Genomic DNA, 45,939 nt, shown 5'->3' on the forward strand with positions numbered 1-45,939 from the left:
CCTTGCAGCGAAGAACCTCGCCGACGCCGGGTCAGGATCGACCGACGTGTCGCTCGGTCGGTGCCGATCCCGCGGACGCGGAATATCGAGGTCGGGGAGTCGGATAATAACAGGCGAGACGCCGCGCGAGCAGTGTTCGCGTCGTCGCGACGGCGACCGGGCGGAGGGCTTCGCTCGCCCCACACCCGGCCGCAATCTTACTGAGCCGCCGGCTGTGCCGATAGGAATCGGCCGACGGCGGCTTCGTTCGTCGGGCCGAATGCCCTGAGATCGATGAAGAAGTCGGTCGTTTGATCCTCCAAGGTAAAACGACCGTTCTCGCGAAGGCTCAACCGGTAGGGTCCATCCAGAGCAACACTGTGCATCCGACGTTCGCGCTCCAGCGTCCGCAGCACCCCGCGGATAAACCCGTCCTCGCCCGGCGGGAGTGTCTCCAACAGCACCCCGGACTCGGCATCGTAGACCGCCAGGTCGCCTTGGCCGACCTCGACGAAACTCAGATCGCGAACCGCAACCTCGGGCGAGACGGGAGCTTGGCTCGGATCAAAGCCTGTGAGCCTTGCGACCGCGACGGCCAGGATCGTAAACCCGATCAGCGAGGCAACCGCGATCAGCATGCTCCGCGGAAACGGACGATCATGCAATTCAGTCAAGATTCAACCTCTTCTTCAGGATGTCGGAGCAGCATCGGAACCGGCGCGATCGTCCGTGCCTTCTTCGGCGTGCACCGCACCCTTCTCGGTTTGCGCCAGATAGCGGTTGAGGGCATCCGAAAGGATCTCGGCGACCCGAGCCACGTCGGGAATTGCCCGGAGCATCGGCTGCGGTTTGGTGAAATGCCAGGGGCGAACATGCGGCCACAAGACCATATAGGACGTGCGCGTGGACGCGACCAGGATGATGGGGATATCCCCGGTCTCGTCGCGATAGCGCTTCATTTGCGCAGAATGAATCTGAGCAAACGGAAAGTTCACGATCATCGGCAGAGCCACACCGAAACGCATCACCAAGCGACGCGTTGTAATGGTGTAGACCGTGGACCTCGCCATCGCCCAAGCAAGCAGCAAAAGGCCGCCGATCGAGACGACGCCGAGGGCCAGGATCCAGAGCGCACCGACCACGACCTCGGCCGTGGTCTCCCCCGCGGAGAGATCCGCGAAGATCCGCCAGATCAGAATGACGGCGAAATAGACGGCGACCTTCCGAACATGAAAGGCGCGCCGCGCCAGAGCGGTCCAGCGCGGCGCGCCCTGCCAAAGCATCTCCTCGCCGGGAGGAAGATGCTCGGGCAAGCCCCTAACGGGCTCGGACTCATACTCTCTCACAGCAGAGGCTCAGACCGATCCGCAGCTGCGTAGAGTTGGCCACCGGCATAGTAGGCGCAGACCTTGTCCTCTTCGTAGAGTGTGACCTGGTCGGGCTTGGCCAGACCCGGCACGTTCGCGAAGTGCTTGCCGGCGATCGACTTGACGTTGACCTTACGGTTTTTCTTGTCGAAGCGCGTGAAGTTGATCGGCAGCAGGACCTGCTTACCGCCCTTCGCGACCTTCACCTCGAGATAACGGATCTGAGGCTCGGAGCGGTCGACCCAGACGTCGGTCACGGTTCCACCAACTTCACCGTCGAACCCGACAACCGTCATACCGCGCGGATCCGGATCCTTCTCGGCGATCGAGAAATCGGTGGCGACGCGCAGCGGGACGATCTTGGGCGCGCCCTCGAAGGTCAGATCCGGATGCTTCGCGCGGTCCGGGGATGCAGACGGACCGAATCCGGACAGCATCGGATCGCCGTTCGGGATCAGCGGCGAGCCCGCGTACGGCTGAGCCGGCGTGGCATTGATCTTCTCTGCGGCCTCGACACGCGGCACGGAGAAGGTCCCGCCGTTGTGCGGGAGCAGATAGGTTTTCGGCTCCGGCATGGACGGGAAGCCTTCGATCTTGACCTTACCGCCACGCGTGGACTCGAGCGGATAGCCTTCACGCTTGTTCTCGCGGTGCAAATAGAAGACGAGCCCGGCGAAGAAGAACCAGAAGACATAGAGGACGAGCTGAGCGACGTCGATATAGCTGGTGATGGCTGCTGACATGATGTGACCTCCGTAGGACAAAAGACTAACCGCTAAGACCGGTTAGGCCGAAGCGCGATAACTGCCGATGACCGGGTTCGTTCGGGGGAGCGACGAGCGGATCAATGGCGGCCAACGCGGGGAAAGATGCTCTGGATTTCGATGTGATAGACGCCCCCCTAGCCAGTGAAAGGACCGGCACTCGCCGGCCCGAGACGACACCCGAGCGCCGCGCCGCAACAGGCAGCGGAGCCACACGCATGGGCGCACGAACGGCAGTCTCGAAACACCGCACTCGACTGCTCACGCGGGCACCAACTCCAGTGCCTGCGACGTATAAAATCCGACGGCGATCCGCTTGGTCCGCTGCGCACGCCAGCCCGCCAGGGCCGGCTCGGCGGCCAGAAGCGCACGCAGCCGATCCGGTCCGACCGGCACGATCGCGGGCGATCGGTTGCCGCGCGGAAAAAGCTGTCCGACGGCGTGCATGACCGCCAGCGCGGGCGTCTTGGGCGCAAAGGTGAAGAGGATCGAGCCGCCGGTCCGTCCGGCCAACCCGGCCAGCACCTTCACCACATCCGCCGGAACGTAATGGATCAAGGAATCCATGGCGACCACATGATCGAATCGGCCATGCGCCGGGTCCAGCATGTCCCCGGCCTCGAAATGAACCGACCCGGGGCCGAGATCCTTCGGGGTGCGCTCCTGCGCGATCTGGATCAGGGTCGGCGCGACGTCGATGGCGACGACCTCCGCACCCCGGCGCGCCGCCTCGAAGGCCAGTGCACCCGTCCCGCAACCGGCGTCCAGCAGACGCTTGCCCGTCAAATCGGCGGGCAGCCAATTCAACAAGGTCGCCCGCATGTCGTCGCGACCCGCGCGTACGGTGGCCCGGATGCGGCTGACCTTCACGTCTGATGTCAGCTTGCGCCAGGCGTCGGCGGCGGTGCGATCGAAGTAGGTTTCGATCTCTTCGCGGCGCTCTTGATACGAGCCGTTGGCCATCAATCGAACCCCAGAAAATCAAAGATATCGCGGTCGCGCATGGGCTGCGCGTCCAATGGCTCGACCCCGTCCCACAGCATCTGGGCAAGGCGAAGATACTCGGACTTGGCATGCTCGAGTCCGTCTGCATCGTCCATCTCGAACAGGGTCGACTTCTTCAGGCGACTGCGCCGGATGACGTCGAGATCCGGCAGATGGGCAAGCCGCTTCAGACCCACCGCGTCGTTGAAACGGTCGATCTCGTCGGTATTCACACTGCGGTTGGCGATGACGCCGCCGATGCGCACGCCGTAGTGCTTGGCCTTGGCCTGGATTGCAGCGGCGATGCGGTTCATCGCGAAGATCGAGTCGAAGTCGTTGGCCGTGACGATCAGCGCGCGCTCGGCATGCTGCAACGGCGCGGCAAACCCGCCGCAGACCACGTCGCCGAGCACGTCGAAGACCACGACGTCGGTGTCTTCGAGCAGGTGATGCTGCTTCAGCAGCTTCACGGTCTGACCGACCACATAGCCGCCGCAACCGGTGCCGGCCGGCGGACCGCCCGCCTCCACACACATCACACCGTTGTAGCCTTCGTAGACGTAATCGCTCGGGCGCAGCTCCTCGGCATGGAAGTCCACGGATTCGAGGATGTCGATGACCGTCGGCACCAAACACTTCGTCAGCGTAAAGGTCGAGTCGTGCTTGGGGTCGCAGCCGATCTGCAGCACCCGCTTGCCGAGCTTGGAGAACGCAACCGACAGGTTCGACGAGGTCGTGCTCTTGCCGATGCCGCCCTTGCCGTAGACGGCAAACACCTTGGCCGTATCGATCCGGATATCCGGATCGAGCTGGACCTGCACACTGCCCTCGCCGTCGGGGTGCCCGGGAAAGTCGCCGAGCATGCCGGCCGGGATCTCTTGAATCGTCACGCGGCGGCCTCCTCGACAATACCTTCGAGCCGATCTTCAAGCTCCTCGCCGGCCTGACGCAGTGCCTCGAGCGTAGCGGCATCGGGCGACCAGTAGTTGCGCTCGTGGGCCTCGATCAAGCGGTTTGCGACCTTGGCGGATGCCGTCGGGTTGAGCTGCGCGAGACGATTGCGCATCTCCTCGTCGAGTACATAGGTCTCGGTGAGTTGCTGATAGACCCAAGGCGCAACCTGCCCGGTGGTCGCCGACCAACCCATGGTGTTGGTCACATGGACTTCGATCTGGCGCACACCTTCGTAGCCGTGCTTGAGCATGCCCTCGTACCACTTGGGATTGAGCATGCGGGTGCGCGTTTCGAGCGCGACCTGCTCGGCCAGGGTGCGGACCACGCCGTCGCCGCGGGTCTGATCGCCGATGTAGACCGGGACGTCGTCGCCTTTGAACCGACCCACCGCGCGGGTGATCCCGCCGAGGGTGTCGAAATAATGGTCGACGGTGGTCACGCCCAGCTCGACCGAGTCGAGGTTCTGGTAGGCCAGCTGTACGGTGGAGAGCACGCTCTTGAGCAGCTCGGCCTGACGGACCGGCTGACCGGAACGCCCGTAGGCGAAGCACTTGCGACGCGTATAGGTTTCGGCCAACTCGTCTTCGGCGTCCCAGCTGCTGCTGTCGACCAGGTAGTTGACGTTGGCGCCGTAGGCCCCGTCGGCGTTGCTGAAAACCCGCAGCGAAGCGGTCTCCAGATCGCACCCCTGCGCCTCTTGATAGGCTAGTGCATGCTTGCGCACGAAGTTCTGCTCGAGCGGCTCGTCGGCTTGGGCGGCAAGGAAGGCTGCCTCGGCCAACAGGCGGGTCTGCAGCGGAAGCAGATCGCGGAAGATGCCCGAGAGCGTCATGACCACGTCGACACGCGGACGGCCCAGCTCTTCGAGCGGGATCAGGGTCGCGCCGGCGAGACGGCCGTAGTTGTCGAAACGCGGGAGCGCGCCGAGCAGCGACAGGGCCTGCCCGATGGGTCCGCCCTCGGTCTTGAGGTTGTCGGTCCCCCAGAGCACGAGCGCGATCGTCTCGGGGAAGCCGTTGCCCTCCTCCGACATATGACGATCGATCAGACGCTGAGCCTGGCGCGCACCGTCCTTGACCGCGTAGGCGCTCGGCAGACGGAAGGGATCGAAGCCGTGCAGGTTGCGCCCGGTCGGCAGGATTGCCGGGGTGCGCAACAGATCGCCGCCCGGCGCGGGGGGAATGAAGCCGCCGTCGAGCGCGTGCAGGATCGCCGGGGTCTCGGTGTCCTGGACCAGAAGGCGGTCGGTCTCGGCCAGCTCGCGGAACAGCTCGACGTTCTCGTGAGAGGTGGCCATCCCGCCGGCCTTGAGTGCCTTTTCCGGCGTCTTGCCCGCAACCAGCGCCTCGATGGCGGCGCGCGTCGGGTGCATGTCCTTGGACGCCTCGGCGACCGCGAGCAGCAGATCGAGCCGCTCCTCTTCGCTCGGCGCCTCGCCGACAACGTGCAGTCCGTGCGGGATCAGGGTGTATTCGAGCTCAAGCACCTTGTCGTGGAGCTTGGCGATGCGGCTCTCCGCATCGTCGGTCCAGGCCGGCTCAAGCTCCGCCAGATCGAGCTCCGCGGCCTGTGCTTGAATCAGCACGGCCAGCTCGGCGCGCTCGTCTTTTTCCTCGGGGGGCAAACCACGCATGCGCTCCATCGAGCCCTTCAGATCGATGAGACCCTTGTAGAGTCCGGCATGGGCGATCGGGGGCGTGATGTAGCTGATCAGGGTCGCCGCGGCTCGCCGCTTGGCAATGGTGCCCTCGGACGGGTTGTTCGAGGCGTAGAGATAGACGTTGGGCAGATCCGTGATCAGACGATCCGGCCAGCAGGCACCGGACAGGCCGGCCTGCTTGCCGGGCATGAACTCAAGTGCGCCGTGCGTTCCGAAGTGCAGCACCGCATGGGCACCGAAGTCGTCGCGAATCCAGCGATAGAAGGCCGAGAAGGCGTGGGTCGGGGTGAAGCCCTTCTCGAAGAGCAACCGCATGGGGTCGCCCTCGTAGCCGAAGGCCGGCTGGATCCCGACGAAGACGTTGCCGAACTGGGCGCCGAGCACGAACAACGAGCCGCCGTCGGTCTGCTGCTTGCCGGGTGCCGAGCCCCACTGGGCCTCGATCTCGGCCAGCCAGGGCTCGCGCCGGACATGATCATCCACGGGGATGCGCACATGGACATTGGCGTGGGAGCCGAAGCGCCCGGAGTTGCCGTTGACGATCTGCTCGCGCAGCGCGTCGACATCCTTGGGCACATCGACCTTGTAGCCTTCCGCGTGCATCGTCTTGAGCGTGTGATAGAGCGAGGCGAAGACGGACAGATAGGCGGCCGTGCCGGTGTTGCCGGCGTTCGGCGGGAAGTTGAAGAGGACGATGGCGACCTTGCGCTCGGCGCGCTTGGCCCGACGCAGACGCACCAGACGCTCGACGCGCGAGGCCAGACGTTGCGCACGCTCTGCATGCGACTGCATGTCCCGCGCTCCTTCGCCCGAGCCGCCGCCGCTGCGACCGCCGTAGACCATGGAGCCGGTCGCGCCGTCGAGCTCGGGGATGGCGACCATCATGGTCGCTTCGACCGCGAGCAGACCTTGGCTCGACGCCTCCCATTGATCGACATGCTGGAACTCGACCGCCAGGGTAGACAGATAGGGCACGTCCAGCTTGGTCAGGATCTCTTCGGCGGCCTTGGAGTCGTTGTAGGCCGGTCCGCCGACCAGCGAGAAGCCGGTGAGCGAAATGACCGCGTCTACCGTGGCTTTGCCGTCCTTCAGGAAGAACCGCTCGATCGCCGGGCGCGCGTCCAGACCGCTCGCGAAGGCGGGAATGACCTGCAGACCGCGTGACTCCAGCGCCTCGATCACCCCGTTGTAGTGGGCGGCGTTGCCGGCCAGTACGTAGGACCGCATAAGAAGCAAACCGACGCGACCGTCGGGGCGGCCGTTGACGGGTGGCAGGCTCGCGAGCTGATCGGAGATCCGGCCCTTCATCTTGGGATGATAGAGACCGACGTCCGGGTATTCGACGGGCGGTGCCGCCTTGATGGTCCCGCGCAGGTGGCGCCTCGGTCCGTCGGCATAGCGATCCACCAGGAACCGGATCATGTTGCCCAGGTTCTCGTCCGAGCCGGCCAGCCAATACTGCAGCGTCAGGAAATAGGCACGCACATCTTGGGCGGTGCCGGGAATGAAGCGCAGCAGCTTGGGGATGCGCCGCAGCATCGACATCTGCTGGGCGCCCGCACTCTGCTTCTTCTCCTTGCCGCCGCGCAGACGCTTGAGCAGCGCCATCGGACCGCCGGGGGAGCCGTCCATCTTAAACCCGCCGAGCCGCGTCATCTTCATCAGCTCGCCGGCCGACATACAGACGATCATCGCGTCGCAGTCGTCACGGCGGGCCGCCAGCGCGGGCAGGATGGGTTTGAAGTGCTCTTCCATGACCAGCATGGTGATCATGATGATGTCGCCGCGCGCGATGTCCTCGCGGCAACGCTCGAGGGTCTCGGGGGAATCGGCCCATTCGGTCGCGGCGTGCAGGCTCAACTGCAGGCCGGGCAATTCACGCTGCAATGACGGACGCGCCCGCTCGGTCGTGCCGGCGAGGTGCCCGTCGAGATTCACAATGACCACACGGACGGGGGTGATGTCCGTGGTCGAGGCGCGCTTGTCAGCGGCCGAAGTGCGCTTTGGCATCGTAGAGCGTCTCCACAGTGATGGTCTGGATGCCCTGTTCCGCCGCGAAGCGCTCGGTATTCCGACGCGCTTTGCCGCGGACGAAGAAAGGGATCTTTTTCAGCTCCTGCTCGGCTTCCGCTGCCCAAATGATGGTGGAAGCATCGGCCTGCACCGGCGAATCCGCCGATTCGGCCGACTCTTGCAACTCGGACCCGGCCGGCCGATTCGTGCCGACCCGCGAGCCGAGATGCGACGGTGTCGCCGCATCGTGAAACTCGAAGTCCTCCCGAAACATGGTGATGAGATGCTCTTCGAGCCCCATCATCAAGGGATGGACCCAGGTGTCGAAGATCACGTTCGCACCTTCGAAACCCATCTGCGGCGCATACCGCGCCGGAAAATCCTGCACATGAACCGGCGCCGAGATGACCGCGCACGGAATGCCCAACCGTTTGGCGATGTGGCGCTCCATTTGCGTGCCCAACATCAGCTCGGGCTGTAGCTCCGCCGCGCGTTTCTCGACCTCGAGATAGTCGTCCGTGATCAGCGGCTCGACGCCGTAGCGTTTCGCACATTCGCGCACGTCGCGGGCAAACTCGCGGGCATAGGTCCCGATGCCGACAACCGTAAAGCCCAACTCTTCGGCGCACATCCGCGCAGCCGCGACCGCGTGGGTTGCGTCGGCGAAGATGAAGACACGCTTGCCGGTCAGGTAGGTCGAATCGACGGAGCGCGAGTACCAGGGCATTCTAGACGAAATCGGCGACTTGGCATCAGTCACGTCGATCCCGGCGATACGCCCGACCTCGTCGAGAAAATCACGGGTCGCGCCGATCCCGATCGGCACCGTCTTCACCGTCGGCTGACCGAACATGCGCTCCAGCCACAGACAGGTCTGATCGGCCGTCTCGGGATAGAGACAGACGTTGAAATCAGCCTCGGGGATCCGGAGCAGATCCTCGGGGGTCGCACCCAAAGGCGCGACCACGTGGACATCGACGCCGACGGAGTCAAGGAGACGCGTCACCTCTTCGACATCGTCGCGGCAGCGGAAACCCAGCGCCGTCGGGCCGAGCAGATTCGCGCGCGGGCGCCGATCGGCCGGTCTGGGCTCGGGATGACGCCCGGCTTCCGGGACGCGGGGCTTGAGCAAACCACGGACCAGTTGATAGAAGGTCTCGTTGGCGCCCCAGCACTCCTTGCGTGCATAGGCCGGCAGCTCGAGCGACAGGACCGGTACCGGCAGACCCATTCCGCGGGCCAAGGCACCGGGCTGATCCTGGATCAGCTCGGCGGTGCAGGCCTCGCCGACCAAGAGCACGCGCGGCTTGAACCGCTCGAAGGCGTCGCCGACACTGTTTTTGACCAGCTCCGCGGTATCGCTGCCGAGCTCGCGCGCTTGGAAGGTCGTATAGGACACGGGCGGACGCGTGCCGCGGCGCTCGATCATGGTGAAGAGCAGATCGGCGTAGGTGTCGCCCTGAGGCGCATGCAGGACCAGATGCACGCCTTCCATGGAGGCGACGACGCGCATGGCGCCGATGTGCGGTGGTCCTTCGTATGTCCAGAGTGTGAGCTGCATAGCGTCAGACCCGCAACAAGGCGGCACGCCGCAGCGGCCGCGCGAAGAGCTCGGCAAGATCGGCCGCCTGATCGAATCCGTGGACCGGTGTAAACACCAGCTCGATCGACCACTTGGTCCGCAGACCCTCGGACTCCAGCGGATTGGCCAGTCCCAGGCCGCAGACCGTGAGATCGGGGCGGTCCTCGCGCAGGCGATCGAGCTGTCGTTCCAGATCCTGGCCCTCGGTGAGGCGCACGCCTTCCGGCAGGAGGTGCAACTCCTCGGTCATGAGCCGACGATCGAGGAACGGCGTGCCGACTTCGACCAGGTCCATGCCGCATTCACGCTGCAGGAAACGCGCAAGCGGGATCTCAAGCTGCGAATCCGGGAGGAAACTGATGCGCTTGCCCTCGAGGGACTCGCGATGATGCGCGAGCCCACGTTGCGCCCGCGCGATCGCCGGTGCCGTGACAACGTCGAGCACCTCCTCGGCCACGCCCCATGCCTCGGTCGCCGCGCGCAGCCAGCCGAGCGTGCCTTCGATCCCGAAGGGATAGGGCGCGGAAAGCAGACTTGCCCCTCGCGCCTCGCAGGCCCGCGCCGTCTCACCTAAAAAGGGCTGGGCCAGCAGGACCTTGGTCCCGCTGCCCAGGGGAGGAAACTCGGTGGTCCGGCGCGGCGGCAGGAAGTGCACCGGACCGATCCCCAACTCGGTAAACAGTCGGGCGAATTGATCTTCGACCACGTCGGGCAAGGTCCCGAGAACCAAAAGCGAGCGCTCGCCGCCCGGCAGCTCCGGCAACTCGGGCACCAGCGCCTTCAGACAAGCATCCTCGCCTTGCGTGAAGGTGGTTTCCAGACCGCTCGCCGAATAGTCGAGGATCCGCACCCGACCGCTGTAGACAGCGGACAGACGCTCGGCGGCCTTTGCCAGATCGAGCTTGATGACCTCCGAGGGGCAGGAGCCGACCAGGAACAGGGTGCCGATATCGGGGCGCCGCTCCAGGACCTCCGCGACCACACGATCCAGCTCGGCGTTGCAGTCGGCCAAACCGGCAAGGTCGCGTTCATGCAGGATCGCAGTCGCGAAGCGCGGCTCGGCGAAGATCATCACACCCGCTGCGGACTGAAGCAGGTGCGCACAGGTGCGTGAGCCGATGACCAAAAAGAAGGCATCCTGAATCTTGCGATGCAGCCAGACGATCCCGGCCAGGCCGCAGAACACCTGCCGCTGACCGCGCTCGCGCGTGACAGTCGGGAGCATATCGCCGACGGTGGATCCCCGATCGGGCGTCTGCTGCCCGCTCATTCGGCCACCTCCGTGAGGGTCTCGCGATCCTTTGCCTGATCGAGTCGGGCCGCGCGCAGCTTGATCAGGAACTGGCCGGCATTGATGACATAGGTCGCATAAGCGGCCAGTGCCAGCCACATGAGCCCTTGCGTATCGAGTGCACCGGTCGCGAGCGCGATCAAGTAGGCCGTATGGAGGGCGAGCACCAGCATGCTGAAGACGTCTTCCCAGAAGAACGCCGGTGCAAACAGGTAGCGACCGAAGACGACGCGCTCCCAGATCGCGCCTGTAATCATGATGGCGTAGAGCACCAGCGTCTTGACGACGATCGATACCGTCGCGGCGAACGCGCCCTCGCCTGTCGCCAAATAACGCAGCACCAAATAGAGACTCACCAGAAAGACCAGAAACTGCACGGGCGCAAGAATGCCCTGGACCAGCGTCCACGGGGACTCGTCGCGGCGGAGGCGCTCCTCCGGGGTGTAGAGAGGTCTGCGTTGCTGCGGTTGCATTCCAGGATAATTCATCAGTGGGCGAACTAGGGTATGATCCGTCGTCGCGTTCTACATATGACGAATCTAGTCCGCTTTCAGGGATGCGTCAACCAAACTTTACGTAAACCTGACTTGACAACCCCGCACCAGGCACCACAATAGGGTAGCGAGCCCGACCGTGGTATTCCGCCTTTGTGTGTTGCCGTCGCCAGCAGCTGCGCCTCGCAGCGAACGCGTCCCGGTACGGTAAAGGCCCCGACTCGGACTCCGCACAACGGCGGCGCTCGGACGATCCCGAATGGATCGACAGGGCTGCACGCACCTCGCGCCTCGGCGTGGTTTTTCGTTGACGACTGACGTCCCCGAGCAGCGCAAGCGGTCTCTTGTGATCATCGATACGAGACAGGATCCGGTTGAAGCCGGAAGCCGCGTCGAGCGATGCGCTCGAGACCTCCGGGCGCGATGGCGCATGTGTTGGATGCCCATGGGCATGCCGCCCTATCAGGAACGCTCCGGCGAGCCGACCGCTATCGGCACCGAAAACGGGTCGCGCGGGCGCGCCCCGAGGCATTGGAGGGTCTGGTCGTCGTGAGTCCGTTCAGAGCCCCGAAGGAATCATTCGGCGCCCTCGATGCCGAGACGGCGGCGGCGCTGGTTGAAGGCGCAACCGACATCGCGGTCGTGGTCGACCAGGCAGGCATCGTCTGCGACATCTCGTTCGGCAGCGAGGATCTTTCGACCGAGCTCAGCAGGGATTGGATCGGACAACCCTGGCTGACCACCGTGCTCCCGGAGAGCCGCGCAAACCTCGAAGCCTTGCTCAGCGAGGCATCCGACTCCCGCGTCACCCGTTGGCGACAAGTCAACCATCCCTCCGTGCGCGGGACCGACATCCCGATCCAGTACCGGGCCTTGCGTCTCGGGACGAGTGTCGTGGCCCTGGGGCGAAATCTTCAGGGTATGGCCGCCCTGCAACAGCAGCTCGTCGACGCCCAGCAAGCCCTCGAGCGGGACTATTGGCGCTTCCGTCAGGTCGAGACCCGTTATCGCTTGCTGTTTCGCATGGTCTCGGAGGCCATCCTCATCATCGATGCCCCGACGCAGCGGGTCGTCGAGGCGAATCCGGCCGCCGGACAGCTCCTCGGCGAATCGCCGACGCGGGTCATCGGCCGCCCCTTTCCGGAGGGATTCGACACCGAAGGCACACAGTCGATCAACGGCCTTCTGGCGGGTGTCCGTGCCGCCGGCCGGGCGGACGACGTGCGGGCCAAGCTCGCCGACGGCATGCAGGAGTTCTTGGTCTCGGCCTCGCTGCTGCGCCAGGAAAACCTCTCGTTTCTGCTCGTTCGTCTGTCGCCGATCATCGCCGAGAGTGCGACCTTCACCCTGCCGGAGAATCGTGCACGCTACCTTCGCGTCCTCGAGAATGCACCGGACTGTGTCGTCATCACGGATGCGGACGGACGGGTCTTGAGCGCCAACAACACCTTCCTGGCCTTGACCGAGATCGCCGCGGAGCAACAGGCGCGAGGCGAGTCGCTCGACCGTTGGCTCGGACGTCCGGGCGTCGATCTGAATGTGCTCATGGCCAACCTGCGCCAACACGACACGGTCCGGCTCTTTGCGACCACCTTGCGCGGCGAGTATGGATCCACGACCGACATCGAGATCTCGGCCGCCGCGGTCCGCAACGGGGAGCGGCCCTATTTCGGGTTCTTCATTCGCGACGTCGGTCGCCGGCTACATGCCGAGCAACCCACGAGTCCGGAGCAACCGCGCTGGCTCGACCAGCTCACCGATCGGGTCGGGCGCGTTCCCCTCAAGGAGCTGGTGCGCGAGTCGACCGACACCATCGAGCGACTCTGCATCGAGGCCGCACTGAAGCTGACCGGAGATAATCGCGCCTCGGCGGCTGAGCTGCTGGGCTTGAGCCGCCAAAGCCTATACGTCAAAATCGATCGCTACGGCATTTCCGACCAAGCAGCCGAGCCTTCGGCGCCAGACGACAAGTGAGCGGCATGAATCGAAGCGCGTTACCCGCGGCAGCGTCCGCCTATCCGTCCATGCCCGCGATCTTGGAAGTATCGCATCCCATCACCTGGTTCCCGCCGATGTGGGCCTTCGCGTGCGGGGTCGTCTCCTCGGGCGCACCCGTCCTGCAGCAGTGGTGGCTCCTGCTCGCCGGCGTGCTGCTGGCAGGACCCCTGATGTGCGGAACGAGTCAGGTCGTCAACGACTGGTACGATCGCCACGTCGATGCCATCAACGAACCGAACCGCCCGATCCCCTCGGGGCGGATCCCGGGACGCTGGGGTCTCTATCTCGCACTCATCTGGACCACGGTCTCGCTGCTGCTCGCTTGGCTGCTTGGGCCGTGGGTCTTCGGGGCGTCGCTGATCGGGATGGCTCTGGCTTGGGCCTACAGCGCACCGCCGTTCCGGCTCAAGGGCAACGGCTGGTGGGGTAACCTCGCCGTCGGATTCTCCTACGAGGGATTGGCCTGGGTGACCGGGGCCGCCGTCATGCTCGGCGGCGCTATGCCTGACTGGCGGATCCTCGCGCTCGCCGTGCTCTACAGCATCGGCGCGCACGGCATTATGACGCTCAACGATTTCAAGGCGATCGAGGGCGACAAGCAGATGAACGTGCGCTCGCTGCCGGTTCAGCTCGGTGTCGACGGGGCCGCGCGTCTGGCCAGCATCGTCATGGCTGTGCCTCAGGCAATCGTGATCGCGCTCTTGTTCGCCTGGGACAAGCCGGCCCACGGGATCGCCGTCGGCGTGGTCCTGCTGATCCAACTGCTGCTCATGATCCGCTTCCTGCAAAGTCCGCGCGAGCGGGCGACCTGGTTCAGCGGACTCGGCGTCAGCGTCTATGTCACCGGAATGATGATCAGTGCCTTTGCGCTGCGAGGGCTGCTCGTTTGATCCGAACCCGGACCCTGCACAATCCGTTTAGACGCGCGATCGCGTCGGCGCGGCACTCGCGGCGGTCTTCCGAACACTTCGGTTTTTCCCCAACATCAGGGCCAGCAATCGATGACAAATCTTGAGACATTCGACGTCGTGATCGTCGGCGGCGGGCCCGCCGGTGCAACCGCCGCAACCGACCTGGCCAAGCGCGGGCGTCGCGTCCTCCTGCTTGATCGCGGCGGGCGCATCAAGCCCTGCGGCGGCGCCATTCCGCCGCAAGCAATGCGTGAGTTCGATATCCCGGAATCCATGCTGGCGAACCAGGTCAATTCCGCCCGCATGGTTTCCCCGTCCGACCAGCGTGTGGACATGCCCATCAACGGCGGCTATGTCGGCATGGTGGATCGGGAGCATTTCGACGAGTGGCTCCGGGAACGCGCCGCGCAAGCCGGGGCCGAGCGACGCACCGGGACATTCGAGGCGGTCGAGCGCGACACCGACGGCGTGGCACTCATCCGCTATCGACCGGGCGCAGGGCGCAGCGGCAACGAGCCCGAGCGGGTCCGCGCGCGTGCCGTGATCGGCGCCGACGGGGCACACTCGGCGGTCGGCAAGCAATGCGTTCCGGGCGCGGACAAGATCAAGTATGTCGCCGCCTATCACGAGATCGTGCGGACCCCGGCCAACGGCGGTCCGGCCGACTTCGACGGCACGCGCTGCGATGTCTACTACCAAGGCGACATTTCGCCGGACTTCTACGGCTGGGTCTTCCCGCACGGCGACACCACCAGTGTCGGCGTGGGCACCGCGGTCGAGGGCTTCTCGCTCAAGAGCGCGACCACCGAGCTGCGCCGCCGCGCCGGACTGGAGCATGCCGAGACCCTGCGTCGCGAGGGCGCGCCCATCCCGTTGAAACCGCTCAAGCGCTGGGACAACGGACGTGACCTGGTCCTCGCCGGCGATGCCGCCGGCGTCGTGGCTCCCGCCTCGGGCGAGGGCATCTATTACGCGCTGGTCGGCGGCCGACTGGCCGGGGACGCGGTCGACACCTTTCTCGCGACCGGCGATGCCCGTGCGCTCAAGACCGCGCGGGCGCGCTTCATGAAGGCGCACGGCAAGGTCTTCTGGGTGTTGGGAATGATGCAGCACTTCTGGTACGCGAGCGACAAGCGGCGCGAGCGTTTCGTGAGCATGTGCAAAGACCCGGACGTGCAGTATCTGACCTGGGACGCCTACATGAACAAGCGGCTGGTCCGCGCCAAGCCGGCTGCCCATCTGCGGATCTTCTTCAAGGACATGGCGCACCTCTTGGGCTTCGTCTCGGCACGCTGACGAGACGCGGCCGACGCAAGCGCGGCGAGCATCCATGGAGGCGCCATCATGGCCGAGCTCTTCGCAAGTGGGCGCCTGATCGATCTGATCCTCGGCCTGGTCTTGGTCGAGGCGATCGCACTCACGGTGCTATACCGCCTGACGGGGAAAGGCGTCGCTCCGCGCGATCTGGTCGGCCTGCTGCTTGCGGGGGCGTTTCTGCTGATCGCGGTGCGTTTTGCCTTGACCGGCGCCGATTGGGTCTGGATCGGACTCTGGCTTGCCTTGGCACTGGTCGCACATCTCGCAGATCTAGCCCTGCGCTGGCGAACCTGACCATCCGCGTCAATTTCCGGCAGGCGGATCACCCTTCGTGTTCTGCGCCGAGTACCAGGCGAGGTGCTCGAGGAGCTGGGTGGTGCGCTGGACCGATGACTGAACGGCATCGACCAATGCGGGCACGCGGCCCAAATCGACACCGTCGGTCACCTCGAGCGCGGCAAGCTGCGCATTACCGACAATGGCCGAGAGCAGCTCGCGGTACAGCGGGTTCGCACTCCATTGCAACTGCTGGCGCATCAATTTTTGCTGTTCCAGCAGACCCGCCTGGACCCGATGCCGGGCATCCTCGGCACTCTTGCGCTCGCTCAGATCGGTAAGCAAGAGCACGAACCCCAAGACCCGCTCCGGCGAAGAAAAGACCGGATCGGCCCGCACCAGAAAAGGGCGAAGGCCGATATCCCTGGTGGCCAATTCCACCTCCCCGCGCCAAGCCCGACGATGGGTCACCAGTTCATGGAGACGGCGGCTCGCCTCCGCCTGCGTTGCCTCCGAGAATAGGGCGAGCAGATCGTCCATACATTGCGGGCGCGGTTCCTCCGGATGCAGGAGCCGCTCGAAGGACTGCGTGGTCAGCAAAAAGACGCCTTCCGCATCGGCGATGAGGATCGGCTGCTCCGAGACTCGGACCTGAGAGCGGACCTGGGCAAACTGCGCTTGGGCAATCAGCACACGGACCGAGCGAAACTGTTGGATGACATCCTCGACGGATTCGCCGATCAGTCTGGCTGTGGCCAGATTTGCGGATGTCCAGGGATCGGAGGTCCCCTCGACCACCTGATGCCATTGGGCGAAGGAACGCCGTGGCGAAAGCTGCGAAGGATCGTCTCCGCTGACGACCGGCTTGAAGGGATTGCCACCCCAGGTGACGGTGCGTACGCGCTCGGGACGGCACCAGATGAGATATTCGCCGGTGCAGCTCGACACCGGCGCCGCGAGGATACCGCTCGCCACCGGGGTCAAATAGGCGAGACGGGGCTCGTCACGCCGCAACGAGGCGGTCGCCATCACCGCACGCTGGGGCCGAGTGTCCAGCCAGGCGCCGATCTCGCGCAGATCGCGGGTACCGGGAACCTCTCCGGTGGTCAGAATCCTGCCGTCGCAGAGCAAGGCCGCACCCGCCGCATCGACCGTCTGAAGCAAGGTGCGGGGGTCGTCGAAGAGGGCGGATGTCCAGTCACCCTCGCGTGAGATCGCCTCCACCATGCGTTGTTCGAGGCGTCGAACCGATAACTCCGCCTGAGCCTGGACAAAGCTCTCCAAGGCGGCGATGCGTGTCGCCACCGCCTCGGCCAGCAGCTCGCAGACCGCGCGAATCTCGTACTGCACGAAGCGCGGCCCGCGATGATGGCACGCGATCAGACCCCACAGCCTGCCGCCGACCAAGAGCGAGGCGACGAGGGTCGCCCCGACGCCCATGTTCTTCAAATATTGGATATGGATCGGCGACATGCTGCGCAGGCTGCACAGCGACATATCCAGGTCCTCCCCCGTGACAGGCGAGGCCCGGGGGTGGATAAACACCGGTGCGTAATCGACATCGACCAGGAGGCGGATCCGGTTGCGCTCGTAAAGCCGACGAGCGATTTGAGGGATATCGGAATCCGGGTAACGGTTTCCGAGGTAGGCCTCGAGCTCGGGCTCGCGCTGCTCGGAAAAGACCTCGCCATGGCCCTCGTCATCGAACCGATAGACCATGACCCGATCGTAGCCGGCAATCGACTTGAAGATCCGCGCGGCCTCGTCGCACAAGGACCGCAACGACGCCGATGCGATGATCGTCTGCAGGGCCAAACTGATCCGGCCCGATAGATCGACTGCGGGCCCGGATGGCTCGAGCTCGACGATCAATCCACCCGCCGGCGGACGATGCACGATGGCATCGAAATCCCGCCCCGGGCGCACCCCCACCGGTGTTCGCAACACCAGAGGGATCTGCCCGAGATCATCATCGAGTCGCGGCCGAACCCTCGCTGCCAGGATCGGCACCAGTTCAGCGAGACGGGCTCCGATCGGATCCCGGTCGAGCCGCAACATGGAGCGCGCGTTTTGGCTGGCCTGGATCACGACGAGATCCGGCTCCGATAGAACGATCAGGGCGCCGTGCGGCTGGATGGATGCGGCGAGCTGAATCTGCTCGCGTTCGCAATTGGAAAGATCGGCGTGCCCGAACGCCGGTGAAGAGTTTAGATCGGGGGTCAATTGGGCTGCACTCCGATGCTTAGGGCCGATGTCCTGGATCCGTAACTGTGTCCTGATCCATCCCGTAGCGCTTGAGCTTGACGTAGAGACTCTGACGACTCAAGCCCAAAAGGTCGGCCGTTGCGGTACGATTGCCGCGCGTGAGATCCAACGCCTCCTCGATATAGTGCTGCTCGAGGACGCTGACCGCCTCATCCACAAGTGCACGCAAGGGGCCTTTACCGATCCGCCCGGTCAAGGCGGCCAAGCGTCCCCCGAGACGTTCGTCGTTGTCTTGCCGCGGCAGACGCCTACCGACGTCGCGGAAGAAGATTCCGATCGACGACGGTTCGCTGTCCAGATCCCCGGCCGCCGAGATCTCCACCTCGGTCTCCCCGCCGAGCTCGCCGCGGAGCCTGGTCAAGAACGGACGTACCACGCCGAGTCGCATGATCGTCGCCAACAACACTCCCATATCGGCGCCCGGCCGATCGAGCCAACGCCCCAGGCTTTGCTGCAGCACCCCGCCCGACGTCGGCATCTGAACGAGGTCGAGGAAGGCCGGATTCACCCAGCGAATCAAGCCGACTCGATCCGTCACGACGAATCCATCGGGCAAGCGCTCGATCAGGATGTCATGAAACTCCCCGTCGGCAGACTGCCGAGACGTCGACACGGCCTCGGTAGCGGTCAATTGGAGAAGGTACAGTGAACCGGCCTCGGACGCGAGCCGCGAAGCACGCACCATCCAAGCCGCTCGCTCCACGCCCAGATGCAGGAGAATGCCGGGCGCGCTACCTTGATCGTCGAGCCGATGGAGCATTGCGTGAAAGAGGTCACGCTCGCCGTCGATCAACTCGCCGGAAAAGCCTTTTCCGACCAACGTCCGCTGTGCTCCGGCCGGACCAACGAGGGCGCGCGACGCAGCCGGGTTAAGGTCCTGGATCGCCAGACCGTCGACTCGCAACAGAATCACCGCGTCGCTGGAGGAACCGAACAAGAGCCGATACCGAGTCTCGACCTCGCGCAGTTTCCAATAGTCACGCTCCATCGTCTGCTGCGCTTCCACGAGGCGGGTCTGCAGCTCGGTCACCGCTTGGAGACTGCGGCCGATGGCGACCAACCCGGCATCGCCTCCCAAACGCACCGCGGTATACTCGATCGGAAGACGCAAACCGGATGGAAAGATCTGGTTGACCTGCCTGAAGGCCGAGACACCCGAGTCCCGAGCGTCGTCGACGAGGCTCTGCAGGCTCTCGCTTCCGAAGGACTCCACCGTCTCGGCCCAAGGACGCCCGACCCAGGCGTCGAGCGCCTCGCCGCGGATCGCGGGCGACAACGCGGCCCGTCGGATCACGCCGGCGTGATCGAGGAAGATGGTGACGTCGGGCTGGGCCAGATTGGTCATGGACATAGACGTATGGACCTGATCACGCTTCAATAATCACCGCTTCGCAGACGGACTTCAACCGAAATCGGCTTGAAAAGGATCGTGACCGGTGCCTGCAGTCAATCCCCGGGTTACACTAATGCCGACGGCGCCCGACAGCACGCCCTCGTAGCTCAGTTGGATAGAGCGATCGCCTCCTAAGCGGTAGGTCACAGGTTCAAATCCTGTCGAGGGCACCAAATTCCGGGAGACGACCCTCTGCACCCGCCCTCCGCGCCGCGACCCGACGCACCCGATTCGCCCCCACCCTTCGAGGCGGACACTCATCCGATGTCCAGGGCTTTGCCCGAGACGACTTCGAAGAGCCCGCGCAAGACCAAATCAGGCATCACCCGACAGGGCCGATCCATCGCCGGGATCAGACGCTCGGCGTCGCCGCCGGTCAGGATCAGTACCGGGGGAGTTTGCGCCTGTCGCTCGAGTCTATCGTAGAGCCGAGTTGCCAGGGCCGCGAGTGCCTGAAGGCTACCGGCCGCGACGGCGGGGCCCGTATCGACCGCCCAGGGCTCGTCGGTCGGCTCGGAGGTGATCCGCGGGATGAGGGTGCCGGCAAGAAGGCTCGCGCGCATCATCTCAACCCCGGGAAGAATCAGCCCGCCAAGATGACGTCCGTCGGCAAGCAGGAGGTCGAAAGTGGCCGCCGTTCCGGCATCCACGATCAGCGCGGCCTCCGGAACGTTACGATGGGCGCCGACCAGGGCGAGCCAACGGTCGACACCGAAGCGCGCCGGCTCGGGATACGCGATGCGCAAAGCGCCGAACTGCGCACGAGTCTGCACGAATTCCACGTCGAGCCCCCAATAGGCGCGGATCGCGCGACCGATCGCCGAGGCGACCGAGGCGCCGCCCACGTTGCTCGCAACGACGCGTTCGGGCGCATTCAGCCGCTCCCAGTCGGCCAGAAGATCAATCGGCGCCGCGCCGCCGTGGCGCACGACCCGTACCTCGCCGAGAGGGCCGCCGTCCGAGAGCGCCCAGCGCAGGTTGGTATTTCCGATGTCAAGCAGCAGCATCATTGCTCGTCCCCAACCTCGCCCCGAACCTCACCTTCGTCCTCGCGTCTCAAACTGACCTCTCCGGCATGGAATCGCCGTTCTCCGTCGGCAGTATCGAGCCGTAAGGCGCCGTCCGACGCGATCCCGAGCACCCTGCCCCGAATCTCCCGGTCCGCAAGCAGGATGCGCGCCTGCTCGCCGCGAAAGGCGTCGAACCCGTCCCAGAGTGAAAGAAACGGGACTAGACCCTCGCGACCGAAGCGTTCGAAGGCATCGATCAGGGCATCGATGATCAGCGCTGCAAGGGTGTTGCGCCCGACTACCGGTTCTCCGAGCACTTCCGCAAGATCGACCCAAGGCTGGTCGATGGCCCGTCCGTGATCGGGCGTCATCCGCACATTGATCCCGATCCCGACCACCAGAAGACTTGGGCCTTGCGCCTCGCCGGCCGCTTCCAAGAGCATCCCGCCGAGCTTGCGCCGGTCCCAGAGCAGATCGTTCGGCCATTTCAATGCAAGACCCTCTGCGCCGAGCCGACGCAGCACGTCCGCAACGACGGCGCCGGCAACCAAGCTGAAGCCGCCCAATGCAGCCGGCGGCTCGCTGTATCGCCAAAGCATGGACAGATAGAGGTTGGACCCGAAAGGCGATATCCAGGCTCGCCCGAGACGGCCACGTCCTGCGCTTTGGCACTCCGCGAGGCAAAGCGTTCCTGAGGGCGCGCCCGTCGCCGCCTCGCGCATCAGGGCGCGATTCGTCGAGTCGATCTCGCCGTGAATCTTCAGACGCGCAATCATTCGGCGAGCGGCCGGGGACATTGCCGCCAGAATCCGCTTCGCATCAAGACGATCGAGAGGCGTGTTCGAGTCCTGAAACGGCGAGCCGGATGTCACGCGTCGCGATCCCTGCCGTCGCGCACGACGCTGGCAAGCCAATGCGTGCGGGCCTCGAGGACTTCCGGCGACACCGCATCCAAGAGCATCAAGTCACAGGTGTCGGAACGCGCCGGGCCCGGGAAGGCGCGCACCTCCATCAACTCGTCACGCCGAAAGAGATGGACCCTGACCCCTGACGGGGACGCAGCACGCGCGACCAAGGACTCCAAATTCTCCGCGGTAGCACGCAGACCGTCGACCGCAACCACCACATCGCCCGGGGCGATCCCCGCGTGCTCGCCCGGACCGCCGCGTATCACATTCTGCACGATCGCCTCGGCGGCGCCGGGGCGCAGGCGCAGATCCAAGGTCAGGCGCGCTTCGCGATGATCGAAGCACTCAAGACACCCGCCCTGGTCCTTCGGCCCCTCCGCGGGGCGCAGCCGCATTCCGATCCCGACCCCGGCGAATAGCGGCTCGAGATCGAGCTCCGCGGTCCCGTCCAGGGCGGTCGAGAAGAAGCCGTCGAGATCGAGCCCCGAAACCTCGGTCGCGACCGCCTCGACCCCGTGCTCCGGAACACCGAAACCGGTAAGACCGTACCGACGCCAGAGCGTACGCATGACGTCGTCGAGCGATGCCCTGCCCTTCGTCCCGGCGCGAATGATCAAGTCCAACGCGAGGGCGACCAGTGCGCCCTTGACGTAGTAGCTCACGATGGCGTTAGGCGCGTTTTCGTCTTGCTTGTAGAACTTGATCCAGGCATCGAAGCTCGACTCGGCCAGAGTCTGTACTTCGCGCCCGGGGGTTCGCGACAGGCGCGTGATGGTCGCGGCGAGCAGTCCCAGATAGGACCGGGCATCGATACAGCCGCTGCGCACCAAAGCGAGCTCGTCGTAGTACGACGTGATGCCTTCGAAGGCCCAAAGCGTCCGCGTATGGATCTCCCGTTCCAGCCCGCCGTTCATCAGCGCCAACGGCCGGATGCGCTTGACATGCCAGAGATGAAAGTATTCGTGACTGCACAAACCCAAGAAGCGGACATAGGCGTCGGTGCGCTTCTCGTCGGTCGAATGGGGCAAATCATTGCGCGAGCAGAGCAGGCTGGTGGAAAACCGATGCTCCAATCCGCCGTAGCCCTCGCCCAGTGCTGTCACGAGAAAGAGATAGCGGTCGATCGGCAATTCGCCGAACAGGGCCATGTGCTCGGCACAAATACGCAAGAGATCGCTCTTGAGTCGAGCCTTGTCGGCGTACTGGCGACCCGTGATCGCCATGCGATGCGGCACGCCCGCGAGATCAAACGCGATCTGTTCGAAAGAGCCCATCTCGACGGGATGATCGATCAGGTCGTCGTAATTCTCCGCGCGGTAGCGCCCGAAACCGCGCGAGTCGATCTGCTCCGGCGTAAGACTGGTTGCGACCTCCCAATCCGCGTCGACCTGTACATCAGCCGGCAATAGATCGACCAGACAGGTGCGGTCTTCCATACCGAGAACCCGCATCAGGAGAACCGCCCCGTTGAAATAGGCGTGCGTCGTATCGAGATGCGCCGCTCGAACAGAGAGATCCCAAGCGTAGACTTGATAACGCACCCTGATTACACTGCCCGCCGCCCGACAAACCCAGGTCTGTTTGTCGCGCTTTCGACACTCGAGCGCCCTTCCGTCGGCGGATTCGGCGACGAGCGTCAGAATATTCCTCGCGAAGTCCCTGATCATATAGCTGCCGGGAATCCACGCAGGCAAGGATAACTCGACGAACTCGGCGCCCGAATTCGGGATTTCGATCTCGACAAGGAACTGGTGGGCTTGCGGAGCGGCGGGGCGAACGCGATAAGTCAGGTCGAGCAACATCGGGGTGCGCGGGGTGCAGTGAGGGGAAGACGGCGTTTTCTCGGGGGTTCGAAGCCGGCCTCGAAAACGACCTCGGGGCAATGCCCCGAAGCCGGGAGTCAGCTTACCAGCGCGGCCCGCGTGAGGGGCGCTCACCGCGCGGCTTGGCTTGGTTGACCTTCAGGTTGCGGCCCTTCAGCGGCGTCTCGTTCAGCCCCTTGATGGCGGCATCGGCCTCGGAGTTGTTCGGCATCTCCACAAAGCCGAAGCCTTTGGACTCGCCGGTAAACTTGTCGGTGATCAAGTTCACGCTCGAGATCTCGCCATAGGCGGAGAATGCGGTCTTCAGCTCGTCTTGGGTCACGCCGTAGGCCAGGTTGCCAACGTAAATATTCATTATTCAAGAGTTCCGTGAGAGCGCATTGAAGAGAAAGAGAGAACGGTCGAAAAATCAATACGCAACTGATTCGACGGTCTTTGCCCCCAACCGTTGGAGACGAAGGTGTCGCGGGGGCGGGTCGACCCGCTGCCCCGCGAGGGCGGCAGAAGTTTAAGGCGTCACCACGCGCCCGCGCCGATCACCGCCACGCCATGGGCGCTTCGCCGCAGGAGAAGCGGTCGCTGCCGGTTTGCGCGCCGGTCGACTCGGTCCACGCGAATCGCGGCGCCCCCCGAGGCTTCGATCGGGCTCGCACTCGGGCGGAACCAGCGACGGCTCGAAACCGACGACGGGATTCATCGAAATCTCTTTGCGCAGGAGTCGCTGTATCCCCTGCAGCAAACCTTGCTCGTCATGACTGACCAAGGACAGAGCCTTGCCGCCCGCGCCTGCTCGACCGGTCCGCCCGATACGGTGGACATAGTCCTCGGCGACGTTCGGCAGTTCGAAGTTAACCACTTGGGGCAGATCGACGATATCCAATCCCCGCGCGGCGATATCGGTCGCCACCAAGGCCCGGACGCTCCCGCGCTTGAAATCATCCAAGGCGCGTGTTCGGGCCGATTGGCTCTTGTTGCCGTGGATGGCCGCGGCGGTGATGCCCTCTCGGCCCAGGTGCTCGACCAGTCGATTGGCGCCGGCCTTGGTCCGCGTGAACACCAGCACCTGATGCCAACCCTCGCTACGGAAGAGGTGCGCGAGCAGATCGCGCTTGCGGGCCTTGTCGACCGGATGCGCGGCCTGCGTGACCGACTCGGCGGCCGTGTTGCGACGTGCGACCTCGATCAGCTTCGGGCGCTTGAGAAGTCCGTCGGCCAAACGCCTGATGTCGTCGGAGTAGGTCGCCGAAAACAGCAGATTCTGACGCCGCTCCGGAAGCAGCTGAATGATGCGCCGGATGTCGTGGATGAAACCCATATCCAGCATGCGATCGGCCTCGTCGAGGACGAGGATCTCCACGCGAGAGAGATCGACGGTGCGTCGGCCGGCGTGATCGAGCAGGCGCCCCGGGGTGGCGATCAGAACGTCGACGCCCCGTTGCAGCTGATTGATCTGCGGCTGCATACCGACGCCACCGAAGACGATCGCCGAGCGCAAAGGCAGGTGCAGACCGTAGGCATGCACACGCTCGCCGACCTGGGCCGCCAACTCACGCGTCGGCGTCAGGATCAGTGCACGCGGATGACGTTGCGGGTGACCCTTCTCGGAGAGGCGCTGCAAAAGCGGCAGCACGAAGGCCGCGGTCTTGCCTGTTCCGGTCTGGGCTCCGGCCAACAGATCATGACCGGCCAAAATCTCCGGGATCGCCTTCAGTTGAATAGGGGTCGGGCGGGCATAACGCTGCGTTGCCACGGCACGCAGCAAGTCGGCCTGAAGGCCGAGTGAATCGAATGACATGAAAACTCCTGAAACCGGCCTAAAACCGCGCAAGCACGGGACCGGCCTAGGCAGAAAAGAGGCGTTCGAGGATGAAGCCTTGGGAAAAGGTGGGGTCAGCCGCGAGACGACGCATCGACCGGATGATGCGAGAGCCGCAGTCTACGCGATGCGCTCAATGAAAGCCAGCACCGCGAATATCCTATTTACATCCGTGTTTTTCGCGTCTGGGTCTTCGAGCCAGCTGGAACGTGCCGGTAGGGATCCAAAATTGCCCCGAATCGCCATCTCGACATCCGACGTTGAGACCGAGCCGCGCGATCGTAAGGACGCACGCCTGATATCGAAATGGATGCCGAGATGGGACCGAGCAAATCGCCGGGCCAATCGCGCCTTAGGCGTCGACCGCCTGGAGATAGTTGGACTTAAAGGCTTCGCGATCGCCCTTGGACGCGGGGTCGTAGCCTTGCTCCGCCATCTTCTGCTTCATCCAGCCGGGAAGGACACCCCGCACATAGACGTTGTCGGTATTCTCCGGATCGACATATCGCGTATACTGCCGGCCCCCGGTCGCTGAACGCCGGACCGACCCGCCCGCACGCCGACGCTTCGATTCTACAAGGGGCAGAATCTCTTCCAATTCGTAGCCGTATTGGGCGATCAGGCCCTTGATCTGTTGAGCGACTTCCGATTTCGCCTCTTGACGGCGCACTTCCAGTGCGCGCTTCAGCTCGGCCTTGCTGCTTTCAATTTCGGCAAGCTGCTGCTGAATCTCGTCGACGCTAAGGTTAGCGTACTCCACGTTATATACCTCCAAAACGGGCAAAGGGTGATTCCCGAAAAGTCAAACGAGCCGTCATTCGGCTCGATCTGCATAATTTATGCGATTTATAATGGATGTCAAGTAGAAACAGGAAAACGCGATCGGATAAAGTGCGCCGATCGATCCATCGGAGATCTTAAAAGAGAGGATCAGTGGGTACGACTTGACGCGGACGTTCGGCTGGGTCGCACACGCAGATTGAGCAATTCGGAGGCGAATCCGACTCGCGGGAACACGAGGCTCACCGGCTCGCTGAGTGGTTAAGCAGCGCATCGTCCTCATTGCGGATCAGAAACATCGCATCGCCGTAGCTGAAGAACCGATACCGAGCATCCACGGCATGGCGGTAGGCATCCATCACGGCGCGATAACCTGCAAAGGCCGAAACCAACATCAACAGTGTCGATTCCGGCAAGTGGAAGTTGGTGATCATCGCGTCCACCACGCGAAACCGATAGCCGGGCCGAATAAAGAGACGACTATCTCCCCGAAAAGGGGCGAGCTCGCCTTTGGCCGCGGCGCTCTCGAGGCTTCGGACGCTCGTGGTGCCGACCGCGACGATACGTCCACCACCCGCGCGCGTCGAATGGACCTGGCGGCAGACATCCTCATTGACGTCGATCCATTCTGCGTGCATCTCATGGCGATCGAGGTCATCGACGCGGACCGGCTGGAAGGTCCCTGCACCGACATGCAACGTGACTTCCGCAACACCGACGCCCATCTCCCGCAGACGGGCCAGCATGGCGTCGTCGAAATGAAGGCCGGCCGTCGGCGCGGCGACAGCCCCGCTGTGGCGGGCGTAGACCGTTTGATACCGCGCATCGTCCGAGGCGTCGTCCGGACGCTGGATATAGGGCGGCAAGGGAATGTGGCCCTGCGCCGCCATGAGCTCGGCAAAACTGCCTTCGATCATCCCGAGCCGATAAAGATCGCCTTCGCGGCGCCGCACGAGAAGCTGCGCCCCCCCGTCGAGATCGATCCGGCGTCCCGGTTTGAGCGGTTTGCTCGCCCGGACCTGGGCCAGCGCCTCGCGCACCGCCACGACACGCTCGATGAGGATCTCGACACGACCGCCGGAATCCTTGTGCCCGAACAGCCGGGCGCGCATCACCCGCGTGTTGTTGAAGACCAGCAAATCGCCGGGCCTCAGCAACCGCGGCAAATCGCAAAAGAAGAGGTCGCGACACTCGTCGCCCGCGGGGTCGAGCGCGAGCAAGCGCGAGGCGCCGCGATCGGGCAGCGGACGCTGCGCGATCAAATCGGCGGGCAGGTCGTAGTGAAAATCACGAAGGCGCATGAACCGAATAAACGAGAAAGCAGGTTTGGAACGGTCTTCGACAAAGGTCTCGGAGCAGGCGGTCGGCGAACGCGGCGCGCATCATAGCACCCGAAGCCCGATCGTCTTCGGTTATCCTTATCGGCTGGATCCCAATGACGCCCGCCTGAATATCGTGAGACTCGGCATCGATCGACTATTGGAAGACACCTCCCTCCACGGGCCGCTTCGAGGCCGCCGCGTGGCACTGCTCGGCCACCCGGCTTCCGTGACCTCCGCCGGGCAACACAGCCTGGACGCGCTGATGGCGCTGGGCGGCGTGAAGGTGACCGCCGCCTTCGGCCCTCAGCACGGGATGCGCGGCGACAAGCAAGACAACATGGTCGAGACCGAGGACGCCCTGGATCCGCGACACGGTATCCCGGTCTTCAGCCTCTACGGCAAGGTCCGCTATCCGACCGACGCGATGCTCGATCGCTTCGATGTGCTGCTGGTGGATCTGCAGGACATCGGCACCCGCATTTATACCTACGTCACGACCCTTGCCTATCTGATCGACGCCTGCGCCGCAGCGGGCAAGGCCATTTGGGTACTGGACCGACCCAACCCCGCGGGTCGCCCGATCGAAGGCAGCATCCTGGAGCCGGGCTGGGAGAGCTTCGTCGGAGCAGGCCCGCTCATCATGCGCCACGGACTCACGTTCGGGGAGCTGGCGCGCTGGTTCGTCGACTACCGCGGTCAGGATATCGACCTCGAGGTGATCGCGATGGACGGCTACCATCCCGAGGTCGGCCCCGGTTTCGGCTGGCCGGTCATGGAGCTGCCCTGGATCAACCCGAGCCCCAACGCGGCGAGCCTCAACATGGCACGATGCTTCCCCGGCACCGTTTTGTTGGAAGGAACAACGCTCTCCGAAGGTCGCGGCACGACGGTGTCGCTGGAGGTCGCCGGCGCGCCGGATGTGGACTTCGCGCGCGTGCTCGGACGCATGTGCGCCGAATGCGCCGATTGGACCGAGGGCGCATTGATCCGCCCCTGCTGGTTCGAGCCGACCTTCCACAAACATGCCGGCCGGCTCTGTTCGGGGCTCCAGATCCATACCGACCATCACGGCTACCGACACGATCGCTTCAAGCCGTACCGACTGATTGCGCTTCTGTTGAAGGCCATTCGATCGGAATACCCCGACTATCCGATCTGGCGTGACTTTCCCTACGAATACGAGACCGAACGTCTCGCCGTCGACCTGCTCTCGGGCGGCACCTTCCTGCGCGACTGGGTCGACGACCCGGAGGCTCGGGCGGGCGACCTGGAACGGCGCCTGAGTGCGGACGAGGCGCAGTGGACCGAGTCAACGGCGGGGCTGCGACTCTATTAGAGGAGAGTGGCGAGTGGCGAGTGACGAGTGATTGTTTCGAGTGGGCACTCGAGGTTACGCAGTAGGGGAGCGAGCGTCGCGGAAACGGATCGTCACGACAAGCCCGTCGGCATCGCCGCCGAGCGCGATGGACGCCTGATGCAGATCGAGCACGGCCTTCACGAGGCTCAACCCGAGGCCGCTGCCGGGCGTGGAACGGCTGTCGTCGAGCCGAACGAACCGATCGAGGACCCGCTCGCGCGCGTGCGGCGGAATGCCGGGTCCGGAATCGCGAATCGTCACCGTTACACCATCCTCCCGAGAGCCTCCGGCAAGTGCGATGCTTCCGCCCTGCGGGGTGTATTTGATGGCGTTATCGACCAGGTTCGCCAAGGCTTGAAACAGGAGGTCGCGATCGCCCGTGACCCGGGCAGGTCCGTCGAGACGAAGCGTCAAGTCCTGCCCTTTCTCGGCCGCAAGCGGCTCGTAGAGTTCGGCCAGATCCTCCAACAAGGCGGCGAGATCCACGTGGGCGAAGGCGGCCCGTCGGGCGCCTGACTCGATGCGCGCGATCCGCAACAGGGCATTGAATGTGGAGAGCATCTCCTCGGTATCGGCGATCGTCTCGGCGGTGAGCGAGCGGGCGCTCTCGCAGCCGTCGAGCTCGGTGCGCAACAGCTCCAGCTTGGTCCTGACTCGGGTCAGCGGCGTGCGCAGATCATGGGCGATGTTGTCCGAGACCTGACGCACGCCGGCCATCAACTGCTCGATGCGCTCCAGCATCCGGTTGAGATTCGTCGCCAACGCGTCGAAATCGTCGCCGCTGCCGTTGAGCGGAATACGCCGCGAGAGGTCCCCGGCCATGATCTCGCCGGCGGTCTGGTTGATCGTCTCCAGGCGCCGCATCACACCCGCGCTCATTAGCCATCCGCCCAGCAGGGCCAAGGCCGCGGTGATGGCCAGCCCCCAGCCAAGCGCGTCGAGGATCAGGGCACGCGTTGCCTCCAGATCACGGACGTCGCGCCCGACCAAGAGCCGTAGACCGCCGCGCAGCAAGAAGACCTGTCCGCGAGCCGCATGCTCCTCGGTGCGATCCGGTCCACGCTCGCGCAGGCGGAAGCCGAGCCAGCCCTGCGCGTCGGGAAATCCGCTCGGCCAGCGATCGAGGTTGCCGGCGAGCGGCTCGAGGTGGTCGTCGACCAGAAGGTAAACGCTTGACCCGACCGGATCGCGCGCGACGCGCTCGCTGATCACCGACGACAGACCTGCGAGCCCGCGGCGCCGATACTGCTCGGCAAGCCCGCGGATTTCCGCCTCGATGGTCGCCGCAGTCTGGCGATCCATGTAGCCGGCGGTCGACCAGTAGAGAAAGGCCATGAGGATGCCGACCGACACGCCGAGCAGCAGCACGTAGAGGACGGCCAGGCGGAAGGTCGAGCTGCGCAGCGTATTGGCGGCGCGCGCACGCAGGGCCGACGGCGGATTCCCGGCGTCGCTCATGCCCCGCGGATCATGTAGCCGACGCCTCGGATGGTCTGCAAGAGAGGCGGATCGAAGTCCTTGTCGATCTTGCCGCGCAGGCGGCTGATATGGACATCGATGACGTTCGTTTGGGGGTCGAAGTGATAGTCCCAGACCTGCTCGAGCAGCATGGTGCGCGTGACCACTTGGTTCGCGTGTCGCACCAGATATTCGAGCAGCCGAAACTCGCGCGGCTGAAGCCGGATCTCGCGCCCTGCGCGGGTCACCTCGCGCTTGAGCAGATCCATCTCGAGATCGGCGACCCGCAGGAACGTCTCCGGGGTATCGGCTTTGCCGCGACGCATCAATGCCTCGAGACGCGCATGCAGCTCGGAGAAGGCGAATGGCTTGACGAGATAGTCGTCACCGCCCGCACGCAGACCTTCCACACGGTCGTCGACCTCGCCCAAGGCGCTCAGAAAGAGCACCGGCGTGCGGTTGCCCGAGGCGCGCAGTGTCCGCACGATGCCGACTCCGTCGAGCCCGGGCAGCATACGGTCGACGATCAGGGCATCGTACTCGCCCCCGGCAGCCTGCAGCAGACCCGCGCGGCCGTCGGCGACATGGTCCGTGACCGCACCTGTTTCGGCGAGTCCCTTCAGGAGATAGTCGGCGGTTTGGCGATCGTCTTCGATCAGGAGGACTCGCATGGGTCGCTCGTTGGGGAATGGAGGTATTGGTGGTTGAAATTGGGCGTTCGGGCTTCGGGCTTCGGGCTTCAGCCGCCAGCCGCCAGCTTCGGGCTCTCAGCTCTCAGGCGCGATAGGATAGCGCGGATTCCGCTTGGTCAAGGCACGGGGTGCTCGGTCGCTCGATCGCGACCTTGCGGTGCTGCAGGGTCGCGATCGAGGCCGGCAAGCGTGCAATGCGCTCGGGAAGCGCCTTGATCAGGTTGCGAAGGGCACGGCGATGAACAGGGGACGCCCTTCCTTCTCGACACGCAGGATCAAGCTCTCGCGCTGCTCCTCGATCGCTTCGCGGACCGCCGCAACGACCTGCTCGGGGGTGTCGACCGATTCCGTACCGACCATCGAGATGAGACTACCCGCCTCCACCCCGGCACGATCGGCCGGGCTGTCGGCCTCGACCTGCGCCACGAAGACGCCGACGGCATCCGCGTCGAGCCCACGCTCGGCACGTAGCTCAGGGGTGAGCGGCGACAGATAGAGCCCCAAACGGGGGCGCTCCGGCGTGTCGGCCTCTTCGCTCGGCATCGCAGCGATCCGATCCTCTTCGGGCATCCGGCCGATCGTCAGCGTCAGATCCCGTGCCGTGCCGTCGCGCATCACGCGGAACGTCACGGGAGTCCCGGCCTTGGTCGCGGCGACTAGCTTCGACAGATCCTTCGCACTCGTGAGCTGCTGTCCGGCGGCACTGAGGATGACATCGCCTGTCCGCAGATCAGACGCAGCGGCGGGACTGCCGGGAATGAGATCCGCGATCAAGACGCCGGTCGCCCGGTCGAGCCCGAGCCCGGACGCCAACTCCTCGGTCACCGGCTGGATCTGTACGCCCAGCCAGCCGCGCTCTACGCGCCCATTCTCGCGAAGGTCGGCCACCACACGCTCGACAGTCTCGGCCGGGATGGCGAAGCCGATCCCGACATTGCCGCCGCTCGGGGAGAAGATGGCGGTATTCACACCGATCACCCGACCCCCGATATCGAACAGCGGGCCACCCGAGTTGCCCCGATTGATGGGCGCGTCGATCTGCAGATAGTCGTCGTAGGGACCCGAGTTGATGTCGCGTCCGCGTGCCGAAATGATTCCGGCATTCACCGAGCCGCCGAGCCCGAAGGGGTTGCCGACCGCCAGGACCCAATCGCCCACGCGAGCCTTGCTCGAATCACCGAGCTCGACGGCGACCAGCGGGAGATCGACGTCGATCTTGAGCAAGGCGAGGTCAGTCTTGGGATCGACACCGACCACGCGCGCGACATGGCTGCTGCCGTCGTTCATGACAACCGTCACCTCTCCCGCGCCTTCGATCACGTGATGGTTGGTGACGATATGGCCGTCGCTGTCGACGACGAAACCCGAACCCTGTCCGGTAGCCTCGCGCGGCATGCTTCGCCCCGGCTGCTCGAAGAACCGGCGGAAGGACTCAGGCACGTCCGCACCCGGCGGAAGCGCCGGGTGGCCCTGCAGCGCCATGGGCGATACGCTCTCGGCCTTGACCGACACGTTGACCACCGCAGGAGTAACCCGCTCGGCCACGTCCGCAAAGCTGGGAAACGCAGCGGATGCGACGCGCGCATTCGCCGACATGGGCTGCTCCGCCGCCACGGCACCACGGCCGCTCCAGTAGAGGGCGCCGGATGCGAGGGCAAGCGCAAGGGTTGCGCTGACGAGCCCCGGATGCCGCAAGGGCAGCCACGGGGTCACGGCGATCGATCGAGTCGGGGTCGTGATTCGGCGTTGTGACACGGTATTCTCCTGACCAAGATCCGGGCGACATCGCCGTTGAGACGAATGCGCGCCGGCACGTTGCTGAACAGGCCAAGAGTATCCGGGCGCGGCCATTGCCCGAGGATGTCCGACGTCTTAATTCTTGTTCATCTTAAGCTGCCGTTCTCGGGGTCGCTTGCAGGCGCGGCGCCGACGGGGTACCGTTCGCGCGCCGGCAGCAACAGGTCGGCGCTATTCGCACCGCGACAGGAATCCGAGAAACCTCACCTTCGCGCGAGCAACATTCACAAGTATAAGCAGACGGGAGACCGGCTCCGAAAGGATCATCCGAGTCGATCCGACGGCACAACAGGGGGAGTACATCATGAATGGAAAACCACGGACTATGACCTTGGCCTTCGCACTCGCAAGCGGAATCGCCGCCGCATCCTCGACCACGATGGCGGACGTAACCGTGATCCCGGTGACGGGCGCCGAGGTGACCTCGGAGATCAGCGGAACCGTCGAGATCGTCAACGTCGAGCGACGCATGCTGACGATCAAGACACCGGACGGCCGATTTCACGTGATTCATGCGCCGGAGCAGGCCGGGCGTCTCGACGAGATCAAGATCGGCAACAAGCTCACCATCACCGAGACCGAGGCGGTCCTCGTCGATTTGGTCAAGGGGCCTGACGAGGCCGCTGTCGGGACGACTCAGGAGACGGTTGTCGACCGCGAGCGGGGGGCGAAGCCGGCCGGTACCATCACCGACACCATGACTCTCTATGGTCGGATCGCAGCGGTCGACAAGGCCAACCGCAAGGTCAGCGTCCAGGGCGCGCAGGAGACGGTTGACTTCACCGTCAACGACCCGGCACTCCTCGACGAGTTGGCGGTGGGCGACGGCGTGGTCGCAACCTTCATCCGGTCGGTCAAAGGGAAGGTCGAAGTTCGCTGAGTACCACTCTGGGTATCAAACATCGTCTCGGGCAACACCGACAGCGTCGGCGTTTACCCCGAGCAGCCGATCGACGTGAACGAGCAGACGGGAAACCGGGGCATGCCCGGCTCGGGTTGCATTCCGCCATACTCGGCGTTCTGCTCTGCACGCTCGCGGTGACCGGCTGTCAATCTACGGCGTCGAGCTCGCGCAGCGATGCCTGCACCTTCGCCCCCGGAATGACAACGGATGATCTGGCGCGTTGCGGCTGCATCGCCGGTAACTCGCGAAGCGACGGCTCCGTCATGCTGATGTCGGAGGAATCGCTCAACAACACACGCACCGTCGCCATCGTCAATTATATGTGTCCGCTCGGCGCAGCCGGTGTCGCGAGGGTCGCGGTCATGAACGGCATCGCCACAACCGTCTACGAATAGACGAGACTGTACAAAGCGCGCGTGATTTTTTCGCAAAGCAGGGCGCGCAATGCGGCGAAAAACCCACGCGCGCTCGGTATACATCCAACTCGACCGGGTCGAATGCGATGAGAGCACTGGACAAGCTCATGCGACGATGGCAGCTCAAGGCGATGGACCACATCGACACGGCTGCGCTCGTACAGGCCGGTACCCGACGTCTCGTCGAGCGGTTTCAACGTGTCGCGCGCGACGTACCGGCCTATGCCGCCCTCCTGAAGAGACACGGCATCCTTGCCGAGACGATCCGCACGCCTGCGGACTTCCAGGCGCTGTGCCCGATTCTCGAAAAGCAGGACGTCTTCGGAAGCGCCCCGATCGAGCAGCTGTGCGTCGGCGGGCAGCTCGGTCCGTTGGCGGGTGTCCTGACAAGCTCGGGGCAGGGCGGGCGATTCGCATTCGGTCTCTCCACGCATCGGCAAAACAAGCGAGCGGCGAAGGTGATCGAGTTGGCGATGGAATATGCCTTCGGGACCGATCGCTACCGCACCCTCCTGATCAATGCGCTCCCGATGGGCGTACGCTTTTCCTGCTCGACCGTCACCGTTGCCGAGACCAGCGTGCGCGAGGATATGGTGTGCGCCTTGGTCGAGCAGTTTTCCCCGCGCTACGACCAAACCGTCCTGGTCACCGACCCGCTCTTCTGCAAACGTATCCTGGATTACGGCCGTGCGACCGGGCTCGAGTGGGAACGCTTTAAGATCCATGTCATCCTCGGCGAAGAGACCTTCGGGGAGTCTTTTCGCCACTATGTCGCGAGCCGACTCGGACAGGATCCCGAGGGCTGGACGCGCGGCTTGGTCGGCTCCTCGATGGGTGTCGGAGAGCTTGGTCTCAATCTCTTTTTCGAGACCCGAGAGACGGTCCGCATTCGGCAACTGGCGTATCGGCAAAGCGACGTCCTGAGCGAGGCACTCGGCGATTGGCCTGGCCGGGTTCCGCCGCTGGTCTTCGTTTACGATCCGATGCGGATCTTCGTCGAGGTCATCGAGCCCGATGCAAAGGGTTTCGGTGCCTTGACCCTATCGACGCTCGACCCCTCCTTGATGCTTCCGCTCATCCGCTATCGCACGGGTGATCGCGCCAGATTGGTCAGCAACACGGAGATGGCGCGCGCTCTGCAGCGCGCGCACGAGAACGGCATCACCGTCCCGAAGCTGCCGATGATCGCCTTGGCAGGTCGGGAGAAGGACGTCCTGCCCGACGGACGCACCCTGCTCGACATCAAGGATGCGCTCTATACCCAGCCGCATCTCGCGGATCAGCTCAGCGGCGCCTTTCGGATCGAGCCCGGGGATACAGGCACGCGGATACACGTTCAGATGGGACAAGGATCAAAGGTACAGGGAAACGCGATCGCCGAGGACGTGGCAGCCTGCCTTCCGCGCCCGGAGTCAGCGCCGCCCGATCATCTCGAAATCTGGCGCTACGGCGAATTTCCGTTCGGCCGAACACTCGATTACGAGAGGAAATTCAACTACATCAAATCGACGTAGACCTGTAGCGGTGCAGGGGCGATCGGCTCGCGCGAGGAGAGCCCCTCGCATCGGCCGCACGTCAGGCAGCGGAACCGACCGACCTCCAGCTCGCGTCCGGGGCGGCCAAGCCAGCCGGGACCAGGTCGGGCTCAAGACCCTTGATCATGTATGCAAATGTGGCGGGCGAGGCCCTGGAAACCCCTTTCTCGAGCGCATCGATACTGACGACATAGGGTCGTACGGGACCGTAATAATCGGTTTCCGGGCCGGCCGGCATGTATTTGAATCCCAGGCGCTTAAGCAACACGTATAGGCTTCGCTCCATGGCGAAGACCCAGTGGGTAATCCCGAGCCGCTTGCTCTGCTGGTAGAGCACGCGGCAGAGGCCCATCAGAATCTCCGGGGTATTCCGGGGGGGGCCGAATGCAATGACATCGGCCCCTTCCCGCGGCCGCGATTCCTCACGCGGCGGACCGCCGTACGGAGTATCCCCCTCGCGCCTGCGAAACGCTTTGGACACCGCAAGGCGAGACACCTCTCCGTATCTGGCCAGCGACGGATGACTCGGGTCGTTCAGGAAATCAAACTCCTCGGAGAAGACGCAGTGCTTCATCGCCGGAAAACCGAGCGGGGAGCACATCACCAGCCGCGCAGTGCCCGCGGGGTGGCCCGCACGATGGGTTGCCAGCACATGCAGAGCGTGGGCATCGTAGTCGTCTGATTCCAACTGCGCCGGATAGTGCACCTCGTCCAAAAACCGGCGCTCGACGCAGTAGACCTGGTAGCGAATTGAGTAAACCGTTTCCAGATCGGACGCATCCCCGACACAGGTGAACCGAAAATAGGGCTCTTCACCGTGGCCCGCCCCGGGTTGACTCGCTGACTCCAACGTATTCAAGCTCATACAACCCCCGGTAACAATAAGGAATCCCGCGACGCCAAGCCATGAGTCGGCGAAAGAGGAGGCGAAACCGCCTAAGCGTCGAACATCTCGCAGGGATTTTTGCCGACTCTCGCTTAAGTAGGCTCCCGCGATGGATACTCAAACGGCAATGGAGGCTATCACATCAACAAGATGCCGCGTAATCCCGAGGTTTGCGAAGCCAGTGCACGGTCCGTCTTCGGCACAAACGCGACATGACGCGCTTTGCAGACGGACGTTACCCTTGTGTCTACGCACCCGTACCAATTAGACTTGGGACATCGCTTCATCTCCCAAGCCCGGTCGCAACTTCCGCTACCGCGCTCGATCATGGCGAAGATCATGACGAGAGTTGCGACGCACAGACGCCCAGAAAAGTCGATCCACGCCGGCACCACCGCCAACAGGGCAGGATCGGCAACGCATCGGTGCTGTTCGAGAAAGGAAGCCGGCCCGTGAAAAGCGGGTCACGACCGTCCTCGACACTGTCCACCGGCGCTTGAAGGACCTCGGCGCGGGGCCTCGATCTTCGAGCGCACCCGTGATGGATGAGTCGATTCAGGACTTCTGGAACACGCCTTGATCTCCCGACGGTCCGTGCGCAACATTCTCGAAAGCTTGGTCGGTGTGGCCTTGTGCTGCGTATCGCTGCACGCCTGTCCGCAAGAGCTAATTGCTCACCGTGACGCAGGGGTCGAGAGCTTGACGCGCAACGAGGCCCGTCTTTTCTTCACGATGCGCCTCAAGAACTGGCCAAACGGAACCCTGGTCAAAGTTTTCGTTCTCCCCGACAACAACGCACTTCACAATCGCTTCTCCAACGAAATCCTCGGGCTCTATCCCTATCAACTTCGCCGCGTTTGGGACCGACAGATCTTCTCCGGGACAGGGCAAGCGCCGACGACCGTATCGAGCGAGCAGGAGATGCTCGACCGCATCGCGACCACGCCGGGAGCGATCGGCTATGCAGACGGGCCCATCGATGATTCAAGCATTCGCCTGTTGGAGGTGCGTTGAGATGCGTACCCGGCTCTCAATCGCGGTCCTGCTGGCGTGGATGACTCCGAACGCGGCTCCGGCCCTGGAGTTTGTCGAGGGAAAACTACAGGTCCACGGCTTCGCCAGCCAGGCCATCCTCAAGTCGACCGACAACTACTATTTCGGCAATAGTCCCGGGACGTCCTTTGATTTCACCGAGATCGGACTGAATGCCTCCTACCAAAGCACGCCGAGCCTGCTGTTTTCGGGACAGCTCTTGGTACGACGCGCCGGGGAGATGTACGACGGCACCCCGTCTCTGGATTATGGTTTGGTGGATTTTGCGCCCGTCTCCGACACCGAGCGACGCCTCGGAGTGCGTCTCGGGCGCATCAAGAATCCGTTCGGACTCTACAACGAGACGCGCGATGTTCCCTTTACGCGCCCGAGCATCTTTCTTCCGCAAGTCATCTACTACGATAAGATTCGCAACGGCTTACTGTCCTATGACGGCATCATGTTCTACGGGGACCGTTACCTGGAGCAGGGCAATCTCTCCCTGAACCTGGGCGTCGGGCAGTCCGTGATCGACGACAATGTGGAATGGGCCTATCTCGCCGACGACGTCGACGGCGAGATCCAGGCCGAGGGCATCAACTGGGGGATCGGAAGCCTCTGGTTCTCGACCCCGGCAGACGAAATCAAGCTCGGCCTCAGCGCCATCGTGACCGAGTTGGACTTCAATGCCGGCCAGGAAACGCCTTTGCAATCGGGCACCATCGATGTCACCGACTGGGTCGTTTCGTTTCAGTACAACGCTGAGGATTGGACGATTTCGGCCGAGTATTCCCGAGCACCCACGCGCTGGAACGATATCGGCCCCTATTGGCCCTTCAAAGACCAGGTCATGGAAGGGTATTATCTTCAGGGTGCCTACCGGCTGCGACCGAATCTCGAGATCATGGCCCGTTACGAGGAAGGCTTTGCAAACCGCAACGATCGCGACGGACGGGGTTTCTCGGATCTCACGGGCGGAACCACCCCGCGATTCGATTTCTTCTCCAAGATCCTGACGACGGGCCTGCGCTGGGACATCAACCCGAACATCATGTTTCGTCTCGAATTCCAACGGCACGACGGAACCTACGCCTTGTCGATCCGCGAGAACCCGGACTCGGGTGATCTCGTTCGTGAGTGGGACGTCTTCGCCGCCTCCATTTCGGTGCGTTTTTGAGGCCCCCGGGGATGGAGGACGGAGCCACAACCAAGGCGATTCCGTCGGTCGATCTGAGTCTGCGCTGGAAGGCTCTCATTGCCATGACCCTGGCGCTCGTGCTGGTGAATGCATCGCTCGCCTTGATCTCGAACTTTCAGCTGACCCGTCAGTTCGAGCTCCAACAGAGCGCCGTTCGCGATCAGCAGGCTCGACAGTTGCGTGCCCTGGTCGAAGAAGACACTCTGGAGATGTCGAAGCTCGCCAGCCTGGTTCCTCTTCTCGGTGGCGGCGAATCGGCGATGATGGGCCCGGACGCGGCGCTCGAGGAGGCATTGCTCACCAACGGTGCCATGCTCGATCTGGAATGGGACATTCGATCCGTCCAGTGGATTCGGCCGGACGGCACCACGGCCATCGTCTGGCCGGAGGGTGCTCAGGATATCCCGGACGCTCTGCGCGCGGAGCTTCGCAACAGCCCCGAGCAGGCAATTGCGGCACTCCTTTGCAGCCCGGAATGCCGGCAGTACAAAGCAACCCCGCTGCTCTGGGAGGGCTCCTTCGCCGGCAACCTGGTCCTCGGTCGCTCGCTCGCCGATGCATTACTGGCGTTCAACGCGCTGACCGGGGCCGAGGTCGCCATCACCTGGCGTGACGGTACCCGGTCCGCCGAGCTGCTGAATCCGCACAGCCCGGACTACCTGCGGTTTCCCGCCGTCACCTACCCGGACGACACCCTGCCCGTGCTGCGCGCCGCGGCGCCGACGCTCACGAGCGGCGACACGATGCAAGAGCCGCTGTTGATCCCGCACGGGTCGGGCTGGTACGAGATCTTTCGCATCCCGGCGCTTGCCTCCGGCATCGACGCCCTGGTGGTCAACGACGTGACCACCCAGCGCGAAGCGATCCGCACGGCCACGACCGGCAGCATCCTGCTCGGAATCCTGGGTCTGATCCTCTCGGGCTCGTTGCTGTTGCTGATCATCAAAGGCCCCTTGTACCGACTCAGGGATCTGGCCACGGTGATCCCCTTGCTGGCGGAAAACCGCTATGCGGATCTGCGCCGCCAGCTCCCCGGGCGCTCCAAGTCGCTCATGCTGCGCGACGAGATCGATCTCATGACCGAAACGGTCAGGAGCCTGACCGACCGCATGGAGCTGCTCCAGTACGACCGCGAGCAGGCCGAGGCCCGCCTTGTCTGGCTCGCCGATCACGACCCCCTGACCCAGCTCTACAATCGCCGTCGTTTCAACGACGATTTCGAGCGCATCCTGGATCAAACGATCCGTTTCGGTCACCAAGGCGCGCTCCTGTTCCTGGACCTCGACCAGTTCAAGGACGTCAACGACCTGAGCGGTCATCGCGTCGGTGATACCTTGCTGCAGCGCGTCTCCGAACAATTGAGACTCGTCACCCAGACCAGCGATCTACTCGCACGCCTGGGCGGCGACGAGTTCGCCTTGGTCTTGCCGGAAGCGACCGAGGATGACGCCCTCGCCAGCGCCGAGTCGGTCCAAGAGGCGGTCTGCTCGATCAGCCTCCATGAGCACGGCCGCCGCCACAGGGTGACGGCGAGTATCGGCATCGTCATGTTTCCGACCCAGGGCAATGACATCGGCCAACTCATGGCGAGTGCCGATCTCGCCATGTATCAGGCCAAGGAGAAGGGCCGCGGGCGCTGGTATCTCTTCTCTGAGGAGGATCAGGGCAAGGAACAGCTCGATGCCCGGGTGCTCTGGCGCGAGCAGATCAATCAGGCATTGACCCAGGGGCGATTCGAGTTGCACGTGCAACCGATCATCGAGATCGCTACGGGACGAATACGGCACATGGAGGTCTTGCTCAGGATGCGCGATGCACGCGGCGGGATGGTATATCCGGATCGCTTCATCCCCGTGGCAGAACGCACCGGGCAGATCCAGGCAATCGATCGGTGGGTCATCGACAATGCACTTGCAGCCATGGAGCTGCGGGCCGACTTGAGTCTGTCGATCAATCTTTCCGCCAGCGCCATGGACGACCCCTTGCTGCTGACCGACCTGCGACATCTTCTGGGAAGACACCGCATCGCGCCACAGCGCATCTCATTCGAGGTCACCGAGACCGCCGCGATCAACAGCCTGCTGAATGCAACACGCCTGATGCGCGGCATGCAGGAGCTCGGGTGTCGTTTCGCCCTGGATGATTTCGGCAGCGGCTATGCCTCTTACGCCTACCTACGCAAACTTCCGGTCGACGAGGTCAAGATCGACGGGGCCTTCGTGCGCGACATCGCCAAAAATCCGGAAGACCGGATATTCGTCAAGGCGATCACCGACATGGCCCACGGCATGGGCAAGCGTGTCATCGCCGAGTTCGTCGAGAACGCTGAGATCCTGGCGATTCTGAAGGGACTCGGGGTCGACGACGCCCAAGGGTATCATTTCAGCAAGCCGGTCAAGCTTGAGCAACCGGGCACGCCGATCGCATTCGACGGCGTTCTTTAGATCGCTTAAACCGCGTCTCACCGAGATCGAGGACATCTCCGAAGCCAAACGCAACATGGAAATGACGCATGTCGCTCTGGACGCGGTTTAAATAACCCCGGCTGGAGTCCCTGCGACGGTCATGGAAGAGATCTACCCCTCGCCGACCGCACCGCGGATCACCTCGAAGATGGCCGCGGAATCCTCCTCGCCCAATCCGCCCGCGACCAGCAGGTTCAGCCATTCCGCCACCATCGCCGCCGTTGTCAAGGAGATACCCAACTCCTGCGCGGACTCAAGCACGATCCGCATATCCTTTTGGTGCAGGCGTGACTTGAACCCCGGGGTGTAATCGCCCTTGATCATCCGAAGGCCATGCACCTCGAGGATTCGACTGCCCGCAAAGCCGCCGAGCAGAGCTTCGCGCACCTTCAGTGGATCAACGCCACTCGCCTGCGCCAACAAGACCGCCTCCGAGACCCCGGCGATGGTCGCGCCGACGACGATCTGGTTGCATGACTTGCAGACCTGGCCGGCGCCGCTGGGGCCGACGTGCACGATATTCCCGCCCATCGCCTCGAACAGCGGTTGCACCCGCGCAAAGTCGGCCGGCTCACCCCCGACCATGATGGACAGGGTACCGGCCTTCGCCCCGGCCTCTCCGCCCGAGACCGGGGCGTCGAGCATCGCCGCTCCGGCGGCCCGGAGTTGCTCGGCCATCATCCGCGTGGACGAGGGCGAAATCGTGCTCATGTCCACGACCACCGCATCGGGTCGGACACCCTGGATGACGCCCTCGGGGCCGAGGATCACCTCTTCGACATCCGGCGTATCCGAGACCATCGTGAAGACGATTGCCGCCTCGCGGGCAACCTCCGCCGGGCTCGCAGCCGTCCGGGCACCGGCCTCGGCCAACGGCGCCATCGACTCGGGCCGACGTGCATGGACGACAAGATCGTGGCCGGCCTCAAGCAGGTTCAGAGCCATCGGCCGACCCATGATGCCGAGGCCGATGAAGCCGACAGTTTCGGTCATGATGTAATCCTCATTCTTTGTTTCACCTGAGCCGCGCCCCGCCGCGGGCATTTCGAGCGAAAAGGGCGATTCGACCGCAAGACAAGAGCAAGCGCCCCGAGCGCGGCTCAGCCGTCGAGCAGCTCGAGCCAGTGGACGACGGGGATCTGGGTGCCGCCGCCGATCTGGAGCTGGCAGCCGATGTTGGCCGTGGCGATCAGCTCGGGCCGCCCGGACGCCAAGGCTTCGACCTTGTTGGCAAGCAGACGTGAGGAAAGCTCGGGCTGGGTGATCGAATAGGTCCCGGCGGAGCCGCAGCACAGATGGCCGTCCGGCACCGGAGTCATCGTAAACCCGAGCCGCGACAAGACCGGCTCGACGACCTGCTTGAGCTGCTGACCGTGCTGCAGTGTGCAGGGGGCGTGGAAGGCAACCTTGCGACCTCCACCCGGCGAGCCGAGCGGCGCGAGATCCAGGCTCGCGATGACCTCGATCGGATCGCGCGCCAAGGCCGCTACACGGGTGGCCCGCTCGGCATAGACGGGATCGTCGGCCAGCGCATGGCCGTAATCCTTCACCATCGCACCGCAACCGCTCGCGGTGACCAGGATCGCCTCGCAGCCCGCCTCGATCTCGGGCCACCAGGCGTCGATATTGCTGCGCATGGCGTCGAGCCCGTCCTTCACGGCGTTCAGATGGTAGGCCGCGGCACCGCAACAGCCGGCGTCGGGCGACTCGATCAGATCGATGCCGAGCCGCGCCAGCATGCGCGCCGCCGCGGCGTTGGTCTTGGGGGTCGCGACCGACTGAACACATCCGCCGAGCACCAGCATACGTCGCCGTCCGGCGGGCTTCGGCCAGGCACCGGCAGGGCGCGGTGTCGGCAGCTTCGCCTTGAGCTTGGCCGGCAGCAGCGGCTTCACCCAGCGACCGATCCGCATCAAGGGGCCGAAACGCGATGGATAGGGCACGGTCTTCACGAGCGCCCAACGCAGCAGCCGCTCGGATACCGGACGTTCCACGCGCTCCTCGACCAGATGCCGCCCGATGTCGAGCAGGCGCGCATAACGCACACCCGACGGACAGGTCGTCTCGCAGGAGCGGCAGGTCAGGCAGCGGTCGAGATGCTGCTGGGTGATGCGGGTCGGCGCCTGGCCTTCCATGACCAGTTTGATCTGGTAGATGCGCCCGCGCGGACCGTCGAGTTCGTCGCCGAGCAACTGGTAGGTGGGGCAGGTCGCGGTGCAGAAGCCGCAGTGGACACAGGTCCGCAGGATGGCATCGGCCTCGCGGCCGGCGGGCGTGCTCAGAAACTCGGGCAGGATCTCGGTCTGCATGCCTGGCTCCTAAACCGCGCCCAGCGCGGTATGCGATGTTTTTGGATGGGATCGGCCCCGGCAGACTTGACGACCGTTGGAGCAGGCGCGGTTTAAAGTATTCAAAAAATTAAGTTTTAAACCGCGTCTCACCGAGATCGAGGCCATCTCCGAAGCCAAACACAAAATGAACATGACGCATGTCGCTCTGGACGCGGTTTAGAGGGTCGCGTAGAGACGACCGGGGTTCAGGATGCCGCTCGGATCGAAGGCCCGTTTCATCTCGCGATGCAGTGTCATGAGTCCGGTAGGGAGCGGGTGGAAGACCTCCGAGCGGCGATCTCCTCCGCGAAAGAGCGTGGCATGCCCGCCGACGGCGCTGACCGCGAAACGGATGACGGCGGCCTCGGCATCGCTGCGCAGCCAGCGTTGCGCGCCGCCCCACTCGATCAGCTGCGCGCCCGGCAAAGCCAGAGGCGCGACGGTCGGCGGTACCGACAAGCGCCACAAGGGTGCATCCCCGGCAAAGAAGGGATGACCCTGCTCGCGTATCCGATCGCGCCAGAAGACGAGCGCCTCGCCGTCATCGACCGCCTCGCCCCCGATGCGCTCGGCAGCGGCGGAGACGCCGCCGTGGTTGCCGGACAACCGAACCCAAAGCTGCTCGCCGTCGAAACAGGTCGCGCTGATCGGCAGGGGCTTCGCGGCCCAGCCCGTCATACGGGCGATCGCCTCCTCCTGCGAGCACGTCTGCACCAGCGTCCGGCCCGTCGTCGGGATGGGGAGCACCTTCACACTGATGTCGAGCAGAACGCCGAGGGTGCCGAAGGCCCCGGTCATGAGCCGCGAGATGTCGTAGCCGGCGACGTTCTTCATCACCTCGCCACCGAAGCGCAGGACCTCGGCTCGCCCCGTCAGCACGCGTGTGCCGAGCACCAGATCGCGTGCCGAGCCGGCGTAGGGTCGCGCCGGACCCGAGAGACCGCAGGCGATGGTTCCGCCCAAGGTCGCACCCGTCGTCGAGTCCCCTCCGCCCGAGACGTCGGCGAAATGCGGCGGCTCGAACGGGAGCATCTGCCCCTGCTCGGCGAGCACGGACTCGATCTCGCGCAGCGGGGTGCCGCAGCGCGCGGTGACGACCAGCTCCTTGGGCTGGTAGTTGAGGATCCCGGTATGCCCGGACAGCGACAAGACCTCGCCGTCGACCGCACGCCCGAGCCACGACTTGGTGCCGTTGCCTTCCAAGCGCAGAGGCAAGGAGACATCGGCCGCGTGGCGGACCCGATCTTGAAGCTCGGCGGTCAGGTCGTTGCTCACCGGTGTCCCCCTGTTTGTGCGGAGTAGTTCAACAAAGAAGTAAGAGAACTCGACGAGAGAATCCCTTTGTTACGATTGTCGTTGTCGACAACAATCAGCGCCGGCATCACAGGGAACCGTCGGGCACGCTGCGCTTTGCCCGGTCCCGGTCCGGTCGTGTCGGAGCTTGGAGGATGGGTTTCGCTGCGCTCTACCCATCCTACGAGGACGCGGTTCAGCGCCCGCTCGCAGCCCGCAGGGCGCTGCGGATGATCTCCTCGGCCCCACCGCTCCCGTCATCCGCTGCGCGGGCCATCCGTGTCGCATCGACAGGGCGATAGCCCAGGGCCACCAGCGCGCTGACCGCATCGGCGAGCGCGCGCTCGCGCGGGTCCGCACCGCCCGCCCGCGCCTCGGGAAGATGGGGGGCGCTTCCCGGAATCACATCCAGGCTGTCGCGCAATTCCATCACCAGACGCTGGGCCGTCTTCCGGCCGATCCCCGGGACCCGGATCAGTGCATCGAGGTCCTCGTGCTCGATACATTGCGCAAAGCGTGCGGCGTCCATCGAGGAGAGGATTGCCAAGGCCATCTTGGCGCCGACGCCGGTGACCTTGAGCAGACGCCGAAAAAGCGCGCGCTCCTGCTCGCGGCCGAATCCGTAGAGCGACCAGGCATCCTCGCGCACCACCAGATGGGTGACCAGGGCGACGGTCTCCCCGACGGCAGGCAGGTCGTAGAAGGTCGACATGGGCGCCTCGACCTCGTAGCCGACACCGCCCACGTCCAACAACAGCTGAGGCGGATGCTTGGAGAGGATCCGGCCGTGCAGACGGCCGATCACGGGCGCCAATCCCGCCAGGAGGCGGAGGCCCGTCCGCGCGCCGGGATGCCCATCGAGTGGGCGTGGCAGAGCGCGATCGCCAAGGCGTCGGCTTCGTCCTCGCAGGGTACCTCGGTCAGCGCAAGCAGGACGCGGATCATGTGTTGGACCTGGGCCTTGTCGGCCCCGCCCGTGCCGACGACGGCGAGCTTGACCGTCTTGGGACTGTATTCGTGCACCGTGACGCCGGACTTGAGCCCGGCGCAGAGCGCGGCGCCGCGCGCCTGACCGATCTTGAGCGCGGCGGTCGGATCACGAGCGAAGATAAGCTGCTCGACCGCCATCTCGTGGGGTGCGTGCTCGGCCACAATGGCGGCAACACCGTCGAAGATGCGGCCGAGACGATCCGGCCAGGGGAATTCGCCGACCCGCAAGGTGCCGCTTGCGATCCAACGGCTGCGCTGACCGTCGGTATCGATGACCCCGTAGCCGGTTGTACGCGAGCCGGGATCGATGCCCAGGATACGATGGCGGAGCTTCGCCGGGGATCCGATCGGCGTACGGCCGACGATGTCGCCGCGCCGGACGCCGGGCGGGCGCTGCGCACCCTCAGGCATCGAGCTCGGCCAGGATCTCGTCTGCGATATCGGCGTTGTGGTAAACCTCCTGAACATCGTCCAGGTCGTCGAGGACATCGACCAGACGCAGCAGCTTCTCGGCCGTGTCGCGGTCAAGCTCGGCGAGGGTCGCGGCGTTGTAGGAGACTTCCGCCACCTCGGTATCGAACCCGGCTTGGGTGAGCGCGTCCTTCACCGACGCGAACGCCTCGGGCGTGGTCACCACGTCGAGCGAGCCGTCATCGTTGGCGAGGACATCCTCGGCACC

At 64.4% G+C, this 45,939-nt stretch carries 39 protein-coding genes and 1 tRNA gene; 12 read left to right on the top strand and 28 right to left on the bottom strand.

Going from position 1 to position 45,939, the window contains the following annotated elements; genetic code table 11:
• Positions 1-197: 197 nt before the first annotated feature.
• From puhC to bchF, 9 genes are all read right to left on the bottom strand, one after another.
• Entirely contained in the window at positions 198-653 is a 456-nt protein-coding gene (gene puhC / locus GPT33_RS00520) for a photosynthetic complex assembly protein PuhC (RefSeq protein WP_296804823.1), read from the bottom strand.
• Positions 654-668: 15 nt separating this feature from the next.
• A complete protein-coding gene (gene puhB, locus GPT33_RS00525; RefSeq protein WP_296804825.1) occupies positions 669-1,325 on the bottom strand; it encodes a photosynthetic complex putative assembly protein PuhB in 657 nt (218 codons plus the stop codon).
• Positions 1,322-2,089, bottom strand: a complete 768-nt coding sequence (gene puhA, locus GPT33_RS00530; protein ID WP_296804827.1) for a photosynthetic reaction center subunit H — start codon at positions 2,087-2,089, stop codon at positions 1,322-1,324. The genes puhB and puhA overlap by 4 nt, the downstream gene beginning before the upstream one ends.
• A 282-nt stretch (positions 2,090-2,371) precedes the next feature.
• A complete protein-coding gene (bchM, locus tag GPT33_RS00535) occupies positions 2,372-3,073 on the bottom strand; it encodes a magnesium protoporphyrin IX methyltransferase (RefSeq protein WP_296804829.1) in 702 nt (233 codons plus the stop codon).
• Positions 3,073-3,957, bottom strand: a complete 885-nt coding sequence (bchL, locus tag GPT33_RS00540; RefSeq protein ID WP_296804891.1) for a ferredoxin:protochlorophyllide reductase (ATP-dependent) iron-sulfur ATP-binding protein — start codon at positions 3,955-3,957, stop codon at positions 3,073-3,075. The genes bchM and bchL overlap by 1 nt, the downstream gene beginning before the upstream one ends.
• A 23-nt stretch (positions 3,958-3,980) precedes the next feature.
• Complete coding sequence (locus GPT33_RS00545) at positions 3,981-7,718, bottom strand: magnesium chelatase subunit H (RefSeq protein ID WP_296804832.1); 3,738 nt, start codon at positions 7,716-7,718, stop codon at positions 3,981-3,983.
• Entirely contained in the window at positions 7,693-9,282 is a 1,590-nt protein-coding gene (gene bchB / locus GPT33_RS00550) for a ferredoxin:protochlorophyllide reductase (ATP-dependent) subunit B (RefSeq protein ID WP_296804834.1), read from the bottom strand. Before bchB ends, GPT33_RS00545 begins: the two co-directional genes overlap by 26 nt.
• Positions 9,283-9,286: 4 nt before the next feature.
• Complete coding sequence (locus GPT33_RS00555; protein WP_296804893.1) at positions 9,287-10,528, bottom strand: ferredoxin:protochlorophyllide reductase (ATP-dependent) subunit N; 1,242 nt, start codon at positions 10,526-10,528, stop codon at positions 9,287-9,289.
• 41 nt (positions 10,529-10,569) lie between these two features.
• Complete coding sequence (gene bchF / locus GPT33_RS00560) at positions 10,570-11,067, bottom strand: 2-vinyl bacteriochlorophyllide hydratase (protein WP_296804836.1); 498 nt, start codon at positions 11,065-11,067, stop codon at positions 10,570-10,572.
• A gap of 570 nt (positions 11,068-11,637) precedes the next feature.
• Here bchF and ppsR (GPT33_RS00565) point away from each other — a divergent pair.
• The 4 genes from ppsR (GPT33_RS00565) (at position 11,638) to GPT33_RS00580 (ending at position 15,608) form a co-directional block, all read left to right on the top strand.
• Positions 11,638-13,062: a transcriptional regulator PpsR gene (gene ppsR, locus GPT33_RS00565; RefSeq protein ID WP_296804895.1), complete on the top strand. Its 1,425-nt coding sequence runs from the start codon at positions 11,638-11,640 to the stop codon at positions 13,060-13,062.
• 5 nt (positions 13,063-13,067) lie between these two features.
• Positions 13,068-13,976, top strand: a complete 909-nt coding sequence (gene chlG, locus GPT33_RS00570; RefSeq protein WP_296804838.1) for a chlorophyll synthase ChlG — start codon at positions 13,068-13,070, stop codon at positions 13,974-13,976.
• Positions 13,977-14,087: 111 nt separating this feature from the next.
• On the top strand, positions 14,088-15,293 hold the full coding sequence (locus GPT33_RS00575; protein ID WP_296804840.1) for a geranylgeranyl diphosphate reductase: 1,206 nt from the start codon (positions 14,088-14,090) through the stop codon (positions 15,291-15,293).
• Between the two features lie 48 nt (positions 15,294-15,341).
• Complete coding sequence (locus GPT33_RS00580) at positions 15,342-15,608, top strand: hypothetical protein (protein ID WP_296804842.1); 267 nt, start codon at positions 15,342-15,344, stop codon at positions 15,606-15,608.
• Positions 15,609-15,617: 9 nt separating this feature from the next.
• On the opposite strand, the gene GPT33_RS00585 is transcribed toward GPT33_RS00580, so the two are convergent.
• Both GPT33_RS00585 and ppsR (GPT33_RS00590) read right to left on the bottom strand, forming a co-directional pair.
• Complete coding sequence (locus GPT33_RS00585; RefSeq protein WP_296804843.1) at positions 15,618-17,813, bottom strand: GAF domain-containing protein; 2,196 nt, start codon at positions 17,811-17,813, stop codon at positions 15,618-15,620.
• A gap of 19 nt (positions 17,814-17,832) precedes the next feature.
• Positions 17,833-19,206: a transcriptional regulator PpsR gene (gene ppsR / locus GPT33_RS00590; RefSeq protein WP_296804845.1), complete on the bottom strand. Its 1,374-nt coding sequence runs from the start codon at positions 19,204-19,206 to the stop codon at positions 17,833-17,835.
• Positions 19,207-19,344: 138 nt separating this feature from the next.
• Between ppsR (GPT33_RS00590) and GPT33_RS00595 the strand changes: the two genes are divergently transcribed.
• Positions 19,345-19,421: transfer RNA gene (locus tag GPT33_RS00595), tRNA-Arg, on the top strand.
• 84 nt (positions 19,422-19,505) lie between these two features.
• Here GPT33_RS00595 and GPT33_RS00600 read toward each other — a convergent pair.
• From GPT33_RS00600 to queA, 7 genes are all read right to left on the bottom strand, one after another.
• Positions 19,506-20,258, bottom strand: a complete 753-nt coding sequence (locus GPT33_RS00600; RefSeq protein ID WP_296804847.1) for a type III pantothenate kinase — start codon at positions 20,256-20,258, stop codon at positions 19,506-19,508.
• A complete protein-coding gene (locus tag GPT33_RS00605) occupies positions 20,255-21,055 on the bottom strand; it encodes a biotin--[acetyl-CoA-carboxylase] ligase (RefSeq protein WP_296804849.1) in 801 nt (266 codons plus the stop codon). The genes GPT33_RS00600 and GPT33_RS00605 overlap by 4 nt, the downstream gene beginning before the upstream one ends.
• Positions 21,056-21,126: 71 nt before the next feature.
• Positions 21,127-22,968 (bottom strand): PDZ domain-containing protein, encoded by a 1,842-nt coding sequence (locus tag GPT33_RS00610; protein ID WP_296804851.1) that lies wholly within the window; start codon positions 22,966-22,968, stop codon positions 21,127-21,129.
• Positions 22,969-23,071: 103 nt separating this feature from the next.
• On the bottom strand, positions 23,072-23,344 hold the full coding sequence (locus tag GPT33_RS00615; RefSeq protein WP_007191936.1) for an RNA-binding protein: 273 nt from the start codon (positions 23,342-23,344) through the stop codon (positions 23,072-23,074).
• A 153-nt stretch (positions 23,345-23,497) separates the two neighbouring features.
• On the bottom strand, positions 23,498-24,784 hold the full coding sequence (locus tag GPT33_RS00620) for a DEAD/DEAH box helicase (protein ID WP_296804853.1): 1,287 nt from the start codon (positions 24,782-24,784) through the stop codon (positions 23,498-23,500).
• A gap of 373 nt (positions 24,785-25,157) precedes the next feature.
• On the bottom strand, positions 25,158-25,565 hold the full coding sequence (locus GPT33_RS00625; protein ID WP_296804855.1) for an H-NS histone family protein: 408 nt from the start codon (positions 25,563-25,565) through the stop codon (positions 25,158-25,160).
• A gap of 262 nt (positions 25,566-25,827) precedes the next feature.
• Positions 25,828-26,886, bottom strand: a complete 1,059-nt coding sequence (gene queA / locus GPT33_RS00630) for a tRNA preQ1(34) S-adenosylmethionine ribosyltransferase-isomerase QueA (RefSeq protein ID WP_296804857.1) — start codon at positions 26,884-26,886, stop codon at positions 25,828-25,830.
• Positions 26,887-27,037: 151 nt separating this feature from the next.
• Here queA and GPT33_RS00635 point away from each other — a divergent pair, with 151 nt between their 5' ends.
• Positions 27,038-28,243: a DUF1343 domain-containing protein gene (locus GPT33_RS00635; protein WP_296804897.1), complete on the top strand. Its 1,206-nt coding sequence runs from the start codon at positions 27,038-27,040 to the stop codon at positions 28,241-28,243.
• A gap of 54 nt (positions 28,244-28,297) precedes the next feature.
• On the opposite strand, the gene GPT33_RS00640 is transcribed toward GPT33_RS00635, so the two are convergent.
• The 3 genes from GPT33_RS00640 to GPT33_RS00650 form a co-directional block, all read right to left on the bottom strand.
• On the bottom strand, positions 28,298-29,722 hold the full coding sequence (locus GPT33_RS00640; protein WP_296804859.1) for a HAMP domain-containing sensor histidine kinase: 1,425 nt from the start codon (positions 29,720-29,722) through the stop codon (positions 28,298-28,300).
• On the bottom strand, positions 29,719-30,393 hold the full coding sequence (locus GPT33_RS00645) for a winged helix-turn-helix domain-containing protein (RefSeq protein ID WP_296804861.1): 675 nt from the start codon (positions 30,391-30,393) through the stop codon (positions 29,719-29,721). The genes GPT33_RS00640 and GPT33_RS00645 overlap by 4 nt, the downstream gene beginning before the upstream one ends.
• A gap of 237 nt (positions 30,394-30,630) precedes the next feature.
• Positions 30,631-32,169: a Do family serine endopeptidase gene (locus GPT33_RS00650; protein ID WP_296804863.1), complete on the bottom strand. Its 1,539-nt coding sequence runs from the start codon at positions 32,167-32,169 to the stop codon at positions 30,631-30,633.
• A 346-nt stretch (positions 32,170-32,515) separates the two neighbouring features.
• Here GPT33_RS00650 and GPT33_RS00655 point away from each other — a divergent pair, with 346 nt between their 5' ends.
• From GPT33_RS00655 to GPT33_RS00665, 3 genes are all read left to right on the top strand, one after another.
• Complete coding sequence (locus tag GPT33_RS00655) at positions 32,516-33,091, top strand: copper-binding protein (protein ID WP_296804865.1); 576 nt, start codon at positions 32,516-32,518, stop codon at positions 33,089-33,091.
• A 116-nt stretch (positions 33,092-33,207) separates the two neighbouring features.
• Entirely contained in the window at positions 33,208-33,510 is a 303-nt protein-coding gene (locus GPT33_RS00660; RefSeq protein WP_296804867.1) for a hypothetical protein, read from the top strand.
• A gap of 128 nt (positions 33,511-33,638) precedes the next feature.
• Positions 33,639-35,045 carry a hypothetical protein gene (locus GPT33_RS00665; RefSeq protein ID WP_296804869.1) on the top strand — a complete coding sequence of 469 codons (1,407 nt, stop codon included), beginning with the start codon at positions 33,639-33,641 and terminating at the stop codon, positions 35,043-35,045.
• Between the two features lie 61 nt (positions 35,046-35,106).
• Here the strand turns inward: GPT33_RS00665 and GPT33_RS00670 are convergent, their stop codons facing one another.
• Positions 35,107-35,931 carry a PEP-CTERM/exosortase system-associated acyltransferase gene (locus GPT33_RS00670; RefSeq protein ID WP_296804871.1) on the bottom strand — a complete coding sequence of 275 codons (825 nt, stop codon included), beginning with the start codon at positions 35,929-35,931 and terminating at the stop codon, positions 35,107-35,109.
• Positions 35,932-36,546: 615 nt separating this feature from the next.
• Between GPT33_RS00670 and GPT33_RS00675 the strand changes: the two genes are divergently transcribed.
• From GPT33_RS00675 to GPT33_RS00685, 3 genes are read left to right on the top strand one after another with little or no spacing between them, the layout of a single operon-like run.
• The gene (locus GPT33_RS00675; RefSeq protein ID WP_296804873.1) at positions 36,547-36,966 is read left to right on the top strand and encodes a hypothetical protein; all 420 of its coding nucleotides are present in this window, start codon (positions 36,547-36,549) and stop codon (positions 36,964-36,966) included.
• Position 36,967: 1 nt separating this feature from the next.
• Positions 36,968-38,161, top strand: coding sequence for a hypothetical protein (locus tag GPT33_RS00680; RefSeq protein WP_296804874.1), 1,194 nt, complete (start codon positions 36,968-36,970; stop codon positions 38,159-38,161).
• Between the two features lie 11 nt (positions 38,162-38,172).
• Positions 38,173-40,626: an EAL domain-containing protein gene (locus GPT33_RS00685; protein ID WP_296804876.1), complete on the top strand. Its 2,454-nt coding sequence runs from the start codon at positions 38,173-38,175 to the stop codon at positions 40,624-40,626.
• A 132-nt stretch (positions 40,627-40,758) separates the two neighbouring features.
• Here the strand turns inward: GPT33_RS00685 and GPT33_RS00690 are convergent, their stop codons facing one another.
• The 6 genes from GPT33_RS00690 to GPT33_RS00715 form a co-directional block, all read right to left on the bottom strand.
• A complete protein-coding gene (locus GPT33_RS00690; protein WP_296804879.1) occupies positions 40,759-41,640 on the bottom strand; it encodes a 2-hydroxy-3-oxopropionate reductase in 882 nt (293 codons plus the stop codon).
• A gap of 107 nt (positions 41,641-41,747) precedes the next feature.
• Positions 41,748-42,956, bottom strand: coding sequence for a glycolate oxidase subunit GlcF (gene glcF, locus GPT33_RS00695; protein WP_296804881.1), 1,209 nt, complete (start codon positions 42,954-42,956; stop codon positions 41,748-41,750).
• Positions 42,957-43,154: 198 nt separating this feature from the next.
• Positions 43,155-44,252: a glycolate oxidase subunit GlcE gene (gene glcE, locus GPT33_RS00700; RefSeq protein ID WP_296804883.1), complete on the bottom strand. Its 1,098-nt coding sequence runs from the start codon at positions 44,250-44,252 to the stop codon at positions 43,155-43,157.
• A gap of 214 nt (positions 44,253-44,466) precedes the next feature.
• A complete protein-coding gene (ruvA, locus tag GPT33_RS00705) occupies positions 44,467-45,075 on the bottom strand; it encodes a Holliday junction branch migration protein RuvA (RefSeq protein WP_296804885.1) in 609 nt (202 codons plus the stop codon).
• The gene (gene ruvC, locus GPT33_RS00710) at positions 45,072-45,671 is read right to left on the bottom strand and encodes a crossover junction endodeoxyribonuclease RuvC (RefSeq protein ID WP_296804887.1); all 600 of its coding nucleotides are present in this window, start codon (positions 45,669-45,671) and stop codon (positions 45,072-45,074) included. The genes ruvA and ruvC overlap by 4 nt, the downstream gene beginning before the upstream one ends.
• Positions 45,664-45,939: YebC/PmpR family DNA-binding transcriptional regulator (locus tag GPT33_RS00715; RefSeq protein ID WP_296804889.1), on the bottom strand; the 276-nt coding region annotated here is incomplete at its 5' end. The genes GPT33_RS00715 and ruvC, both read right to left, overlap by 8 nt.

This window comes from Thiocapsa sp., from assembly GCF_011390875.1.
Lineage (GTDB): Bacteria > Pseudomonadota > Gammaproteobacteria > Chromatiales > Chromatiaceae > Thiocapsa.

Excerpts from the sequence above, each read along its gene's own strand:
- GPT33_RS00670 (WP_296804871.1), bottom strand. The coding sequence starts at position 35,931 with ATGAGCTTGAATACGTTGGAGTCAGCGAGTCAACCCGGGGCGGGCCAC.
- queA (WP_296804857.1), bottom strand. The coding sequence starts at position 26,886 with ATGCGCCTTCGTGATTTTCACTACGACCTGCCCGCCGATTTGATCGCG.
- GPT33_RS00690 (WP_296804879.1), bottom strand. The coding sequence starts at position 41,640 with ATGACCGAAACTGTCGGCTTCATCGGCCTCGGCATCATGGGTCGGCCG.
- GPT33_RS00620 (WP_296804853.1), bottom strand. The coding sequence starts at position 24,784 with ATGTCATTCGATTCACTCGGCCTTCAGGCCGACTTGCTGCGTGCCGTG.
- ppsR (WP_296804845.1), bottom strand. The coding sequence starts at position 19,206 with ATGTCCATGACCAATCTGGCCCAGCCCGACGTCACCATCTTCCTCGAT.
- chlG (WP_296804838.1), top strand. The coding sequence starts at position 13,068 with ATGAATCGAAGCGCGTTACCCGCGGCAGCGTCCGCCTATCCGTCCATG.
- glcF (WP_296804881.1), bottom strand. The coding sequence starts at position 42,956 with ATGCAGACCGAGATCCTGCCCGAGTTTCTGAGCACGCCCGCCGGCCGC.
- GPT33_RS00545 (WP_296804832.1), bottom strand. The coding sequence starts at position 7,718 with ATGCCAAAGCGCACTTCGGCCGCTGACAAGCGCGCCTCGACCACGGAC.
- GPT33_RS00605 (WP_296804849.1), bottom strand. The coding sequence starts at position 21,055 with ATGTCCCCGGCCGCTCGCCGAATGATTGCGCGTCTGAAGATTCACGGC.
- GPT33_RS00615 (WP_007191936.1), bottom strand. The coding sequence starts at position 23,344 with ATGAATATTTACGTTGGCAACCTGGCCTACGGCGTGACCCAAGACGAG.
- GPT33_RS00680 (WP_296804874.1), top strand. The coding sequence starts at position 36,968 with ATGCGTACCCGGCTCTCAATCGCGGTCCTGCTGGCGTGGATGACTCCG.
- GPT33_RS00645 (WP_296804861.1), bottom strand. The coding sequence starts at position 30,393 with ATGCGAGTCCTCCTGATCGAAGACGATCGCCAAACCGCCGACTATCTC.
- GPT33_RS00600 (WP_296804847.1), bottom strand. The coding sequence starts at position 20,258 with ATGATGCTGCTGCTTGACATCGGAAATACCAACCTGCGCTGGGCGCTC.
- puhA (WP_296804827.1), bottom strand. The coding sequence starts at position 2,089 with ATGTCAGCAGCCATCACCAGCTATATCGACGTCGCTCAGCTCGTCCTC.
- GPT33_RS00685 (WP_296804876.1), top strand. The coding sequence starts at position 38,173 with ATGGAGGACGGAGCCACAACCAAGGCGATTCCGTCGGTCGATCTGAGT.
- ruvC (WP_296804887.1), bottom strand. The coding sequence starts at position 45,671 with ATGCCTGAGGGTGCGCAGCGCCCGCCCGGCGTCCGGCGCGGCGACATC.
- GPT33_RS00665 (WP_296804869.1), top strand. The coding sequence starts at position 33,639 with ATGCGACGATGGCAGCTCAAGGCGATGGACCACATCGACACGGCTGCG.
- GPT33_RS00555 (WP_296804893.1), bottom strand. The coding sequence starts at position 10,528 with ATGCTCCCGACTGTCACGCGCGAGCGCGGTCAGCGGCAGGTGTTCTGC.
- bchF (WP_296804836.1), bottom strand. The coding sequence starts at position 11,067 with ATGCAACCGCAGCAACGCAGACCTCTCTACACCCCGGAGGAGCGCCTC.
- bchB (WP_296804834.1), bottom strand. The coding sequence starts at position 9,282 with ATGCAGCTCACACTCTGGACATACGAAGGACCACCGCACATCGGCGCC.
- bchM (WP_296804829.1), bottom strand. The coding sequence starts at position 3,073 with ATGGCCAACGGCTCGTATCAAGAGCGCCGCGAAGAGATCGAAACCTAC.
- GPT33_RS00655 (WP_296804865.1), top strand. The coding sequence starts at position 32,516 with ATGAATGGAAAACCACGGACTATGACCTTGGCCTTCGCACTCGCAAGC.
- GPT33_RS00640 (WP_296804859.1), bottom strand. The coding sequence starts at position 29,722 with ATGAGCGACGCCGGGAATCCGCCGTCGGCCCTGCGTGCGCGCGCCGCC.
- GPT33_RS00580 (WP_296804842.1), top strand. The coding sequence starts at position 15,342 with ATGGCCGAGCTCTTCGCAAGTGGGCGCCTGATCGATCTGATCCTCGGC.
- GPT33_RS00575 (WP_296804840.1), top strand. The coding sequence starts at position 14,088 with ATGACAAATCTTGAGACATTCGACGTCGTGATCGTCGGCGGCGGGCCC.
- GPT33_RS00610 (WP_296804851.1), bottom strand. The coding sequence starts at position 22,968 with ATGTTGCTCGACCTGACTTATCGCGTTCGCCCCGCCGCTCCGCAAGCC.
- bchL (WP_296804891.1), bottom strand. The coding sequence starts at position 3,957 with ATGCTCGGCGACTTTCCCGGGCACCCCGACGGCGAGGGCAGTGTGCAG.